Source organism: Streptomyces sp. NPDC014733, assembly GCF_043083385.1.
Taxonomy (GTDB): domain Bacteria; phylum Actinomycetota; class Actinomycetes; order Streptomycetales; family Streptomycetaceae; genus Streptomyces.
Genome location: NZ_JBIBYO010000001.1, coordinates 115344 through 173014 on the forward strand (window position 1 = coordinate 115344; position 57671 = coordinate 173014).

Annotated in this window: 47 protein-coding genes (2 of these 47 cut by a window edge); 27 read left to right on the forward strand and 20 right to left on the reverse strand. The window is 72.9% G+C overall.

Going from position 1 to position 57671, the window contains the following annotated elements; all coding sequences use genetic code 11:
• From ACF1BH_RS00470 to glgB, 5 genes are all read left to right on the forward strand, one after another.
• A protein-coding gene (locus ACF1BH_RS00470) for a M4 family metallopeptidase (protein WP_391640180.1) crosses the window boundary here: on the forward strand, window positions 1-1174 show its 3' portion. It extends 452 nt beyond the left edge of the window; 1174 of the gene's 1626 nt are visible here — the last part of the coding sequence; its start codon lies off the left edge, out of view; it ends in the stop codon at window positions 1172-1174.
• 364 nt (window positions 1175-1538) lie between these two features.
• A complete protein-coding gene (locus ACF1BH_RS00475) occupies window positions 1539-3539 on the forward strand; it encodes a maltotransferase domain-containing protein (RefSeq protein WP_391640181.1) in 2001 nt (666 codons plus the stop codon).
• Entirely contained in the window at window positions 3536-5254 is a 1719-nt protein-coding gene (gene treS, locus ACF1BH_RS00480; protein WP_391640182.1) for a maltose alpha-D-glucosyltransferase, read from the forward strand. Before ACF1BH_RS00475 ends, treS begins: the two co-directional genes overlap by 4 nt.
• A 295-nt stretch (window positions 5255-5549) precedes the next feature.
• Complete coding sequence (locus tag ACF1BH_RS00485) at window positions 5550-6995, forward strand: maltokinase (protein WP_391640183.1); 1446 nt, start codon at window positions 5550-5552, stop codon at window positions 6993-6995.
• 165 nt (window positions 6996-7160) lie between these two features.
• On the forward strand, window positions 7161-9479 hold the full coding sequence (gene glgB, locus ACF1BH_RS00490) for a 1,4-alpha-glucan branching enzyme (protein ID WP_391640184.1): 2319 nt from the start codon (window positions 7161-7163) through the stop codon (window positions 9477-9479).
• Between the two features lie 32 nt (window positions 9480-9511).
• Here glgB and ACF1BH_RS00495 read toward each other — a convergent pair whose 3' ends face one another.
• Window positions 9512-9976: a DUF4259 domain-containing protein gene (locus tag ACF1BH_RS00495; RefSeq protein WP_391640185.1), complete on the reverse strand. Its 465-nt coding sequence runs from the start codon at window positions 9974-9976 to the stop codon at window positions 9512-9514.
• A gap of 295 nt (window positions 9977-10271) precedes the next feature.
• The gene (locus ACF1BH_RS00500) at window positions 10272-11669 is read right to left on the reverse strand and encodes a cation:dicarboxylate symporter family transporter (protein ID WP_391640186.1); all 1398 of its coding nucleotides are present in this window, start codon (window positions 11667-11669) and stop codon (window positions 10272-10274) included.
• Window positions 11670-11809: 140 nt separating this feature from the next.
• On the opposite strand from ACF1BH_RS00500, the gene ACF1BH_RS00505 reads away from it, so the two are divergent.
• The 4 genes from ACF1BH_RS00505 (at window position 11810) to ACF1BH_RS00520 (ending at window position 17879) form a co-directional block, all read left to right on the forward strand.
• Window positions 11810-13513, forward strand: a complete 1704-nt coding sequence (locus ACF1BH_RS00505) for an ATP-binding protein (protein ID WP_391640187.1) — start codon at window positions 11810-11812, stop codon at window positions 13511-13513.
• A complete protein-coding gene (locus tag ACF1BH_RS00510) occupies window positions 13510-14193 on the forward strand; it encodes a response regulator (RefSeq protein ID WP_391640188.1) in 684 nt (227 codons plus the stop codon). The genes ACF1BH_RS00505 and ACF1BH_RS00510 overlap by 4 nt, the downstream gene beginning before the upstream one ends.
• Before the next feature lie 294 nt (window positions 14194-14487).
• Window positions 14488-15270, forward strand: coding sequence for an ABC transporter ATP-binding protein (locus ACF1BH_RS00515; RefSeq protein WP_391640189.1), 783 nt, complete (start codon window positions 14488-14490; stop codon window positions 15268-15270).
• A gap of 65 nt (window positions 15271-15335) precedes the next feature.
• Window positions 15336-17879: an ABC transporter permease gene (locus tag ACF1BH_RS00520; protein ID WP_391640190.1), complete on the forward strand. Its 2544-nt coding sequence runs from the start codon at window positions 15336-15338 to the stop codon at window positions 17877-17879.
• 76 nt (window positions 17880-17955) lie between these two features.
• Here ACF1BH_RS00520 and ACF1BH_RS00525 read toward each other — a convergent pair whose 3' ends face one another.
• Window positions 17956-18981, reverse strand: a complete 1026-nt coding sequence (locus tag ACF1BH_RS00525) for an ATP-dependent 6-phosphofructokinase (protein WP_391640191.1) — start codon at window positions 18979-18981, stop codon at window positions 17956-17958.
• 253 nt (window positions 18982-19234) lie between these two features.
• Here ACF1BH_RS00525 and pta point away from each other — a divergent pair, with 253 nt between their 5' ends.
• From pta to pyk, 3 genes are all read left to right on the forward strand, one after another.
• Window positions 19235-21379 carry a phosphate acetyltransferase gene (gene pta / locus ACF1BH_RS00530; protein ID WP_391640192.1) on the forward strand — a complete coding sequence of 715 codons (2145 nt, stop codon included), beginning with the start codon at window positions 19235-19237 and terminating at the stop codon, window positions 21377-21379.
• A gap of 38 nt (window positions 21380-21417) precedes the next feature.
• Entirely contained in the window at window positions 21418-22629 is a 1212-nt protein-coding gene (locus ACF1BH_RS00535) for an acetate kinase (protein WP_391640193.1), read from the forward strand.
• A gap of 72 nt (window positions 22630-22701) precedes the next feature.
• Window positions 22702-24126 carry a pyruvate kinase gene (gene pyk, locus ACF1BH_RS00540; RefSeq protein ID WP_391640194.1) on the forward strand — a complete coding sequence of 475 codons (1425 nt, stop codon included), beginning with the start codon at window positions 22702-22704 and terminating at the stop codon, window positions 24124-24126.
• Between the two features lie 74 nt (window positions 24127-24200).
• On the opposite strand, the gene ACF1BH_RS00545 is transcribed toward pyk, so the two are convergent.
• The 4 genes from ACF1BH_RS00545 to ACF1BH_RS00560 all read right to left on the reverse strand — a co-directional run bounded on the left by ACF1BH_RS00545 (window position 24201) and on the right by ACF1BH_RS00560 (window position 28386).
• A complete protein-coding gene (locus ACF1BH_RS00545) occupies window positions 24201-25505 on the reverse strand; it encodes a hypothetical protein (protein ID WP_391640195.1) in 1305 nt (434 codons plus the stop codon).
• Complete coding sequence (locus tag ACF1BH_RS00550) at window positions 25495-26049, reverse strand: DUF6114 domain-containing protein (protein WP_391640196.1); 555 nt, start codon at window positions 26047-26049, stop codon at window positions 25495-25497. The genes ACF1BH_RS00545 and ACF1BH_RS00550 overlap by 11 nt, the downstream gene beginning before the upstream one ends.
• A 152-nt stretch (window positions 26050-26201) precedes the next feature.
• On the reverse strand, window positions 26202-26819 hold the full coding sequence (locus ACF1BH_RS00555; protein WP_391640197.1) for a DUF6230 family protein: 618 nt from the start codon (window positions 26817-26819) through the stop codon (window positions 26202-26204).
• Between the two features lie 601 nt (window positions 26820-27420).
• On the reverse strand, window positions 27421-28386 hold the full coding sequence (locus tag ACF1BH_RS00560) for a tetratricopeptide repeat protein (RefSeq protein ID WP_391640198.1): 966 nt from the start codon (window positions 28384-28386) through the stop codon (window positions 27421-27423).
• A gap of 337 nt (window positions 28387-28723) precedes the next feature.
• On the opposite strand from ACF1BH_RS00560, the gene ACF1BH_RS00565 reads away from it, so the two are divergent.
• Window positions 28724-29365, forward strand: coding sequence for a TetR/AcrR family transcriptional regulator (locus ACF1BH_RS00565; RefSeq protein WP_391640199.1), 642 nt, complete (start codon window positions 28724-28726; stop codon window positions 29363-29365).
• Between the two features lie 51 nt (window positions 29366-29416).
• On the opposite strand, the gene ACF1BH_RS00570 is transcribed toward ACF1BH_RS00565, so the two are convergent.
• The 6 genes from ACF1BH_RS00570 to ACF1BH_RS00595 form a co-directional block, all read right to left on the reverse strand.
• Entirely contained in the window at window positions 29417-30493 is a 1077-nt protein-coding gene (locus ACF1BH_RS00570) for an alpha/beta fold hydrolase (protein ID WP_391640200.1), read from the reverse strand.
• Between the two features lie 237 nt (window positions 30494-30730).
• Window positions 30731-32431 (reverse strand): methylmalonyl-CoA mutase, encoded by a 1701-nt coding sequence (locus ACF1BH_RS00575; protein ID WP_391640201.1) that lies wholly within the window; start codon window positions 32429-32431, stop codon window positions 30731-30733.
• A gap of 159 nt (window positions 32432-32590) precedes the next feature.
• Window positions 32591-32923: a DUF3817 domain-containing protein gene (locus tag ACF1BH_RS00580; RefSeq protein ID WP_391640202.1), complete on the reverse strand. Its 333-nt coding sequence runs from the start codon at window positions 32921-32923 to the stop codon at window positions 32591-32593.
• 113 nt (window positions 32924-33036) lie between these two features.
• Window positions 33037-33546: a MarR family winged helix-turn-helix transcriptional regulator gene (locus ACF1BH_RS00585; protein ID WP_391640203.1), complete on the reverse strand. Its 510-nt coding sequence runs from the start codon at window positions 33544-33546 to the stop codon at window positions 33037-33039.
• A 180-nt stretch (window positions 33547-33726) separates the two neighbouring features.
• Window positions 33727-34053 (reverse strand): MTH1187 family thiamine-binding protein, encoded by a 327-nt coding sequence (locus ACF1BH_RS00590; RefSeq protein WP_391640204.1) that lies wholly within the window; start codon window positions 34051-34053, stop codon window positions 33727-33729.
• Window positions 34050-34394: a DUF3817 domain-containing protein gene (locus tag ACF1BH_RS00595; RefSeq protein WP_030280657.1), complete on the reverse strand. Its 345-nt coding sequence runs from the start codon at window positions 34392-34394 to the stop codon at window positions 34050-34052. The genes ACF1BH_RS00590 and ACF1BH_RS00595 overlap by 4 nt, the downstream gene beginning before the upstream one ends.
• Window positions 34395-34692: 298 nt before the next feature.
• On the opposite strand from ACF1BH_RS00595, the gene ACF1BH_RS00600 reads away from it, so the two are divergent.
• From ACF1BH_RS00600 to ACF1BH_RS00615, 4 genes are all read left to right on the forward strand, one after another.
• A complete protein-coding gene (locus ACF1BH_RS00600) occupies window positions 34693-35331 on the forward strand; it encodes an AIM24 family protein (RefSeq protein WP_391640205.1) in 639 nt (212 codons plus the stop codon).
• Complete coding sequence (locus ACF1BH_RS00605; RefSeq protein WP_391640206.1) at window positions 35331-35981, forward strand: AIM24 family protein; 651 nt, start codon at window positions 35331-35333, stop codon at window positions 35979-35981. The genes ACF1BH_RS00600 and ACF1BH_RS00605 overlap by 1 nt, the downstream gene beginning before the upstream one ends.
• A complete protein-coding gene (locus ACF1BH_RS00610) occupies window positions 35978-36751 on the forward strand; it encodes an AIM24 family protein (protein WP_391640207.1) in 774 nt (257 codons plus the stop codon). The genes ACF1BH_RS00605 and ACF1BH_RS00610 overlap by 4 nt, the downstream gene beginning before the upstream one ends.
• Before the next feature lie 143 nt (window positions 36752-36894).
• Window positions 36895-37371 (forward strand): MarR family winged helix-turn-helix transcriptional regulator, encoded by a 477-nt coding sequence (locus ACF1BH_RS00615; protein WP_391640208.1) that lies wholly within the window; start codon window positions 36895-36897, stop codon window positions 37369-37371.
• 129 nt (window positions 37372-37500) lie between these two features.
• On the opposite strand, the gene ACF1BH_RS00620 is transcribed toward ACF1BH_RS00615, so the two are convergent.
• Entirely contained in the window at window positions 37501-38886 is a 1386-nt protein-coding gene (locus ACF1BH_RS00620) for an ATP-binding protein (RefSeq protein WP_391640209.1), read from the reverse strand.
• Entirely contained in the window at window positions 38879-39568 is a 690-nt protein-coding gene (locus ACF1BH_RS00625; RefSeq protein WP_391640210.1) for a response regulator transcription factor, read from the reverse strand. The genes ACF1BH_RS00620 and ACF1BH_RS00625 overlap by 8 nt, the downstream gene beginning before the upstream one ends.
• Before the next feature lie 110 nt (window positions 39569-39678).
• On the opposite strand from ACF1BH_RS00625, the gene ACF1BH_RS00630 reads away from it, so the two are divergent.
• Entirely contained in the window at window positions 39679-40359 is a 681-nt protein-coding gene (locus ACF1BH_RS00630; protein WP_391640211.1) for a PepSY domain-containing protein, read from the forward strand.
• 72 nt (window positions 40360-40431) lie between these two features.
• Here ACF1BH_RS00630 and meaB read toward each other — a convergent pair whose 3' ends face one another.
• Both meaB and ACF1BH_RS00640 read right to left on the reverse strand, forming a co-directional pair.
• A complete protein-coding gene (gene meaB / locus ACF1BH_RS00635; protein ID WP_391640212.1) occupies window positions 40432-41388 on the reverse strand; it encodes a methylmalonyl Co-A mutase-associated GTPase MeaB in 957 nt (318 codons plus the stop codon).
• A gap of 70 nt (window positions 41389-41458) precedes the next feature.
• Window positions 41459-42634: an acetyl-CoA C-acetyltransferase gene (locus ACF1BH_RS00640; protein ID WP_391640971.1), complete on the reverse strand. Its 1176-nt coding sequence runs from the start codon at window positions 42632-42634 to the stop codon at window positions 41459-41461.
• Between the two features lie 173 nt (window positions 42635-42807).
• Here ACF1BH_RS00640 and mce point away from each other — a divergent pair, with 173 nt between their 5' ends.
• From mce to ACF1BH_RS00675, 7 genes are all read left to right on the forward strand, one after another.
• Complete coding sequence (mce, locus tag ACF1BH_RS00645; protein ID WP_391640213.1) at window positions 42808-43248, forward strand: methylmalonyl-CoA epimerase; 441 nt, start codon at window positions 42808-42810, stop codon at window positions 43246-43248.
• 237 nt (window positions 43249-43485) lie between these two features.
• A complete protein-coding gene (gene scy, locus ACF1BH_RS00650) occupies window positions 43486-47745 on the forward strand; it encodes a polarized growth protein Scy (RefSeq protein ID WP_391640214.1) in 4260 nt (1419 codons plus the stop codon).
• A gap of 114 nt (window positions 47746-47859) precedes the next feature.
• On the forward strand, window positions 47860-48795 hold the full coding sequence (locus ACF1BH_RS00655) for a cellulose-binding protein (protein WP_391640215.1): 936 nt from the start codon (window positions 47860-47862) through the stop codon (window positions 48793-48795).
• Window positions 48796-48915: 120 nt separating this feature from the next.
• Window positions 48916-49917, forward strand: coding sequence for an ABC transporter ATP-binding protein (locus tag ACF1BH_RS00660; protein ID WP_391640216.1), 1002 nt, complete (start codon window positions 48916-48918; stop codon window positions 49915-49917).
• Window positions 49918-49919: 2 nt separating this feature from the next.
• The gene (locus tag ACF1BH_RS00665; protein WP_391640217.1) at window positions 49920-50690 is read left to right on the forward strand and encodes an ABC transporter permease; all 771 of its coding nucleotides are present in this window, start codon (window positions 49920-49922) and stop codon (window positions 50688-50690) included.
• 166 nt (window positions 50691-50856) lie between these two features.
• Window positions 50857-52101, forward strand: a complete 1245-nt coding sequence (locus ACF1BH_RS00670) for an ABC transporter ATP-binding protein (protein ID WP_391640218.1) — start codon at window positions 50857-50859, stop codon at window positions 52099-52101.
• 443 nt (window positions 52102-52544) lie between these two features.
• Complete coding sequence (locus ACF1BH_RS00675; RefSeq protein ID WP_391640972.1) at window positions 52545-53522, forward strand: ABC transporter permease subunit; 978 nt, start codon at window positions 52545-52547, stop codon at window positions 53520-53522.
• A 319-nt stretch (window positions 53523-53841) separates the two neighbouring features.
• Here ACF1BH_RS00675 and ACF1BH_RS00680 read toward each other — a convergent pair whose 3' ends face one another.
• Entirely contained in the window at window positions 53842-54159 is a 318-nt protein-coding gene (locus ACF1BH_RS00680) for an ATP/GTP-binding protein (RefSeq protein ID WP_391640219.1), read from the reverse strand.
• 189 nt (window positions 54160-54348) lie between these two features.
• Here ACF1BH_RS00680 and ACF1BH_RS00685 point away from each other — a divergent pair, with 189 nt between their 5' ends.
• Window positions 54349-55398, forward strand: coding sequence for an LLM class flavin-dependent oxidoreductase (locus ACF1BH_RS00685; protein ID WP_391640220.1), 1050 nt, complete (start codon window positions 54349-54351; stop codon window positions 55396-55398).
• A gap of 157 nt (window positions 55399-55555) precedes the next feature.
• Here the strand turns inward: ACF1BH_RS00685 and ACF1BH_RS00690 are convergent, their stop codons facing one another.
• The gene (locus tag ACF1BH_RS00690) at window positions 55556-55948 is read right to left on the reverse strand and encodes an SCO5389 family protein (RefSeq protein WP_391640221.1); all 393 of its coding nucleotides are present in this window, start codon (window positions 55946-55948) and stop codon (window positions 55556-55558) included.
• 248 nt (window positions 55949-56196) lie between these two features.
• On the opposite strand from ACF1BH_RS00690, the gene nucS reads away from it, so the two are divergent.
• Window positions 56197-56859 (forward strand): endonuclease NucS, encoded by a 663-nt coding sequence (gene nucS / locus ACF1BH_RS00695; protein WP_030280687.1) that lies wholly within the window; start codon window positions 56197-56199, stop codon window positions 56857-56859.
• A gap of 124 nt (window positions 56860-56983) precedes the next feature.
• Here nucS and ACF1BH_RS00700 read toward each other — a convergent pair whose 3' ends face one another.
• Window positions 56984-57671, reverse strand: partial view of an ATP-binding protein gene (locus ACF1BH_RS00700; protein ID WP_391640222.1) — the end only. The gene runs 1757 nt beyond the window's last position; 688 of the gene's 2445 nt are visible here — the last part of the coding sequence; its start codon lies off the right edge, out of view; its stop codon occupies window positions 56984-56986.

Sequence of the window (57671 nt, forward strand, 5' to 3'; positions counted from 1 at the left end):
CGCGAAGTCGATCAGCGCCAAGCAGACCGGTGCGCAGGCCGCGAAGAAGGTCGTCTGGGCCGCCTCCGGCTCGCCCGTCCTGGCGTACGACACCGTCGTCAAGGGCGTGAAGAAGGACGGCACCCCGAGCCGGATGCACGTCATCACCGACGCCAACACCGGCAAGAAGCTCTTCCAGTACGACGACATCCGTACCGGCAAGGGCGAGAGCGAGTTCAGCGGCACCGTCGACCTGGGCACCACCAAGGACGGCAGCAACTACACGCTGACCGACGGCGACCGCGGTGGTCACAAGACCACCAACCTGGAGAACGCCGAGGACGGCGACGGCAAGCTCTTCACCAACTCCACCGACACGTGGGGCAACGGCAAGCCGGACAACCCGGAGACCGCCGCCGTCGACGCGCACTACGGTGCCGCCGAGACCTGGGACTACTACAAGGAGGTGCACGGCCGCACCGGCATCAAGGGTGACGGCAAGGGTGCCTTCTCCCGCGTCCACTACGGCGACAACTACGTCAACGCCTTCTGGGACGACAGCTGCTTCTGCATGACGTACGGCGACGGTGAGGGCAACAAGGCCCCGCTGACCGCCATCGACGTCGCGGCCCACGAGATGTCGCACGGTGTCACCTCCGCCACCGCCAACCTCACCTACAGCGGTGAGTCCGGCGGCCTGAACGAGGGCACCTCCGACATCTTCGGCACCTCGGTCGAGTTCTACGCGAAGAACGCCGAGGACCCGGGCGACTACCTCATCGGCGAGAAGATCGACATCAACGGCGACGGCACCCCGCTGCGCTACATGGACAAGCCGTCCAAGGACGGTCAGTCGCAGGACAACTGGGACTCCAGCACCGGTGGCCTGGACCCGCACTACTCGTCGGGTGTCGCCAACCACTTCTTCTACCTGCTGTCCGAGGGCAGCGGCGCCAAGGAGATCGGTGGCGTCAAGTACGACAGCCCGACCGCCGACGGCTCCAAGGTCGAGGGCATCGGCCGGGACAAGGCCGAGAAGATCTGGTTCAAGGCCCTGACCGAGTACATGACCTCGAACACCGACTACAAGGCGGCCCGTGAGGCCACCGTCAAGGCCGCGACCGACCTCTACAAGGCCGACAGCGCCGAGGTCAAGGGTGTCGAGGCCGCCTGGAACGGCGTCGCCGTCAAGTAACGCACCCCGCCGGGCGCCGTACGACGCGGCGCCCGGCACCGCGCCCCACCCCCCCGGGACCCCTGTGACGTGTCCCCGGGCGGGACCGGCGCACCGAGAACGGCGGAACGGCCGGGGATTCCCTCCCCGGCCGTTCCGCCGTTCCGCCGTTCCGTCACTTCGGTGTGCCGGCCCGCCGGCGCACCCCCGGCAGTTCCGTGACGTCACCCCCGTGCGCCACTCCGGGCCACCCCCGTACCTCCCGGCATCCGGCCGCCAACCGGGTGAAGGCGGCAGGCCCCCCGCCCCTCGCACACCGACTCCCTCAGACGAACGGATAGAAAGGAGAAATTCCGGCAAAACCTGACGATTCCCTGGTGAGCCCATGATCGGTCGCATCCCTGTCCTGGACATCCGCCCCCGGCTCGACGACGGCCGCCCCGCGAAGGCGGTGGTGGGCGAGGCCTTCGACCTCTCGGCCACCGTCTTCCGCGAGGGCCACGGCGCGGTCGCCGCCGATGCCGTGCTGACCGACCCGGCGGGCCACCGAGGCCCCCGGATCCCGATGGCCGAACTCCGCCCGGGCACCGACCGGTTCACCGCCGAGGTCACCCCGGACACCGAGGGCCGCTGGACGTACACGGTCGAGGCGTGGGCCGATCCGGTCACCAGCTGGCGCCGCGACGCCGCCGTGCAGATCCCCGCCGGGCTCGACCCCGAACTCACCCTCCGGGAAGGCGCCGATCTGCTGCTCCGCGCCGCCGACGGCGTTCCGAAGGAAGCCGGGCGGGAGGCGGTGCTCGCCGCCGCCGACGCCCTGCGCGACACCACGGCACCGCCCGCCGACCGCCTCGCCGCCGCCACCGCCCCCGCCGTCACCGAGGCGCTCACCCGCCATCCGCTGCGCGATCTGCTCACCGTCGCGGACCCGCTGCCGCTCCTCGTCGAGCGCCGCCGCGCACTGTACGGCTCCTGGTACGAGCTGTTCCCCCGCTCCGAGGGCGCCACCGTACGGCCGGACGGCTCCCTGGCCGGCGGCACCCTGCGCACCGCCGCCGACCGGCTGCCGGCCGTCGCCGCGATGGGCTTCGACGTGGTCTACCTCCCGCCCGTCCACCCCATCGGCACCACCCACCGCAAGGGCCCCAACAACTCCCTGACTGCCGGACCGCACGACGTGGGCTCGCCCTGGGCGATCGGTTCGGCGGACGGCGGCCATGACGCGCTCCACCCGGACCTCGGCACCTTCGAGGACTTCGACCACTTCGTCCGCACCGCCCGTGACCTGCGGATGGAGGTGGCGCTCGACTTCGCGCTGCAGTGCTCGCCGGACCACCCGTGGATCACCCGCCACCCGGAGTGGTTCCGGCACCGCGCCGACGGCTCCATCGCCTGTGCGGAGAACCCGCCCAAGACGTACCAGGACATCCATCCGCTCGACTTCGACACCGACTTCCCGGGGCTGGTCCGGGAGACCGAGCGGCTGCTGCGGTTCTGGATGGCGAAGGGGGTGCGGATCTTCCGGGTCGACAATCCGCACACCAAACCGGTGCACTTCTGGGAGACGGTGCTCGGCGCGGTGGGCCGCACCGACCCGGACGTACTCTTCCTCGCCGAGGCGTTCACCCGCCCCGCGATGGTCCACGCCCTCGCCCGCGCCGGATTCCAGCAGTCGTACACGTACTTCACCTGGCGGAACACCAAGCAGGAGCTGACCGACTACCTCACCGAGCTGACCGGTGAGAGCGCCGCGTATCTGCGGCCCAATTTCTTCGTCAACACCCCGGACATCCTGTCCGGTTATCTCCAGGACGGCGGGCGCCCCGCCTTCGCCGTCCGTGCGGTGCTGGCCGCCACCCTCTCCCCCACCTGGGGCGTCTACGCGGGCTACGAACTGTGCGAGGCGGAGCCCGCGGAGCCGGGAAGTGAGGAGTACCGGGATTCCGAGAAGTATCAACTGCGGCCCCGTGACTGGGAGTCCGCGGCCCGGAGTGGAAAGAGTCTGGCGCCGCTGCTCACCACGCTCAACCGCGTTCGCCGCCGCCATCCCGCCCTTCAGCAACTGCGGCGGCTGCATTTCCATGACACCGACAACGACGCGGTACTCGCCTATTCCAAACGCGCGGGCCACGGCCGCACCGCCGATACCGTCCTGACCGTGGTGAACCTTGATCCACACCACACCCAGGAGGCCACGGTCTCGTTGGACATGCCGGAACTCGGCCTCGGCCGGGACGATTCCTTCCCGGTGCGCGACGAGCTCACCGGCGACACCTACCACTGGGGCAGGGACAACTATGTACGGCTCGGTCCGGGCCAGTCGCCCGCGCCCGCGCACGTACTGTCCCTGCGACCGTCCTCACCGATCGGAGGGTCACCCAATTGATCGTCAACGAGCCCGTGCATGACACGTTCGAGGACACTCCGGAAAAGGACCGCGATCCGGACTGGTTCAAACGCGCCGTCTTCTACGAGGTCCTGGTCCGCTCCTTCCAGGACAGCAACGGAGACGGCGTCGGCGACCTCAAGGGCCTCACCTCGCGGCTCGATTATCTGCAATGGCTGGGCGTGGACTGCCTCTGGCTCCCGCCGTTCTTCAAGTCCCCGCTGCGGGACGGCGGTTACGACGTCGCCGACTACACCGCGGTCCTCGAAGAATTCGGCGACCTCGCCGATTTCGTGGAATTCGTCGACGCCGCCCATCAGCGCGGTATGCGGGTCATCATCGACATGGTGATGAACCACACCAGCGATCAGCACCCGTGGTTCCAGTCCTCCCGCACCGACCCCGAAGGGCCCTACGGCGACTACTACGTCTGGGCGGACGACGACAAGCAGTACGCCGACGCCCGGATCATCTTCGTCGACACCGAGGCGTCCAACTGGACCTTCGACCCGGTGCGCAAGCAGTACTACTGGCACCGCTTCTTCTCCCACCAGCCGGACCTCAACTACGAGAACCCGGCGGTCCAGGAGGAGATGATCTCCGCGCTGCGGTTCTGGCTCGACCTGGGTATCGACGGCTTCCGGCTGGACGCGGTGCCGTACCTCTACGCCGAGGAGGGCACCAACTGCGAGAACCTGCCGCGCTCGCACGCCTTCCTGCGGCGGGTCCGCGCCGAGATCGACGCGCACTACCCGGACACCGTGCTGCTGGCGGAGGCCAATCAGTGGCCCGAGGACGTCGTCGACTACTTCGGCGATTACGCGAGCGGCGGCGACGAATGCCACATGGCGTTCCACTTCCCCGTCATGCCGCGCATCTTCATGGCGGTACGCCGCGAATCGCGCTATCCGGTGTCGGAAATTCTCGCCAAGACCCCGGCGATTCCCACCGGCTGCCAGTGGGGCATCTTCCTGCGGAACCACGACGAGCTGACCCTCGAAATGGTCACCGACGAAGAGCGCGACTACATGTACGCGGAGTACGCCAAGGATCCGCGTATGCGGGCCAACATCGGCATCCGCCGCCGCCTCGCCCCGCTCCTCGACAACGACCGCAACCAGATCGAGCTCTTCACCGCCCTGCTGCTCTCCCTGCCGGGCTCGCCGATTCTCTACTACGGCGACGAGATCGGCATGGGTGACAACATCTGGCTGGGCGACCGGGACGCGGTCCGCACCCCGATGCAGTGGACCCCGGACCGCAATGCCGGATTCTCCTCCTGCGACCCCGGACGGCTCACCCTGCCGACCATCATGGACCCGGTCCACGGTTATCAGGTCACCAATGTCGAGGCGGCGATGAGTTCCCCGTCCTCGCTGCTGCACTGGACCCGCCGGATGATCGAGATCCGGAAACAGAATCCGGCGTTCGGGCTCGGGAGTTACACCGAACTCCCCTCCAGCAACCCGGCGGTTCTCGCCTTTCTGCGGGCCGCTCCCGGCGAGGGCGGCGCGGACGACGACCTCGTTCTGTGCGTGCACAATTTCTCGCGCTTCGCCCAGCCGACGGAGCTGGATCTGACGGAATTCGACGGACGCCATCCGGTGGAACTGATCGGCGGAGTACATTTCCCGCCCATCGGCCAACCGCCGTATCCGCTGACGCTGGCGGGCCACGGCTTCTACTGGTTCCGGCTGCGCCGCAACGCGCCCTGACCGCCGCGGACCGCCCGCCGCCCGTACGCCGTCCGCCGGCCCCCCGGCTCCCGGCCCCTCCTCCGCCCGTACGCCGTCCGCCGCGTCCGGACGGAGACGCGTCCGGGCGAAGGCGCGTCCGGGGCGGCGCGGGCCCGGTCCGGCCGGCGGCGGCGCGGTACGGGCGCCCCGGTGTCCGTACCGTCCGGCGCCGCGGACTCCGTCCGGGGGTACGCTCCCCGCGCCGCCGCACGGAGAACGCAGCATTCCGGGACACTTTGCGCATCCTGTCGAGTCCCCGGGAAGGACGCGCCCCATGCCGGACCCCGCCTCGACCGGTGCTCCGCCCGGATCCGGCAGGCCCCCGCCCGCCGCCGCGCCCGATCTGCTGTCCTCCCTCGCGCCGCTCCTCGCCGACTGGCTGCCCGGCCGCCGGTGGTTCGCCGGACACGGGCGGCTGATCACCGGCTTCACCCTGCTCTCCGCAACCGAGCTGCTGCCCTGCACCGCCGCCGGCGGACCACCCGGACTGCTGCATCTGCTGGTCCGCGTGGAGCAGGCCACCGCCCGGGCCGCCGGGGCGCCGCCCGGTGACTGCTACCAACTGCTGCTGGGCGTGGGCCGGGAGGCGCCGCCCCGCCTCGCGCCCGCGCTGATCGGCCGGCCCGCCGGCGGCCCGCTGCGCGGCCACGCCGTCCACGACGCGCTGCTCGACGGGCACCTGTGCGGGCTGCTGCTGGAGCGGCTGCGGCTGCCGGGCCGGATCGGCGGGCTCGACTTCCACCGCGAGGCGGGCACCGAGATCCCGCCCCGGCTGCCCAGCCGCCCGCTCGGCGCGGAGCAGTCCCACACCTCGCTGGTCTACGGCGAGGCGCTGATCCTCAAGGTCTTCCGGCAGGTCACACCGGGGCTCAACCCGGATCTGGAGCTGTCGCGCGCCCTGGCCGGGGCGGGGTGCCCGCGGGTGCCGGCGCCCGTCGCCTGGTTCGAGGCCCGCGCGCGGGAGCCGGGCGCCGAGCCGACGACGCTGGGCGTGCTCCAGCCGTACCTGCCGGGCAGCGCCGACGGCTGGCAGCTGGCGCGCGCCGCGCTGTCCGGGCGCGCCGACTTCACCGCGCCGGCGCGGTCCCTGGGGCGGGCCACCGCGGAGGTGCACACCGCGCTCGCCCGGGCGCTGCCGACCGCGGCGCTGCGCCGTCCGCAGCTGGAGTCCATCGCGGCGGGGATGCGCGCCCGGCTGGAGACCACCGCCCGCGCGGTGCCCGGTCTGCGGCCGTACCGCGCCGGGCTGCGCGCCGCGTTCGACGCGCTCGCCGCGGCCGGACGGGCCGGTGGCAGCTGGGCGGCGCAGCGCATCCACGGCGATCTCCACCTGGGGCAGACGCTCCGCCCGGCCCGGGGCCCCGGCCGCTGGTCCCTGATCGACTTCGAGGGGGAACCGGCCCGCCCGCTGGCCGAACGGCGTCGCCCGCAGCCCGCGGTCCGCGATGTCGCGGCGATGCTCCGCTCCTTCGACTACGCGGCCCGCAGCGGCCCCTCGGGCGGTGACACCTGGTCGCTGGAGTGGGCGCGCCGCACCCGGGAGGCGTACTGCCGCGGCTACGCGGAGGGCGGCGGCCTCGACCCCGGCGCGGCACCGGAACTGATGCGCGCCTACGAGACCGACAAGGCCGTCTACGAGGTGCTCTACGAGGCCCGGCACCGCCCCGACTGGCTGCCGGTACCGATGGCCGCGGTGCAGCGGCTGGCCGACGGAGGGTGAGGGGCGGGCGCGGGGTGCCGTGCCCCGCACCGCCGGGGTGTCTCCCGCCCGGCCCCGTGTCTCCCGGCCGACCCCGTGCCTCCCGGCCGGCCGCCACCGCGACGCCCCGCGCGGGTCCCGCCCGCCCCGTCCCTTCCGTCCGACGCCCCGCCCAGGAGGCCGCCCATGACCGTCCACCCGCCGTCCCGCCGTCCCGCCGCAGCCCGGGAGGCGGTCGGCCTGGCCCAGCCGGCGGAGCCGGTGGCCCCGGCCGGAGCCGTCGCGGCTCCGGAGGGCGCCGACGCCCCGCCGGCGCGCCCGGCCCCGCGCCTTCCCGACGACGACCGTGCCCGTCTGCTGGCCGGTGCCCACCACGATCCGCACGGGGTGCTCGGGGCGCGGCCGGTGCCCGGCGGGGTGCTCTTCCGGGTGCTGCGGCCGCACGCCCGGCAGGTCGCGGTCGTCACCGGAGGGCGGTGCACGGTCCTGCGGCCCGAGGGGGACGGGCTGTTCGCCGGAGTGCTGCCGCCGGGCGCCGTCCCCGCGTACGAACTGCGGGTGACGTACCCGGACGCCACGCTGACGGTCCGCGATCCGTACGGCTTCCTCCCGGCGCTGGGCGCGCCCGAGCTGGAGCTGCTGGCCGAGGGGCGGCACGAGCAGCTGTGGCAGGCGCTCGGCGCCCGCGTCCTGACGCATCAGGGCGCCACCGGCACCCGCTTCACCGTCTGGGCCCCGAACGCGCGCGGTGTGCGGGTCCTCGGGGACTTCAACCACTGGGACGGCACCGCCTTCCCGATGCGGTCGCTGGGCTCCTCGGGGGTGTGGGAGCTGTTCCTGCCCGGCGTCGGCGCGGGTGAGCTGTACAAGTTCGGGATCACCCGGCCGGACGGCTCGTACACCGTGCGCGCCGACCCGATGGCCCGGCGCACGGAGTGCCCGCCGGCCACCGCCTCGGTCGTCGACGTCTCGCACCACGAGTGGCGGGACGGCGCCTGGATGGCCGCGCGGGGCGCCCGGCCGCCGCACGCCGCGCCGTTCTCCGTCTACGAGGTGCACCTGCCGTCCTGGCGGCCGGGGCTGACCTACCGGCAGCTCGCCACCCAGCTGCCCGCGTACGTCCAGGACCTCGGCTTCACGCATGTGGAGTTCATGCCGCCGGCCGAGCATCCCTTCGGCGGCTCCTGGGGCTACCAGGTCACCGGCTACTACGCGCCGACCGCCCGGATGGGCACCCCGGACGACTTCCGGTATCTCGTCGACGCGCTGCACCGGGCCGGGATCGGGGTGCTGGTCGACTGGGTGCCCGCGCACTTCCCGCGCGACGACTGGGCGCTCGCGGAGTTCGACGGGCGGCCGCTGTACGAGCATCCGGATCCGGCGCGGGCCGCGCACCCGGACTGGGGGACGCTGGAGTTCGACTACGGGCGGGCCGAGGTCCGCAACTTCCTCGTCGCCAACGCGGTGTACTGGTGCGAGGAGTTCCACGTCGACGGGCTGCGGGTGGACGCCGTGGCGTCGATGCTCTACCTCGACTACTCGCGGCCGGCGGGCGGCTGGACTCCCAACGCGCACGGCGGGCGGGAGAATCTGGACGCCGTCGCCTTCCTCCAGGAGATGAACGCGACCCTCTACCGCCGCTGCCCCGGCGTGGTCACCGTCGCCGAGGAGTCCACCGCCTGGGACGGTGTCACCCGCGCCACCCACGAAACGGGCGCGGGCGGCCTCGGCGGGCTGGGTTTCGGGCTGAAGTGGAACATGGGCTGGATGCACGACTCCCTCCGGTACGTCGCCAAGGAGCCGGTGCACCGCCGCCACCACCACGGCGAGATGACCTTCGCGATGGTCTACGCCTACTCCGAGAACTATCTGCTGCCGATCTCGCACGACGAGGTGGTGCACGGCAAGCGGTCGCTGGTGTCGAAGATGCCGGGCGACTGGTGGCAGCGGCGCGCCACCCACCGCGCCTACCTCGGCCACATGTGGGCCCACCCGGGCAAGCAGCTCCTCTTCATGGGGCAGGAGTTCGCCCAGGGCGCGGAGTGGGCGGAGCGCCACGGCCCCGACTGGTGGCTGCTGGACCCGTCGTACGCGGCGGAGCCGGACCACCGCGGGGTGCGGGATCTGGTGCGCGATCTCAACCGCGGCTACCGGGCGGCGCCCGCGCTGTGGGAGCGGGACACCGATCCGGCGGGCTTCGCGTGGGTCGCGGCGGACGCCGCGGAGGACAACGTCTTCGCCTTCCTGCGCTTCGCCGCCGACGGCTCCCCGCTGCTGTCCGTCAGCCACTACTCCCCCGTGGTCCGCGAGGGCTACCGGCTCGGCGTCCCGGACACCGTGGCCGCCTGGCGCGAGGTGCTCAACACCGATGCCGCACGCTACGGCGGCGGCGGGGTCCAGAACCCCGGCGGCCTGACGCCGGATCCGGTGGCCGCGCACGGCCGGGAGAGCTCGCTCACCGTGACCCTGCCGCCCCTGGCCACGCTCTGGCTCCGCCCGGCGTGACGGCAGGGGCGGCCGGGTGCCCGCCGCTCCGCTCAGACCCGCTCGGCGGCCGGTCCGAGCGCGGCCCGCAGCCCGGCGACCGAGGCCCGCCACTGCGGCCCGGAATCCGACTCGTCCCACAGCTCGGCCAGTTCGGAATCGGGGGCGAGCACCCGGTCCAGGGCGCGGACGGCCAGACCGGTCAGCTCGGGCGGCGGCTGCGGTATGACACAGCGCGGCACGGCCACCGCCGCGCCCCCGCACCCGGCGTCACCGGCCGGGCCCGCGCCGCCCGGCTCCGGCCGGGCGGCGCCGCCCGGCCGGGCCGCCGCCAGCAGTGCGGCCGCGGCCACCGCCGTCTCGCCCTCCGGCGCGTCCAGGTACCAGCGCTCCTCGACGGCGTCGGCCAGTGCCGTGCGTACCGCGAAGAGGCGGCGGTTCTCCGGCAGCGCGCCCAGCCGCACCACGAGATCCGCCGCGGCGTCGCCGCCGAACGGACCCGTCCCCCATGTGCCCATGCCCCGCTCCTCGTTCCCCGGCGGCCGGTCCACCCACGGCCGCTGTCGTCCCGTCCCCTGCATGGTGCCGCACCCCACTGACAACGGCCGTCCGGCGACGGCGGGGAACGGTCGGCGGCACGGCGTCTTCGCAGGTGGGGCGCGGAACGCGGACGGGGCGGGCGCCCGAAGGCACCCGCCCCGTCCGGCGGTGGGAGGCGGCGGCGCACCCGGCACCGCCACCCGGCGGCGCGCCCCCGCGGCGCCGGCGCGCGGCGCGGCCGGTCCCGGGGGACGGCGGCCTGCCCGCGTCCGGTCAGACCCCGGCGGGCTCCTTCGCCCCGTCCGCCCGCGGCGCGTCACCGGCCGGTGCGGGGCCGCCGTGGTCGTCGCTCAGGGTCGCCTCGTCGAACGGCAGCCGGCCGGCGAGGACCTCGCCGACCCGGGCCTTGTCGATCTCCTTCGTCCAGGTGCCGATGAGGACGGTGGCGACGGCGTTGCCGGCGAAGTTGGTCAGCGCCCGCGCCTCGCTCATGAAGCGGTCGATGCCGACGATCAGGCCGACGCCGTCGACCAGTTCGGGGCGGTGCGACTGGAGGCCGCCGGCGAGGGTGGCCAGGCCCGCGCCGGTGACCCCGGCGGCGCCCTTCGAAGCGATGATCATGAAGACGAGGAGGGAGATCTGCTGCCCCAGGGCGAGCGGCTGCCCCATCGCCTCGGCGACGAACAGGGCGGACATCGTCAGGTAGATGGCGGTGCCGTCGAGGTTGAAGCTGTAGCCGGTGGGGACGGTGATGCCGACCACGGGCTTGCTGACGCCCAGGTGCTCCATCTTGGCGATCAGCCGCGGCAGCGCCGACTCCGAGGAGGAGGTCGACAGGATCAGCAGGAACTCCCGCGCCAGGTACTTCAGCAGCAGGAAGATGTTGACCCCGGCGAAGAGCCGCAGCAGCGTGCCCAGGACGACGATCACGAAGAGCAGGCAGGTGATGTAGAAGCCGACCATGATGACGGCGAGGGACTTCAGCGCGTCCACGCCGGTCTCGCCGACCACCGCGGCGATGGCGCCGAAGGCACCGACCGGCGCCACCCACATGATCATCGACAGCACGCGGAAGACCAGCTTCTGCAGGTGCCCGATGCCGCGCAGCACCGGCTCGCCGGCCTTGCCGAGCGACTGCAGCCCGAAGCCGACCAGCAGCGCGACCAGCAGCGTCTGGAGCACCTCGCCCCCGGTGAAGGCGGAGACCAGCGTCGTCGGGATCATGCCGAGCAGGAACTCCGAGGTGGACTCGCCGCCACCCGCGGTCTGCGCCTGGCCCGCGTGGCGGACCGACTCGGTCAGGTGCAGGCCCGAACCGGGCTCCAGGATGTTGCCGACGACCAGGCCGATCGCGAGGGCGACGGTGGACATCACCATGAAGTAGCCGAGGGCGAGACCGCCGACGGCGCCGACCTTGGCCGCCTTGCGGACCGAACCCACACCCAGCACGATCGTGCAGAAGATGACCGGCGAGATCATCATCTTGATGAGGTTCACGAACCCGGTGCCGAGCGGCTTCAGCTCGACGGCGACGCCGGGCGCGATGAAGCCCACCGCTATGCCGAGCAGCACCGCGGCGATCACGGCGATGTAGAGGAAATGCGTCCGGTCCCGCTTCTTCGGCGTGCGCTCCTCGGTGGTACCGCCGGACGGCGGCGTCTTTGCAGCCACGGCTGCCTCCTCGCTCTACGGTTGCGCGCGGATCTGCGGCTCGGGCGCAACGAATCCCGGCGACTATGCACCCCAGCTGTGGCGTGCGTCACCCTTACGTGCATTTCGTTCATATAAAAGTGACCGGGCAGACTGTTTGCATGCACCTTGCCTTCCCGCGGACGCCGTTGCGTCTGCGACGCCCGCGCAGCCTGGCCGGGCAGCTCTTCGCGATGCAGGTCCTCCTGGTGACCGTGGTCGTCGCGGGCTGCGCGGTCTTCGCGTACGCAAGCGCCGGGCGGCAGGCGAAGGAGACCGCGCGGCGGCAGACGACGGCGGTGACGACGGCGGTCGCCGACTCGCCCATGGTGGTCGCCGCCGTCCGCGGCGCCGATCCGACGGCGGTGCTCCAGCCGTACACCGAGCGGCTGCGGCGCGACGCGGGCGTCGACTTCGTCGTCGTCATGGCGCCGGACGGCACCCGCTGGACGCACCCCGAACCGGACGCGATCGGCCGGACCTACCTCGGGCACACCGGGCGGGCCCTGCACGGCGAGACGTTCGCCGAGACGCACCTGGGGGTGCTCGGGCCGTCGATGCGGGTCATCGCGCCGGTCCGCGACCGGGCGCACGGCAACCGCATCGTGGCGCTGGTCAGCTCCGGCATCACCATCGCCGCCATCAGCGAGCAGCTGCGCAACCAGGTGCTGGCACTGCTCGGGGTGGCCGCGGCGGCGCTGGCGCTGGGCGGGCTCGGGACGTATGTGATCAACGCCCGGCTGCGGCGCCACACCCACGGGATGAACGCCGCCGAGCTGAGCCGGATGCACGAGTACCACCAAGCGGCGCTGCACGCGGTACGGGAGGGGCTGCTGATGCTCGACGGGCGGCGGCGGGTGTCGCTGATCAACGACGGCGCCCGGGAACTCCTCGGTGTGGCCGGTGACGCGGTGGGCCGCCCGGTGGCGGAGCTGGGGCTGCCCGCGCCCCTGGCGACGGCGCTGACCGCACCCGGTCCGCTCCGCGACGAGCTGCATCTGACGGACGAGCGGGTGCTGGTGGTCAACTCCGCGCCGGTCTCCGGCGGGGAGCACCGCGGCAGCGTCATCACCCTGCGCGACCACACCGAACTCCAGGCGCTCTCCGGCGAGCTGGACTCGGTCCGCGGGTTCACCGAGGCGCTGCGGTCGCAGGCGCACGAGGCCGCCAACCGGCTGCACACGGTGGTGTCGCTGATCGAACTGGGCCGCGCCGACGAGGCCGTGGAGTTCGCCACCGCCGAGCTGGAGCTGGCGCAGGCGCTGACCGACCAGGTCGTCGGCGCGGTCGCCGAACCGGTCCTCGCCGCGCTGCTGCTGGGCAAGGCGGCGCAGGCCAACGAGCACGGCGCGGAGCTGGTGCTGACCGCCGACAGCCGGATCGACGACGGGCTGCTGCCGCCGGACCTGCCCGCCCGCGACCTGGTGACGGTGCTCGGCAACCTCATCGACAACGCCCTGGACGCGGCGGCGCCGGACGCCACCTCGGACGCCGCACCGCCACGGCCCGACGGCCCCGGCGGCCCGGCCGATCCGCCGAAGGTCACCGTCACCGCCCGCTCCGACGGCGGCGAACTGCTGCTGTGCGTGGCGGACAACGGCCCCGGCGTGCCCGAGGAGAGCGCGGCGGAGATCTTCCGGCGCGGCTGGAGCAGCAAGCAGCCGGCGGCGGGCGCGCCCGGGCGTGGCCGGGGGCTGGGCCTGGCCCTCGTCCGGCAGGCGGTCCGGCGCAACGGCGGCACCCTCGCCCTCGACCGCGCACCGGACGGCGGCGCGCGCTTCACGGTCCGGCTGCCGCTGCGGACCACGGACGGAGGCGCCGCATGACCACCACCCCCGACATCAGGGTCCTCGTCGTCGAGGACGATCCGGTGGCCGCCGCCGCGCACACGCTGTACGTGGAGCGGGTCTCCGGCTTCACGGTCTCCGGCACCGTGCACTCGGGCGCGGACGCCCGCCGCCATCTCGACCACCACGCCGTCGATCTGCTGCTGCTCGACCTCTATCTGCCGGACGGGCACGGGCTCCAGCTGATGCGGACGCTGCGCGGCGCCGGGCACGGGGCGGACGTCATCGCGGTCACCTCGGCGCGGGATCTGACGATGGTGCGCGAGGGGGTGTCGCTGGGCGTGGTGCAGTACCTGCTCAAGCCGTTCACCTTCGCCACCCTGCGCGACCGGCTCCAGCGCTACGCCGCGTTCCGCTGCACCGCGGGCGAGGCCAGCGGGCAGGACGAGGTGGACCGCGCCATCGCCGCACTGCGCAACCCGCGCCCCGCGGCGCTGCCCAAGGGCCTGACCTCGGCGACGCTGCGCGCGGTCACCGACGCCCTGCGCGCCGCCCCCGACGGCCTCTCCGCCACCGAGGCCGGCACCGGGGTCGGCATCTCCCGGATCACCGCCCGCCGCTATCTGGAGCACCTGGTGGACACCGGCCGGGCGGCCCGCGCCCCGCAGTACGGTCAGGTGGGGCGGCCGGAGCTGCGGTACCGCTGGTCGGAGCGGTAGCCGGCGGGGCCGGAGCGGCAGCGGGCGGGCGCGGCCGGGACCGGGTGCTGCCCGGAGGTCCTGCCCGTCGGTGCGGCCGATCGCCAACTCCCGTGCCCTGCCGGGCACATGACCGTACGCCACCTGACCGTCGTCGCTCCGCGGGTGGACCGGGCGTCCCCCTTGAGAGGGACCGGCGGGTCCGGCGTGGGACTTCCGGCCGGTGCCGCTTTCGGTCCTCCCGGGCGACGACCCGGGCGGGGTCCGCGGCCGAGGATGGGAGCACATTCGCCCGTCCCGTTCCCAGGAGTTCCCGTGTCCTACGCGGCCGCCGCCCCCGCCCCCGCCCGCACGACGCCCGGTGTCGCCGCCCGCGCGGCGGGCCTCGACAAGGTCTACGGCGAGGGCGAGACGCGGGTGGTGGCGCTGGACCAGGTCTCCGTCGACTTCGCCGCCGGCCAGTTCACCGCGATCATGGGGCCGTCCGGCTCCGGCAAGTCGACGCTGATGCACTGCATGGCGGGGCTCGACACCATCTCGTCCGGCTCGGTCCGCATCGGTGACGTGGAGCTGGCGTCGCTCGGCGAGAAGAAGCTGACCCGGCTGCGCCGCGACAAGATCGGCTTCGTCTTCCAGGCGTTCAACCTGCTGCCGACGCTGACCGCCGCCGAGAACATCACCCTCCCGCTGGACATCGCGGGCCGTAAGCCCGACCCGGCGTGGATGAACGCGGTCATCGAGACGGTCGGCCTCTCCGGGCGTCTCGCCCACCGCCCGAGCCAGCTCTCCGGCGGCCAGCAGCAGCGGGTGGCGGTGGCCCGGGCGCTGGTCGCCCGGCCCGAGATCATCTTCGCGGACGAGCCGACCGGCAACCTCGACTCCCGCTCCGGCGCCGAGGTCCTGGGCTTCCTGCGGGAGTCGGTACGCGCCATGGGCCAGACCGTCGTGATGGTCACCCACGACCCGGTCGCCGCGGGCTACGCCGACCGCGTCGTCTTCCTCGCCGACGGCCGCATCGTCGAGGAGCTGCACCGGCCGACCGCGGACTCGGTCCTGGACCGGATGCGGCGCTTCGACGGCCGCGGCCGCACCCGGTGACCCCGGCCCCGCGCCGCACCGCCCCGCCCTCCCACCCGCGCCCCAGGCACCAGGACTGACTTCCCATGCTGCGAACAGCCGTGCGCAACCTCTTCGCGCACAAAGCCCGGCTGATGATGACCGTGCTCGCGGTCCTCCTCGGCGTCGCCTTCGTCTCCGGCACCCTCGTCTTCAGCGACACCGTCGGCGACGCCCTCAAGAACGCCTCGGCCAAGAACCTCGACGACGTCGCCGTCTCCGTCACGGCCGAGCAGGAGCCCCCGAAGGCCGACGGCCGGCGGGCCACCGCCCTCACCGACGAGACGGCCGACGCGGTCCGCGCGGTGCCCGGCGTACGCGCCGTACGCACCGACGTCACCGGCGACGCGGTCCTCGCCGCCAAGGACGGCAAGCCGGTCGGCGACGCGTGGCAGAACCGCGCCGCCAACTACCAGCCGGGCCCGGACGGCAAGGACAGCCGCTACCCGCTGGTCGCGGGCCGCGGCCCGGCCGCCGCGGGCGAGGTCGCGCTGGCCGAGGCCACCGCGCGCAAGGCCGGCTACCGGATCGGCGACACCGTACGGTTCGCCACCGACGGCCCGGTGCTGACGAAGAAGCTGGTCGGTCTGGTCTCCACCGACGACCCGAAGGTGACTGCGGGCGGTTCGCTGACGCTGCTCGACACCGCCACCGCCCAGCGCCTCTACCTCCACCCCGGCCAGTACGACGAGCTGGTCGTGTCCGCGAAGCCCGGCACCGACGAGGCGGCGCTGACCCGCGAGATCCGCGCGGCCGTCCCGGAGAAGGCGGCGCAGGTCACCAGCGGCACCGCGCTCGCCGAGGAGCAGAGCCGGCTGCTCACCGACCAGAACACGGCGCTGACCTCGACGCTGCTGACCTTCGCCGGGATCGCGCTGTTCGTCGGCGTCTTCATCATCGCCAACACCTTCACCATGCTGATCTCCCAGCGCCGCCGCGAGATCGCCCTGCTCCGCGCGGTCGGCGCCTCCCGCCGTCAGGTGGTGCGCTCGGTGCTCGTCGAGGCGACGCTGCTCGGTGTGGTGGCCTCCGCCGTCGGCATGGGCCTGGGCATCGGCCTCGCGCTGGGGATCCGCTCGGTGCTCAACGCCAACGACGCCGGGCTGCCGGACGGGCCGCTCGTCATCAGCCCGCTCACCTACCTCGTGTCGCTGGCCACCGGCACCGTCGTGACGGTCCTGGCCGCGTGGCTGCCGTCCCGCCGGGCGGCGAAGATCGCGCCGGTGGAGGCGCTGAGCACGCTCGACACCCAGCCGGCGCCGCGCAGCCTGGTGGTCCGCAACGTCTTCGGCGCCGTCGTCGCCGGCCTCGGTGTGGCCGTGATGTGCTGGGTCTCGACGCTGGAGTCCAGCGACGACCTGCCGCTCGCGCTGGCCGGCTCCGCGCTCACCATGACCGGCGTGATCGTGCTGGCGCCGCTCCTGTCCCGCCCGCTGGTCCGCCTCACCGGCGCGGTCACCGGCCGGCTCTTCGGCACGGTCGGCAAGCTCGCCCGGGAGAACGCGCTGCGCAACCCGCGCCGGACCGCCGCGACCGGCTCGGCGCTGATGATCGGCCTCACCCTGATCACCGGTATGGCCGTCGTCGGCAACTCCGCGGAGTCCGCCATCGACCGGATGACCGCGACCCAGCTGACGGCCGAGTACCAGATCAGCACCTCCACCTTCTCCGGTCTGGACCCGAAGCTGTCCGCCAAGGCGGCGCAGGTCCCCGGCGTGACCGCGGTCGCGCCGATGCGCCACTCCAGCTTCCTCCTGGGCGACGAGGGCGTGGTCCTCAACGGCACCGACCCCCGCACCATCGCCCAGGTCACGGCGCTCAAGGTGGTCCAGGGTTCGGTCGGCGCGGTGCGCGGTGAGTCCATCGCGCTGTCGCGGACCGCCGCCGACAAAGCGGGCCTGAGCGCCGGGCAGCGCGTCACCGTCGACCTCCCCGACGAGAAGAAGCACCGTCTGACGGTCGCCGCGGTCTACGAGGACAACGACATCGCCGGTGACGCCTTCTCCGATCTGCCGCTGGTCGCCCTCGGCGTGGACGAGGCCCCCAAGGACGACGCGCTGCTGGTCAAGACCGCGCACGGCGCCTCCGATGCGACCGCCGCGAAGCTGCGGGCCGCCTTCGGCGACAACCCGCTGGTGAAGGTCCAGAACCACGAGGAGCTGCGTCAGGAGACCGCCGGCCCGATCGGGATGATGGTCAACATGGTCTACGGCCTGCTGGGCATGGCCGTCGTCATCGCGGTCGTCGGCGTGATCAACACCCTGGCGATGTCGGTCTTCGAGCGGACCCGGGAGATCGGGATGCTGCGCGCCATCGGGCTGGCGCGGGCCGGGATCAAGCAGATGGTCCGGCTGGAGTCGGTCGTCATCTCGCTCTTCGGCGCGATTCTCGGCATCGGCGTGGGCCTCTTCCTCGCCTGGGCCGGCGGCTCGCTGCTCGCCTCGTCCTGGCGGCTCTACGAGACGCTGCTGCCGTGGGGACGGCTGTCGCTCTTCGTGGCGATCGCGCTGGCCGTGGGCCTGCTGGCCGCCATCTGGCCGGCCCGCCGCGCGGCGAAGCTGAACATGCTGGAGGCCATCGGCGCCCACTGACGGCGCGGTACGACGACGGCGGCGCGCCTTCCCGGTCCGGGGAGGCGCGCCGCCGTCGTCCTGGAAGCGCCGCGGGTCAGAAGACCGACTCGGCCTCCCGCATCCGGTCGAGCGGGACCCGCTTCAGCTCGGTGACGGCATCGGCGAGCGGCACCATCGTCACCTCCGTGCCGCGCAGCGCCGTCATCCTGCCGAACTCCCCGCGGTGCGCCGCCTCGACGGCATGCCAGCCGAAGCGGGTGGCGAGGACACGGTCGTACGCGGTGGGGGTGCCGCCGCGCTGGACGTGGCCGAGGATGACCGGGCGGGCCTCCTTGCCCAGGCGCCGCTCCAGCTCGACGGCGAGGGCGTTGCCGATGCCGGAGAAGCGTTCATGGCCGTACTGGTCGATGGCGCCCTTCTTGTAGTCCATCGTGCCGGGCGCGGGGTGGGCGCCCTCGGCGACGCAGATCACGGCGAACTTCTTGCCGCGCGAGAAGCGTTCCTCGACCATCCGGACCAGGTCGTTCACGTCGAATTCGCGCTCCGGCAGACAGATGCCGTGGGCGCCGCCGGCCATCCCGGACTCCAGCGCGATCCATCCGGCGTGGCGCCCCATGACCTCGACGACCATCACCCGCTGATGGGATTCGGCGGTGGTCTTCAGGCGGTCGATGGCCTCGGTGGCGACGCCGACGGCGGTGTCGAAGCCGAAGGTGCGGTCGGTGGAGGAGATGTCGTTGTCGATCGTCTTGGGGACGCCGACGACGGGCAGCCCGGCGTCCGACAGCATCCGGGCGGCGGTCAGGGTGCCCTCGCCGCCGATCGGGATGAGGACGTCGATGCCGTGCTCGCGGGAGAAGTCCTTGGCGTTCTCGCACGCCTCGCGCAGCCGGTCGCGCTCCAGGCGGGCGGAGCCGAGGATGGTGCCGCCGCGGGCCAGGATGCCGCTGACGGCGTCCAGGTCGAGCTTGCGGTAGCGCCCGTCGAGCAGTCCCTTGAAGCCGTCCTCGAAGCCGATGACCTCGTCGTCGTGGCCGGTCAGGGCGCGGTGGACGACGGACCTGATCACAGCGTTGAGCCCGGGGCAGTCGCCGCCGGCGGTGAGGACTCCGATACGCATCGTGCTGTGTCTCCTGTGCTCGCTGTCCGACGTGTGAGCCGGTCCGATTCTTCCACGGGGCGTCCGGTCCCGCCCTCACCCGCCCGGCGCCCCGCCCCTCTCCCGGGCCCGTTCCCTCAGGGAAACCGGGACGCGCGGTCTATCCAGCTCCGCGGGTATTGTCAAGGTGGCGAGCCTGCCATAACGGCTGTTTCCGACCCTACTCTGACTGCCCCGGCTGATCTGCACGACAACGGATGGACGGAGAGCACGCGTGACCCGCAGCGTGTACGTGACCGGCACCGACCGCGGCGACGGCCGCCAGGTCGTCGAACTGGGAGTGATGGAGCTCCTGACCCGCCACGTCGACCGGGTGGGCGTCTTCCGCCCGCTGGTCCACGACGGACCGGACCGCCTCTTCGGCCTGCTGCGCGCCCGCTACCGCCTCAGCCAGCCCGCCGAGACCGTCTTCGGCCTCGGCTACGACGAGGCCGCCGGCCTCCAGGCCGAGCACGGCACCGACGAACTGGTCTCCCGGCTGGTCGAACGCTTCCACGCGGTGGCCCGGGAGTACGAGTACGTGCTGGTCCTCGGCTCGGACTACGCCGCCACCAACCTCCCCGACGATCTGGGCCTCAACGCCCGCCTCGCCAACGAGTTCGGCGCCGCGGTCATCCCCGTGGTCGGCGGTCAGGGCCAGGACGCCGAGTCGGTGCGCGCGGAGGCGCGCAACGCCTACCGCGCCTACGCCGCGCTCGGCTGCGACGTCGTCGCCCTCGTCGTCAACCGCGTCGATCCGGAGCTGCGGAAAGCCGTCGTGGAGCGGCTGGCGGCGCGGCTGCCGGTGCCGTGCTACGCGCTGCCGGAGGACGGTGCGCTCTCCGCGCCGACCGTCGGGCAGCTGGTGCACAGCCTGGGCGCGGAGGTCCTGCTCGGCGACGACTCCGGGCTCGCCCGCGACGCCCGGGACTTCGTCTTCGGCGGTGCGATGCTGCCGACGTTCCTCAAGGCGCTGACGCCGGGCTGCCTGGTGGTGACGCCCGGGGACCGCGCCGACCTCGTCATCGGCTCGCTCGCCGCCCACAGCGCGGGCGCCCCGCCGATCGCCGGGGTGCTGCTCACCCTGGACGAGCGGCCCGGCCCGGACATCCTGGCGCTGGCGGACCGGCTGGCCCCCGGCACCCCGGTCGTCTCGGTGCCCGGCGGCTCCTTCCCGACGGCCGCGGAGCTGTTCGCCGTCGAGGGCAAGCTCCACGCCGCGGCGCCGCGGAAGGCGGAGAGCGCGCTCGGCCTGTTCGAACGGCATGTGGACACCGTCGAGCTGACGAATCGTATCTCTGTGGCCCGCTCCGGCCGGGTCACGCCGATGATGTTCGAACACGAGCTGATCGAGCGCTCCCGCTCCGGGCGGCGCCGGGTGGTGCTGCCCGAGGGCGGCGAGGAGCGGGTGCTGCGCGCCGCCGACGTGCTGCTGCGCCGGGACGTCTGCGCCCTGACCCTGCTCGGCGAGGAGGAGGCGATCCGCAAGCGCGCCGCCGACCTCGCCATCGACCTGGCGGACGCCCAGATCATCGACCCGCACTCCTCGCCGCTGCGCGAACGCTTCGCCGAGCGGTACGCGCAGCTGCGCGCCCACAAGGGCGTCAGCTACGAGCTGGCCTACGACGTCGTCGCCGACGTCTCGTACTTCGGCACGCTGATGGTGCAGGAGGGCCTGGCCGACGGCATGGTCTCCGGCGCGGTGCACTCCACGGCGGCGACCATCCGGCCCGCCTTCGAGATCATCAAGACGACAGGGGCCGCGCGTCGCGCGTCGGATGGGGCGGTGGCGGGCGACGGGAGGGCGAAGCCGGACGCCCAGATCGTCTCGTCCGTCTTCTTCATGTGCCTGGCCGACCGGGTCCTCGTCTACGGCGACTGCGCGGTCAACCCGGATCCGGACGCCGAGCAGCTCGCCGACATCGCCATCCAGTCGGCCGCCACCGCGGCGCAGTTCGGGGTGGAGCCGCGGATCGCGATGCTGTCGTACTCCACCGGCACCTCCGGCTCCGGCGCCGATGTCGACAAGGTCCGCCGCGCCACCGAACTGGTCCGCAAGCTCCGGCCGGATCTGCTGGTGGAGGGACCGATCCAGTACGACGCGGCGGTCGACGCCTCCGTGGCGCGCACCAAGCTGCCCGACTCCGAGGTCGCCGGCCGCGCGACGGTGCTGATCTTCCCGGACCTCAACACCGGCAACAACACCTACAAGGCGGTGCAGCGCTCCGCGGGCGCCGTCGCCGTCGGACCCGTCCTCCAGGGGCTGCGCAAGCCGGTCAACGACCTCTCGCGCGGTGCGCTGGTGCAGGACATCGTCAACACCGTCGCCATCACCGCGATCCAGGCGCAGGGCGCCCCGCCCGGCGCCGGAGCCGCCTGACCCGCGCCCGCCCGTCCGCCACCACCGGAAAGCGCTCCATGACTGCCGATCCCACCCGCGTCCTCGTCCTCAACTCCGGCTCCTCGTCGGTGAAGTACCAGCTGCTCGACATGGCGGAGAACCGCCGGCTGGCCGTCGGTCTCGTCGAACGGATCGGTGAGGAGACCTCACGGCTCGTGCACACGCCGCTGGCCACCGGCGGCGAACGGCGGGTGCACGAGGGGCCGATGGCCGGCCACGACGCGGCGCTCAAGGCGGTCGCCGCGGAGCTGGCCGCCGACGGACTGGGCCTCGACTCCCCGCAACTGGCCGCGATCGGGCACCGGGTGGTCCACGGCGGCCTGAAGTTCACCGAGCCGACCGTCATCGACGAGGTGGTCCTCAAGGAGATCGAGCGGCTGGTGCCGGTCGCGCCGCTGCACAACCCGGCGAACATCACCGGCATCCGCACCGCCCGGGCGCTCCGCCCGGACCTGCCGCAGATAGCCGTCTTCGACACCGCGTTCCACACCACGATGCCGGAGCACGCGGCCCGCTACGCCATCGACGTGGCCACCGCCGACGCCCACCGCATCCGCCGCTACGGCTTCCACGGCACCTCGCACGCCTACGTCTCGCGCCGCACCGCCCACCTGCTGGGCAAGGACCCGTCCGAGGTCAACGTCATCGTGCTGCACCTGGGCAACGGCGCCTCGGCGTCGGCGGTGGCGGGCGGCCGGTGCGTCGACACGTCGATGGGGCTGACGCCGCTGGAGGGCCTGGTGATGGGCACCCGCTCCGGCGACATCGACCCGGCGGTGACGTTCCACCTCAAGCGGGTCGCCGGGATGTCCGCCGACGAGATCGACGAGCTGCTCAACAAGCGGAGCGGGCTGGTCGGGCTCTGCGGCGACAACGACATGCGGGAGATCCGCCGCCGTATCGACGAGGGCGACAAGGCGGCGTCCCTCGCCTTCGACATCTACATCCACCGGCTGAAGAAGTACCTCGGCGCCTACACCGCGGTGCTCGGCCGGGTCGACGCGGTGGCGTTCACCGCGGGCGTCGGCGAGAACGCCGCCCCGGTGCGCGCCGCGGCGATGGCCGGTCTGGAGTGCCTGGGCATGGCCGTGGACGCCGACCGCAACGCCGTACGGTCCGACGAGCCGCGGCTGATCTCGCCCGACGGCGCCCGTGTCGCGGTCGCCGTGGTCCCGACAGATGAGGAGCTGGAGATCGCCCAGCAGACATACGCGCTGGTCACCGCCTGATGCACACTCCGGCTCCGCGCCCGCCTTCGGGGGAATATTCCGCTCCGAAACAAAACCGATAGGATTCAGCCCATGCGCCGTTCCAAAATCGTCTGCACCCTGGGCCCCGCCGTCGACTCCTACGACCAGCTGAAGACGCTGATCGAGGCCGGTATGAACGTGGCCCGCTTCAACATGAGCCACGGAACCCACTCGGAGCACGAGGAGCGGTACCACCGCGTCCGCAAGGCATCCGAGGAGACCGGCCGCGCGGTGGGCGTGCTGGCCGACCTCCAGGGTCCGAAGATCCGCCTGGAGACCTTCGCCGACGGCCCCGTGGAGCTGGTGCGCGGCGACGAGTTCATCATCACCACCGAGGACGTCGCCGGCGACAAGCACATCTGCGGCACGACGTACAAGGGCCTGCCCGGCGACGTCTCCAAGGGCGACCCGGTCCTCATCAACGACGGCAACGTCGCGCTCCAGGTCGTCGACGTCGACGGTCCGCGGGTGCGCACCATCGTCATCGAGGGCGGTGTCATCTCCGACCACAAGGGCATCAACCTGCCCGGCGCGGCGGTCAACGTCCCCGCGCTGTCGGAGAAGGACATCGAGGACCTGAAGTTCGCGCTGGCGATGGGGTGCGACATGGTCGCGCTCTCCTTCGTCCGCGACGCCAAGGACGTCCAGGACGTGCACCGCGTGATGGACGAGGTCGGGCGCCGCGTCCCGGTCATCGCCAAGGTCGAGAAGCCGCAGGCGGTCGCCAACATGGCCGAGGTCGTCATGGCCTTCGACGCGGTGATGGTGGCCCGTGGTGACCTCGCGGTGGAGTACCCGCTGGAGAAGGTCCCGATGGTGCAGAAGCGCCTGGTGGAGCTGTGCCGGCGGAACGCCAAGCCGGTGATCGTGGCGACCCAGATGATGGAGTCGATGATCACCAACTCCCGGCCGACCCGCGCCGAGGCGTCCGACGTCGCCAACGCGATCCTGGACGGCGCGGACGCGGTCATGCTCTCCGCGGAGTCGTCGGTCGGCGCGTACCCGATCGAGACCGTCAAGACGATGTCGAAGATCGTCGAGGCGGCCGAGGAGGAGCTGCTGTCGAAGGGCCTGCAGCCGCTGGTCCCGGGCAAGAAGCCGCGGACGCAGGGCGGCGCGGTGGCCCGCGCGGCGTGCGAGATGGCGGACTTCCTCAACGGCAAGGCGCTGGTGGCGTTCACCAAGTCCGGTGACACCGCCCGCCGGCTCTCCCGCTACCGCGCGGCCCAGCCGATCCTGGCCTTCACCACCGACGCGGCCACCCGCAACCAGCTCGCGCTGAGCTGGGGCGTGGAGACCTTCGTGGTGCAGCACGTCGACAACACCGACGCGATGGTCGACCTGGTCGACGCGGAGCTGCTCAAGCTCCAGCGGTACAACGAGGGCGACACGATGATCATCACCGCCGGTTCGCCCCCCGGCATCCCCGGCACCACCAACATGGTGCGCGTCCACCGGCTGGGCGGCGAGAGCTGATCCGGCACCGGTGACGCACAGCGGCGGTGGCCGCCCCCGTACGGAGGGGCGGCCACCGCCGTTCCGTTGCCGTCTCAGCTGTTCTCGATGGTCTCGTGGAGCCCGGGGACATGCAGGGTGCCGCCGAACTGTCCCGCCTGGGCGAGCTTCACCTTGGTGAAGTACGCGAACGGGATGTTGATGGGCGGCGGGTGCTCCGGGTCGAAGACGATCGGGATCAGCCCGAAGAGGTTGCCCTGGAGCCGCTCGGTGTAGAGCGTGACCTGTCCGTCGCGGATGGTCGACGTGGAGCCCGGCGTGGACCGGACGTGGTACTTCAGGCCCTTCGGCCCGTCCACGATCTGGTGCAGGTCACCGATGTCGATGCCGCCGGCGGTGAACTTCAGCGCCTGCTTGGTCCGCCCGCTGGGCGTACGGAGGTTGACCACGCCCTTGTAGTCGAGGTCCTTCAGCGTCAGCGAGCTGGCTTCCAGGTGCCAGGGGTCCTCCGGCACGGCGGCCGGGGGCTGCTCGTCCGTACCGTCCGACTTCTTCTCGACGACGCACGGGAACGGCTTCTTCCCGTCCGCGTCCGGCGCACCGGGATCGGCCGTCGCACCGGCCGTCGGCCCGGTGGTGCCGTCCTTCCCGTCGTCCTTCCCGTCGGTGGCCCGGTCCGCGGTGTCCTGCGCGGGATCCGCGGCCGTGTCCGCCGCGTCCTTCGCCGGACCGGCGGTCTTCGGCGCGGACGCCTTCGCCGGGTCCGACGTCTTCGAGGGCTCCGGCGTCGCGGAGGGGCTCGGGCCCGGCGACGCGGCGTCCTTGCCGCTCTCCTCGCCGGTGTCCTGCGTACCGCCGGGGTGGAAGGCGTCCTCGATCTTCTTGCCCCAGCCCAGCGGGTCGTACCAGGGGTTCCCTTCGTCGTCCGTGGGGGACGACGACGGGGTGGCGGACGGGGACGGCGTGGAGCCGCCGCCCTTGCCCCCGGACGCGGAGCCGGACGGCGAGGGCGAGGCGTCGGGCGACGGCGTACCCGGATCCGGCGCCTTCCCCCGGTCTCCGGCCTCGGCGTCCTCGGCGGCCTTCTTGTCCTCGGCGGCCTTCTTCTCCGCGGCCTTCTTCTTGGCGGCCTTCTCCTTGGCCTGCGCCTCCTGCTCCTGCTGGTCCGGAGCGGTGACGCACGGGCCGTCCTTGAAGGGGCTCTTGGGCGCCGGCTTGGCCACCGCCAGCTGGGGCGTGAACCCCATGCCCATGAGCACGGCGGACGGCATCGCGGCGATGGCTATCGCCTTGCCCGCGGGCACATGGAACCGCGTCAGCAGCGGCTTCTTCGGTGCCGCGTGCCTCGGTCCGGATCTCGCCCCGGCGGCTGCGTTCTCGTGCAGCTCGTCACCCGGCACGGTGCCTCCCGTTCGTTCCGTTGGTCGGGCTCGTTCCTGACAGGTCGTCCAGTCCGTCGCCCGATCCCGGAGCCGCCCCGGCCACCGCCGGCTGCCCTCCGACCGCCGCCGCGCTCCGCGCGCCCTGCGGCCCGTCGCCCGCGGCCGCCCGGCCCGGTGCCCACGAGACGCCGAGCGCCCCGCCGAACAGTCCCAGCAGGAAGCCGACGAGGAAGGCGCCGAAGTTCGAGACGACCAGGGAGACGAGGGAGAGCAGGATGGCCGCCACCCCCGCGAAGACCCGCGAGGCCGGCTGGAACCACAGGGTCAGACCGAGGACGACCAGCAGCACGCCGATGATCAGCGATCCGGCGCCGGCGGTGGTCGCCATGCGCACGGTCAGCGAGCCGATCGTGAGATTGGCATAGGGGAAGTACATGATCGGCAGGCCGGCCAGCAGCGTCAGGAGACCGGCCCAGAACGGGCGTTGCCCGCGCCACTGCCGGAACACGAGACGCTTCCGTCCGAGATTCTCGTTCAGTCGTGGTCGCGTATCGGCGCTCATGCCATACCTTCGCTTCGCTCGGCCCCGCATCCACGCGGCGCGCACGGTGGTTCTGGGCTGGACTACGTGACTGCTGACGCCATCGCGGACAGGCGCGGGGTCACCACGGCGCGGCCACCGGCCCCGCCCCCCGCGCCCGTACGCTCAGCGCGTCAGTAGCACTCGCTCTTGCCCTTCGTGACCTTCATCTGCAGGCCACTCAGCTTGAACGTGCCGGCCGTGGTCGCCCACGCCGTCTGCTTGACGCCGGTCAACGTGGCCGTGTCGGCTTCCTGGGCGAACGAGCCGGGATCGGCCTTGTCGCCCTTCTTCATGCCGGGGCCCTTGGACGTCGACCCCGCCGCGACACCGATGTTGATGTTCTGGAAGGTCGCATCGGCGTTGAGCTGATCGAGGTCGATGTAGAGGTTCTTCGCCTCGACCGGCGTGCTGCCGCCGCCGGCCATGAGCTTCATCGACACATCGCCGAAGACCGGCACCGGCACGACGACCGACTGGCACAGGTTCTTGATCTTGGCGTCGGAGAACGCCGAGACCGCGACCGGTACCTGCTTGCCGTCCTTCTGGGCGTCCACCGCTCCGTACTGGACGAAGCCGGTGCCGTCCAGCCGGTCGGTGCTGACCTTGAACTGCTGGCCGGACACGCTGAACGATGCCGCGAGGGCGCCCTGCGACAGGGCGACGCCTATCGCGGCGGTCGCCGCGACGCTGGGCACCATGACGACGGCGAACCGCTTCCATCTGGTCCCGCCACGAGCCAGGGACTCCATGACTTTCCTCCTTCTCGGACGTACATCTCCGGCACCGGCGGACCCGTTCGGTTCCGCGGTACCCGGGATGGGAGAAGTGCTACGTCCTCGGGAAGGAGAGCGCCCGTGCTCGAAAGGCGCATGGCGTTCCGAATACCGGCGATCACCCCCGAGCGACAACCACTGGCCACGCTCTCGCGCAACCTCCTGGGCAGGCCCTGCCGTTGGTGGCCGGGACCCCCCTGCCCACGGTCGGCAACAGGGGCCGCCGACCCACTCGGTGGGGACCCATCTGCCCGTGGGATCGGCTGGCTGCCGACTACGGAAATGGACCGAGCGTGGCCGATCGTGGTGCATTCCACGCCGCCGCACAAGGGGTTCGTTACTTGCGGGTAACGGGCAGATCACCGGGGTGCGACCGAGCGATATCGCACCGGCACACAGCGTCGCCGCGCTCGACCCGGAAATGCGGGGCAATCCCGGCCATACGCCGATACATCGCCCCGCATGACTTACTGCGAGTAACAGCGGCCACGATTACCAAGATTTGGTAAAGCGTGGCCGCTGATCGTTTCACCCGTCCGGTGTACGCCCCGGTCGGCCGACGGGCCCGCGGGAACCGTCAGAAGAGCACCCGGGCCAGCGCGGTACGCGCCGAGACGACCCTCGGGTCGTCCCCGCCGATCACCTCGAACAGCTCGAGGAGACGCACCCGCGCGGTCTCCCGGTCGTCACCGGCGGAGCGCTTGACCGTGTCGACGAGACGGCCGAAGGCGTCCTCGACATGACCGCCGACGAGGTCGAGGTCGGCGGCGCGGATCTGCGCCTGCACATCGGACGGGTCGTCAGCGGCGGCCTTGCGGACGTCGGCGGGGACGAGATCCTGCACCCGGCGCAGCAGTTCGGCCTGGGCGAGACCGAGCTTCGCCTCGGGGTTGGCGGGGTCGTCGGAGAGGACGTTCTTGTACGCCTGCACCGCACCGCCCAGATCGCCGGCGTCCAGCGCCGCACCGGCAGCCGCCAGCGCCGCGTCGTACGGACCGGCCGGGGCCTCGGCGGGCGCCGGGGCATCCGCGGCTTGCGGGTCGACGGGGGCGCCGACGATGCCGAACTGCTGCTCGGCGGCCTGGATCAACTGGTCGAGCACCTGGCGGATCTGCGCCTCGGGGGCCGCGCCCTGGAACAGCGGGATGGGCTGCCCGGCGACGACGGCGAAGACGGCGGGGATGCCCTGCACGCCGAACTGCTGGAAGAGCATCTGGTTGGCGTCGACGTCGACCTTGGCGAGCACGAACTTCCCGGCGTACTCACCGGCCAGCCGCTCCAGCAGCGGGCCCAGCTGCTTGCACGGCTCGCACCATTCGGCCCAGAAGTCGAGGACGACCGGCACTTCGGTGGAGCGCTGCAGGACGTCCTGCTGGAACCCCGCCTCGTCGACGTTGATCACCAAGGGGGTGCCGGCGGCGGGCGTCGCGCCCGTACGCGCCGCCTCGGCGCGCGCCTGCTCGGCCTTCTGCTTCGCCTCCCCGGCGGCCTTCACCGCTGCGAGGTCGACGACTCCGCTCATGGACATGTTGCGTGGCTGCATGGGTCCATCCTCCCCCCTGAACGGCCCGTTCCGGAAAGCGATGCCGAAAATCCGGCCCGAGGGCCGTACCGGATCCTCTTCCCGGGTGCTCCGGCCGTCCGTACACTCCGCCGGGATGCGGTGCACGGCCGGGCCTGGCGCCCGATTCCGGCCCCTCGCGGGGCCCCTGCCTGGCCGCGGGTCCCCACCCGGGCCGATGTGATCGTCGCTCTTACGCTACGACCCGTAGCGTAACTACTGGCGGTCCCACGGCGACACCCCCGCCGGGAAGCCGCCGTCGTGATCTGCCTCACGAGAGGCAGCGGAAACGGAGCTACCGGCCGGTATGGTCGCCCGCATGCCGCACTCCTGCCCCCGGAAACGCCGCACGGGCCGCCCGCGCAGCGTCGAGACCGACCGCGCGATCCTCGACGCGGCGCGGGCCGCCCTGGTCGATCTGGGCTGGGGCCGGTTCACCATGGGCGACGTCGCCGCCCGCGCCGGGGTCGCCAAGACGACCCTCTACCGGCGCTGGGCCAACAAGAACGAACTGGCCGTCGACGCCGTCGCGGTCCTCTTCGACGAGTTGGAACTCCCCGACCGCGGGAGCCTCCAGGCCGACATCGAGGACGTGGTGCTGCAGTTCGGCCGGTTGCTGGAGCAACCGGAGACGAAGACGGCGCTGATGGCGGTGGTCGCCGAGTCGACGGCCGACGCGGCGCTGCGCGAGCGCATCCGCACCGCCATCGTCGACCGGCAGATGGGCCTGGTGATCCTGGGCCGCGCACGCGCCCAGGACCGCGGCGAACTCCCCCCGGACCCGCCCGACAACGACGGCTCCCGCGCCGCGGCGGAGACGGTCGGCCTGATCTTCGACGTCATCGCCGGCACGGTCGTCCACCGCACCCTGGTCTCCGCCGAACCGGTCGACACCGTCTGGGCCCGCCGCCTCGCCACCATCCTGCTGACAGGACTGGCGGGGCTGGCGGGGTGGGAGTGAGGGGCGGCGGGCCGGTGGGGCCGGTCCCGTAGGGGTCCGGCGCCTCCTCCCCTACTTCTTCTCCCGCCAGGCGCAACTCCCCAGCGTGGCGCCGCCCTTCGCGAGCAGCCGGCGGGCTTCCGCGGCCGGGGCCATGGCGCTGTGGCCGCGACGGCAGACGACGGTGCGGTCGCCGTGGCCCGCGAGGTCGACCAGGATCTGGTCCCAGTGGCGGTACTGCACGTCGTGCCCGGTGTCCGCGTACGAGCGCACCACCGGCGCGGTCGGCAGATGGTGCCGCCAGGCGGCGAGGGTGGCGGGCGGCACGGTGGTGTCCTTCTTGCCGCTGTAGAGGTAGACCGGCGCGGTCAGCTTCGACAGGTCCGGGCCCGGCCGCGCGCAGTAGAGCCGCTGCTCGTGGACCTGGGGCGCCGGATCGGCCCGCTGCCCGCGCTGGTTGTAGGTGCGGGCGCCCTCCTCGTACGCGGTGTCGGCGAAGCCGGGGATCTGCTGCACCGGGCTGTCGTCGGGGAACGCCCACCAGACACGCGGGTCGGTGATCTGCTTCTTGACGGCGGCGGTCAACTGCCGGTCCGACAGGGCGCAGTAGTCGGGCCGGGTGCCGTACGGCGGCAGGGCGGCGGCCAGGTGCAGCGCCTCGATGCGCCGCGGGGCCCGTGCGGCCAGCTCGGCGGCGTACGGGCCGCCGCCGGAGATGGCGATCACGGAGACCTTGCGGACGCCGAGGCGGTCGAGGACCGCGAGGGCGTCCTCGGCGAAGTCGGCCTTGCCCAGCCGCGGGTCGTAGGCGGTGTCGCCGAAGCCGTTACGTTCGACGGATATCAGCCGCAGCCCCAGCGACTCGCGGGTGGAGCGGAAGAAGTCGGTCATGTGGGCGGCGCGGGCGCTGGTGCCCGTACCGCCGATGAAGAGCACCGGACGGCCGTTTCGCGGGCCGTCGTCGATGTAGTGCGCGGTCCGCCCGGAGGCGAGGCGGGCGGCGTGGACGCCGGGCCCGAGCGGGTCGAAGTCGTCCTGGACGCGGGCCGGCCGGCCGGCCGCACCCTCCGGCGCGGACGGTGCGGCGCTCGCCACGGCGGACCCGCCCAGCAACACCGCCGCGAGCACGGCGGCGGAGGCGGCACACACGGTACGGACTGTTCTCTTCACACGTTCTCCCGGGTGGACGAGGGGCACACAACTGCCTGCACCTACCCCGAAGTTCCGGGAGAACGCGAGTGGTGACGTTCGGCCTTGTGGCGCTGGCGGTGGCCGGCATGGCGTGCAGTCCGCTGGTCGCCTCGGCACTGAGCGGCTGACACCGGGGGCGGTCACGCCGGTGGCGACGCGCCCTCGCGCCGCCACCGTCCAGCCGGGTCCGGGGGGTCAGAACCCCGCCGGCTCCGTGTAGACCCCCCATTCGTCGCGCAGTGCGTTGCAGATCTCGCCGAGGGTGGCTTCGGCGCGGACTGCCTCCAGCATGGGTTCGATCATGTTGCCGCCGTTGCGGGCGGCGGTGAGCATCGCGTCGAGGGAGGCGGTGACGCGGGCGTCGTCGCGGGCGGCCTTGCGGTCGGTGAGGGTGCGGACCTGTTCGCGTTCGACCTCGTGGCTGACGCGGAGGATCTCCAGGTCGCCGGTGACCGAGCCGTGGGCGCAGTTGACGCCGACGACCTTCTTGTCGCCCTTCTCCAGGGACTGCTGGTAGCGGAAGGCGGATTCGGCGATCTCGCCGGTGAACCAGCCGTCCTCGATGCCGCGCAGGATTCCGGAGGTGATCGGGCCGATGGCGTGCTGTCCGTCCGGGACCGCCCGGGCGCCGCGCTCCTTGATCCGTTCGAAGATCTTCTCGGCGTCGGCCTCGATCCGGTCGGTGAGCTGCTCGACGAACCAGGAGCCGCCGAGCGGGTCGGCGACGTTGGCGACGCCGGTCTCCTCCATCAGCACCTGCTGGGTGCGGAGCGCGATCTCGGCGGCCTGTTCGCTGGGGAGCGCCAGGGTCTCGTCGAGGGCGTTGGTGTGCAGGGAGTTGGTGCCGCCGAGGACCGCGGCGAGCGCCTCGACGGCGGTGCGGACGACGTTGTTGTACGGCTGCTGGGCGGTGAGCGAGACCCCGGCGGTCTGGGTGTGGAACCGCAGCCACTGGGCCTTCTCGCTGGTCGCGCCGTAGACGTCGCGCATCCAGCGGGCCCAGATGCGGCGCGCGGCGCGGAACTTGGCGATCTCCTCGAAGAAGTCGAGGTGCGCGTCGAAGAAGAAGGACAGGCCGGGTGCGAAGGTGTTGACGTCCAGGCCGCGGCTGAGGCCCAGTTCGACGTAGCCGAAGCCGTCGGCGAGGGTGTACGCCAGCTCCTGCGCGGCCGTCGCCCCGGCCTCGCGGATGTGGTAGCCGGAGACGGAGAGCGGCTTGTACGCGGGGATCTTCGCCGCGCAGTGCTCCATGAGGTCGCCGATCAGCCGCAGATGCGGCTCGGGCGGGAAGAGCCACTCCTTCTGGGCGATGTACTCCTTGAAGATGTCCGTCTGGAGGGTGCCGTTGAGGATGGCGGGGTCGACGCCCTGGCGTTCGGCGGCGACGAGGTACATGCAGAAGACGGGGACGGCGGGGCCGCTGATCGTCATCGAGGTGGTGACGTCGCCGAGCGGGATGTCCTTGAAGAGGATCTCCATGTCGGCGGCGGAGTCGATGGCGACGCCGCAGTGGCCGACCTCGCCGAGTGAGCGGGGGTCGTCGGAGTCGCGGCCCATCAGCGTCGGCATGTCGAAGGCGACGGAGAGGCCGCCGCCGCCCGCCTCCAGGATCATCTTGTACCGCTCGTTGGTCTGCTCGGCGTTGCCGAAGCCGGCGAACTGGCGGATGGTCCAGGTGCGCCCCCGGTAGCCGGTGGGGTACAGCCCGCGGGTGAAGGGGTACTCGCCGGGCCAGCCGATCCGCTCGAAGCCGTCGACGGTGTCGCCGGGGCGCGGGCCGTAGACGGGCTCCACGGGGTCGCCCGAGAGCGTGCTGAAGTCCGCATCGCGCTTACGGGCGGAGTCGTACCGGGCCTGCCAGCGGCGGCGGCCCTCTTCGATCGCGTCGGCGTCCATACCTCCGAATTTACTAGGACGTCCTAGTAGTTGTCGATGGCAAGCGCCCGCCGTGTCCCCCTGATCGCTCCCCTACGGGTTCCGCACCCGCCCTGAACAGCACGAACGCGCCCGTCCCCGGGTGGGGAGGGCGCGTGACGCGGAAGGGGGGCGGCGCGGTCAGACCTTGACGGGCTGCGGCGTTCCGTCCTGGAGCCGCGGGCGGATCTCGGCTACGACCTGACGCTCGACGAAGAACGCGGCGGTCGGGATGGTGCCGGCGATCAGCACCCACAGCAGCTTGCCGAACTTCCACTTCGCCTTGGAGCCCAGGTCGAAGGCGAAGACGAGGTAGATGATGAACAGCACGCCGTGGATCTGGGAGACGACGAGGGTGAGGTCCTTGCCCGCACCGAAGCCGTACTTGGCCACCATGCAGGCGCACAGGACGAGGAGCATCACGGCGGTGGCGTAGGCCATCACCCGGTAGCGGGTCAGGACACTGGGCTTCATGCCCCCGAGCGTAACCGGACCTCCTGGGGCGATCTTCGCCGCCCCCGTGGCGTGGCGGCGGGCGGTCCGGCGGGCGGCGGGGAGGCCGTACGGGGCCCCGGCGGGCGCCCCGGTCAGTCCTCGGCGAAGTCGCCCGCGGCGACCCGCAGCGGGCGGAGCATGGCGAAGATCTCGGCGCACTCCCCGGCGTCGTAGGCGCCCAGGCCGAAGTCCATCCCCATCAGGTCGCGGGTGGCGGCGTCGCACACCTCGCGGCCCTTACCGGTGATGGTGGCGAGGGTGCCGCGGCCGTCATTGGGGTTGGGCCGCTTGGCGACCAGACCGGATTTGACCAGCCGGTCGACGGTGTTCGTGACCGAGGTCGGGTGCACCATCAGCCGCTCGCCGATCTTCGACATCGGCAGCTCCCCCGCCTTCGAGAAGGTGAGCAGCACCAGCGCCTCGTAGCGCGCGAAGGTCAGGCCGTACGGCTTGACCACCGCGTCCACCTCGGAGAGCAGGATCTGGTGGGCCCGCATGATCGAGGTGATCGCGGACATCGACGGCACGGCTCCCCAGCGCTGCTGCCAGAGTTCATCGGCGCGCGCGATGGGATCGAAAGGGAGACTGAGCGGCTTCGGCACGCCGTCGACCCTATCGGGCGGTCACATACCGGTCGGACGCGTCTCGGGATCCGGTCGGCCGGACGGCGCTTTCCGGAAGCGAACGGCCCGTCCGGCCGCCGTTCCGTCCCGTACGGGAGGGGGAGGCGGCCGGACGGGCCGTGCGGGCGGCGCGGCAGGCGGGCCCGGGGTGGTGCGGGGTCAGGCCGGGGTGTCGCCGTCCGCCGGGGCGGCGCCGGCGGCGAGGTGACGCTCGACGGTGGCGACCTTCGAGGTCAGGCCGTCGGTGACGCCCGGCCGGATGTCGGCCTTGAGGACCAGGGAGACCCGGCCCGCACGGGCCTCGACGGCGGCGACGGCGCGCTTGACGACATCCATCACCTCGTCCCACTCGCCCTCGATCGAGGTGAACATGGCGTCGGTGCGGTTCGGCAGGCCGGACTCGCGGACGACGCGGACGGCGTCGGCGACGTACTCGCCGACGTCCTCGCCCACGCCCAGCGGACTGACCGAGAAGGCGACGATCATGCGTTGACCGTGCCTTCCCGGCGGGCGCGGGCGGCGATGACCGAGCTCTCGGCCTCGCGCTTGAGCTTGCGCTCGGCGAAGAAACCGCCGGTCGGCAGCACCGAGAGGACGAAGTACAGGGCGGCGGTCTTCAGGTCCCACTTGGTGCGGTTCCAGGCGTCCAGCCAGAAGACGACGTACAGGATGAACAGCACGCCGTGGACCATGCCCATGACCATGACGCCGTCGAAGCTGGTGGTGCGCTTGAGGACCGAGCAGCACAGCAGCAGGAGGAAGGAGATCGCCTCGGGGGCGGAGATCAGTCGGAGCCGGTGGAGTGCGGCGGCGGTCTTGATGTCCACGGGAACCTCGTTCGGGTGGCAGGGGCGGCAGGAGGAGGGGGAGGGTGCGTCTTTCCGGTCTTCGGCGTCACACGCCCACGAAGAGCGGGAAGGCGCGCCCCACAGCGCTTGTGCAAGGGTTCACAAACCCGTCGTCCATTGTTACAGCCGCGCCCGGAACCACCGCGCCGGGGGCCGGACGGCGGCCCGTAGGGGTGGAACGGCCGCCTCCGTCCGGGAGGAACCAGGGGAAACCCCGAGCGGTTCAGGGGCCGGTGGGCCTCCCGCGGCGGGTGACCTGGCGGCTACCGTCTGGGACGTGGCTCAGTTTCGGCTCCACGGGAGCAAGGTGCTCGCCGTCGACTTGTCGGGCGACGCCGTCAAGGCGAAGAACGGCGCGATGGTCGCGTACGAGGGACAGATGTCGTTCAAGAAGAAGACCGGAGGGGGTGAGGGGCTGCGCGGGATGGTCACCCGGCGGCTGACCGGTGAGCAGATGGCGGTCATGGAGGTGAAGGGGCAGGGCACCTGCTATTTCGCCGACCACGCGAGCGAGATCAATCTGGTGCAGCTGCACGGCGAGAAGCTGTACGTGGAGGCGAGCAATCTGCTGTGCACGGACGCCGCGCTGCGCACCGGCACCACCTTCACCGGGCTGCGCGGCGCCTCGCAGGGCAACGGCCTGTTCACCACCACCGTGGAGGGCACCGGCCAGGCGGCACTGCTCTCCGACGGCCAGGCGGTGGTGTTGCGGGTCACCCGGGAGTATCCGCTCCAGGTCGACCCGGGCGCGTATGTCGCGCACACCGGCGATCTCAAGCAGCACCTCCAGTCCGGGGTGAACTTCCGCACGTTCCTGGGCGAGGGGTCCGGCGAGGCGTTCCAGATCCGTTTCGAGGGCGAGGGCCTGGTGTACGTCCAGCCCAGCGAGCGCAACACCATCGGCGGTGAGGTCTGATGCCGTTCACGGTCCTCAACTCCCGCATGGTCGAGGCGCGGATCACGCCCGGGACGCGGCTGTTCAGCCAGCGCGGCGCGATGCTCGCCTACCGCGGCGAGGTCTCCTTCACCCCGAACATCCAGGGTGGTCAGGGCGGCCTCGGCTCGATGATCGGGCGCCGGCTGGCGGGCGAGGCCACCCCGCTGATGACGGTGGAGGGCGACGGCACGGTGATGTTCGGCCACGGCGGCCACCACGTCCAGGTCATCGACCTCACCGGTGAGACGCTCCATGTCGAGGCCGACCGGCTGCTGGCGTTCGACGGCTCGCTGCGCCAGGGCACGATGTTCATGGGCTCGCAGGGCGGTGTGATGGGCATGGTGCGCGGCCAGGTCACCGGCCAGGGCCTGTTCACCACCACGCTGGAGGGCCACGGCTCGGCGGCGGTGATGGCCCACGGCGGCGTCATCGAACTGCCGATCACCCCGCAGCGGCCGGTCCACGTCGACCCGCAGGCGTACGTCGCCCACCGCGGTGAGGTGCGCAACAAGCTCTCCGCCGCGCTCGGCTGGCGCGAGATGGTGGGCCGCGGCTCCGGCGAGGCGTTCCAGCTGGAGCTGTCGGGCCAGGGCACGGTCTATGTACAGGCGTCGGAGGAGAAGCTGTGAGCACACCCGTCATCCACGACGTCCACACCCTGCCGCGGAACGACAACGTCAACCCGTACGCGTTCTCGGTGGAGCTGCAGGGGCAGTGGTTCCTGCAGAAGGGGAAGATGATCGCGTACTACGGCGCGATCGACTTCCACGGCATCGGGCACGGTCCGCTGGAGCGGCTGATCGCGACGAGTTTCCACTCCCCGCTGCACGCGGCGGACTGGGTGGTGGCCGAGGGCCGGGGGAAGATGGTCCTCGCCGACCGGGCGTTCGACGTCAACTCCTACGACCTCGACGACGGCAACCTCACCATTCGCTCCGGCAATCTGCTCGCGTTTCAGCCATCTCTGTCACTGAAGCAGTCGATCATTCCGGGCTTTCTGACGCTGCTGGGCACCGGCACGTTCGTCGCCGCGTCCAACGGCCCGGTGGTCTTCGTCGAGCCGCCGATCCGGGTGGACCCGCAGGCGCTGGTCGGCTGGGCGGACTGCCCGTCGCCGTGCCACCACTACGACCACCAGTACCTGCGGGGATTCCTCGGCGGTGTCCGGGCGCACACCGGCCTGGGCGGGGTGTCGGGCGAGGAGCACCAATTCGAGTTCGCGGGCGCGGGGACGGTCCTGTTGCAGTCCACGGAGGAGCTGATGGCGGAGCGGGCGACGGGCGCGGTGGCGCCGGAGGCGGGTGTGCCGGGGTCCGGGGCGCCGGTCGGGGCGGGTGGCTCACAAGCGCCGCAACTGCCGGGTGCGCTCGGTGGCCTCCAGCAACGTCTCGGGCTGTGAACGGTAGTCTGCGCACGGTGAGCAGCTCGAACGCCTGAGCCACCACATCCGGCCCGGGGAGCCGGTACCGGCGACCGCCGTGCGGTTCGCCCGATCGACCCGCATTTATTTCATCATTCAACTTTTACGGGTAGAATTCATCCATGACGACCGACAGCGACACCCCCTGGCTGACCGACCAGGAACAGCGCGCCTGGCGTACCCATCTGGACGTCAGCCGACTGCTGATGCACCAACTGGAGCGCGATCTCCAGCCGTTCGGGCTGACCAACAACGACTACGAGATCCTCGTCAATCTCTCCGAGGCCGAGGGCCACCGGATGCGGATGAGCGATCTCGCGTCGAGCACCCTGCAGTCCAAGAGCCGTCTCTCGCACCAGATCACCCGCATGGAGAACGCCGGTCTGGTCCGCCGCGAGCACTGCGAATCGGACCGCCGCGGGCTCTACGCCGTCCTGACCGAGGAGGGCTGGGAGACCATGCGCCGGGTCGCGCCGCACCACGTGGCCTCGGTGCGCCGGCACTTCATCGACCTCTTCACCCCGGAGAGCCTGGCGCAGCTGCACTCCTCGCTGGGGCCGGTCGCGGACCGGCTGCGGGAGCACCGCGGCGCGCTCTGAGCCCCTGCGCCGCGGTCCGCGCCCCCGGACCGCGGCACCGGCCGCCCGGCCGCGCACACCCACGCGCCGACGGGCCCGCCCACCGGCACGACGGCCCACCCGCACCCGCCGCGCCGGAAGTCCCGCAGGTCAGCTCAGCACCGGCAGCCGCAGCTCGAACACCGAGCCCTCGCGCACCCGCAGCGAACCGCCGTGCCGCTCGGCCACGTCCCGGGCGATGGCGAGCCCCAACCCGGCGCCGCCGTCGTCCCGCGCCCGGGCGTCGTCGAGCCGGACGAACCGCTCGAAGATCCGCTCGCGGTCACCGGGCGGAACACCCGGCCCGTCGTCCTCGACCCGCAGCACCGCCTCCGCGCCCTCCCGCACCACCGCCACCCGCACCGCCGCGGTGGCATGGCGCTGCGCGTTGTCCAGCAGATTGCCCAGCACCCGGCCCAACTGGCCGCGCGAGCCGGTCACCTCGGCCTCGTCCAGCCGCCCGACCGTGACGGCGATCCGGTCGGCGGGCCGCTGCGACGTCTCCTCCCGCACCAGCGCGGCCAGCGAAACCGGCGCTCCGGCGGGCCGCTCCCCCGCGTCCAGCCGGGCCAACAGCAGCAGGTCGGCGGCGAGTTGCTGGAGCCGTACGGTGTCCTCGACCGCGCCCGGTACGTCCAGCAGGTCGGGGTGGGCGGCGCCGACCTCCAGCTGGGTGCGGAGACTGGCGATCGGGCTGCGCAGCTCGTGCGAGGCGTCGGCGACGAAGCGGCGCTGCCGCTCGACCGACGCCTCCAGCGCGGCCAGCGTCTCGTTGGTGGTCCGCGCCAGCCGCCCGATCTCGTCCCGCGCCGCGGGCACCGGCACCCGGCGGCTGAGGTCGGTGCTCGCGGTGATCGCGGCCATCTCGCCGCGGATGCCCTCGACCGGCCGCAGCGCCCGCCGGGTGACCAGCCAGGTCACGCCCGCCACGACCAGCAGCAGCAGCGGCAGGCCGATCAGCATCGCGGTGCGGAGCGAGTCCACCGCCTGCTGCGCCGTCGCCAGCGGCGCCCCGGCGCGGACCACCGCCTTGCGGCCCGCGGTGTCCTCCGCCTCGACGGTCGCGAAACGGTAGTCGGCGCGGTGCCCGTCGACGGTCGCGGTGCCGTCGCCGACCTTCACGTCGTCGTCGACCTCACCGTGGTGGCCGCCGTCCGCCCCGTCGTCGAAGCCGCCGCCGTCGGGTCCGCCGGCGACCCGTTCGCCGTCGACCTCCTCGACGTCGTCGCCCACGGCCAGCAACCGGCCGTCGTCGTCGGTGACCACCACCGGACGGTCGTCACCGTCCGGCAGATGGAGGTCGCCGTGGACGGAGCCGGTGGCGATCCGGGCGGCGACGGCGCGGGCGGCGACCTCGGCCTGGAGGTCGGTCTGGGCGCGGAGGTTGCCGCGCAGCACCAGCAGCAGCGCCGTGCCGGCCAGGACCAGGGCCAGCGCCACCACCAGCGTCGCCCCGGCCGTCGCCCGGGCGCGGACCGAGCCGAGGGCGTTACGCATCGGTCACCAGCCGGTACCCGGCGCCGCGCACGGTGCGGATGTGCCCGGCGCCCAGCTTGCGGCGGAGCGCGCTGACGTAGACCTCGACGATGTTGAGGTCGCCCTCGTAGGCGAAGTCCCAGACGTGGTCGAGGATCTCGGTCTTGGAGACCACCTCACCGGCGCGGAGCGCGAGCTGTTCCAGGACGGCGAACTCCTTGGCGGTCACCGTCACCTCGGCGCCGTCCCGCAGCACGGTGTGCGCGCCCTGGTCGACGGTGAGCGCACCGACCCGCAGCACCGGCGCGGCCGTCCGCCCGTGGCGCCGCAGCAGGGCCTTCACCCGGGCGACGAGGACCACGTACGAGAACGGTTTGGTGAGGTAGTCGTCGGCACCGGTGTCGAGCCCCTCGGCCTCGTCGTACTCGCCGTCCTTGGCGGTCAGCATCAGGACGGGCACCTCGCTCCCGGCGGCCCGCAGCGCGGCGCAGACGCGGTAGCCGTTGAGGCCCGGCAGCATGATGTCCAGCACGACCAGGTCGTGGACGCCCTCACTCGCGCGGCGCAGCCCCTCGGTCCCGTCGTGGACCACGTCGACGGTGTAGCCCTCGGCGCGCAGCCCGCCGGCGAGTGCGCGGGCCAGGCGTTTCTCGTCCTCGACGATCAGCAGGCGGAACGGGCGCGCGGGTGTGGGATCAGGCATGCGTTCAGCTTCGCACCCCGTTCCTGAAGCGTTCTTCAGGGTCCTTCAGCTCCGCTTCAGCTCGGTTTTGCCACGGTGGGGTCATCGCCGATCACAGGGGAGCAACCACCATGAAGCGCCGTTCCGTCCTCGCCGCCACCGCCGCCGCCGTCCTCATCGCCGGGGGCGCCACGACCGCCGTCGCCGTCAACACGGGCGGCCCCGGCGGCCCGCAGTCCGGGGCACAGACCGCCGCGCAGCTCGCGGCGACCGCCGGTGCCGAGGGCGCCGCGGCGGACGGCGGACGCGACCGCCGGGAGGCCGGGGAGTCCGGGGACGCCGGGCGGGCCGCCGGGGCGAAGACCGACGCCGCGCAGGCCGCGGTCGCCGCGCTGCGGGCCGTCCCGGGCACGGTCACCGAGGTCGAGCTGGACGAGGAGCGCGGCGCCCTGGTCTGGGAGGCCGACGTTCTCGGTCGCGACGGCGCCTGGCACCACCTGGCCCTCGACCCGCTCACCACCCGCGTCCTGCGCTCCCACACCGACCCCGGCACCGGCGGCACGCACGGCCAGGACCGGGCCCGGGCGGCGCTGCGGGGCACCACGGTGGACGCCGCGTCCGCCGCCCGCGCCGTCGGCCGGGGCCACGCCACGGTGACGTCCGTGGACTTCGAGGACGACGACCACGGCGCCAAGGCCGTCTGGGAGGTCGAGACGGTCACCCGGGACGGCCGGGAGCACACCTACCTCGTCGACCCGCGCACCGCCGCGGTGAGCGCCGCCCCGGCCGACGACGACCACGACGACGACTGAGCGTCCGGCCCACGGCACCGGCCCCGGCTCCCGCACGCCGCGGGAGCCGGGGCCGGTGCCGTACGGGCCGCGTCAGCCGCCCGTGAGGCCCGCGACCAGCTCGTCCGCCGCCCGGTACGGATCGCTCTCGCCCGCGACGATCCGGTCCGCGAGGGCCTCCAGGCGCCGGTCGCCGTGGAGATCGCCGATCCGTTCGCGCAGCGCCGTGACCGCGATGGTCTCGACCTCCTGGGCGGCGCGGGCATGGCGGCGCCGGGCCAGTACGCCGTGCTCCTCCATCCACGCCCGGTGCTTCTCCAGCGCCTCGACGACCTCGTCGACGCCCTCCGCGCGCGCCGCGACGGTCTTGACGATCGGCGGCCGCCAGTCCCCTGCGCCCCGCGCGGCGCCGAGCCCGAGCATGTGGTTCAGCTCCCGGGCGGTGGCGTCGGCGCCGTCCCGGTCGGCCTTGTTGACCACGTAGACGTCGCCGATCTCCAGGATTCCGGCCTTCGCCGCCTGGATGCCGTCGCCCATGCCCGGCGCCAGCAGCACCACGCTGGTGTCGGCCTGGGACGCGATCTCCACCTCGGACTGCCCGACGCCGACCGTCTCGACGAGGATCACCTCGCACCCGGCGGCGTCCAGCACCCGGATCGCCTGCGGCGCCGCCCAGGCGAGGCCGCCCAGATGGCCGCGGGTGGCCATCGACCGGATGTAGACACCCGGGTCGGAGGCGTGATCGCTCATCCGGATCCGGTCGCCGAGCAGCGCCCCGCCGGAGAACGGCGAGGACGGGTCGACCGCCAGCACCCCGACCCGCTTCCCCGCCCTGCGGTACGCGGTGACCAGCGCGGAGGTGGTGGTGGACTTGCCGACGCCGGGCGAGCCGGTCAACCCGACGACGTAGGCGTTCCCGGTCAACGGGGCCAGCGCCGCCATCACCTCCCGCAGACGCGGGGAGGCGCCCTCCACCAGGGAGATCAGCCGGGCCACCGCCCGGGGCCGGCCCTGCCGTGCCTGCTCCACCAGCTGCGGGACGTCCACCATCGCTGCTCGGCTCCTTCGGCTGCTGCGGAATCGTTCGTACGGTGCGGTTCACCGGCGCGGGCCGGCGGGCTCACTTCCCCGGGACGCGGACGATCAGCGCGTCGCCCTGGCCGCCACCGCCGCACAGGGCGGCCGCGCCGGTGCCGCCGCCGCGCCGCTTCAGCTCCAGCGCGAGGTGGAGGACGAGGCGGGCGCCGGACATGCCGATGGGGTGGCCCAGCGCGATGGCGCCGCCGTTCACGTTCACCTTTTCGTGGGACACCCCGAGGTCCTTCACGGACTGCACGGCGACCGCGGCGAACGCCTCGTTGATCTCGATCAGATCAAGATCTTCGGTGGTCAGACCCTCCTTGCCGAGGGCGTGGAGGATCGCGTTGGACGGCTGCGACTGGAGGGAGTTGTCGGGGCCCGCGACGTTGCCGTGCGCACCGATCTCGGCGATCCACTCCAGGCCCAGCTCCTCGGCCTTGGCCTTGCTCATCACCACGACCGCGGCGGCGCCGTCGGAGATCTGCGAGGCGGAGCCCGCGGTGATCGTGCCGTCCTTGGCGAACGCCGGGCGGAGCTTGCCGAGCGATTCCTCGGTGGTCTCCGGGCGGATGCCCTCGTCCTGGCTGAAAACGACCGGCTCGCCCTTCCGCTGCGGGATCTCCACCGGAGTGATCTCCGCCTCGAAGATGCCGTTCTTCTGCGCGGCGGCGGCGCGCTGGTGGGAGCGGGCGGCGAAGGCGTCCTGCTCGGGGCGGGCGATGCCGAGGCGGGTGTTGTGCTTCTCGGTCGACTCCCCCATCGCGATGTTCTCGAACGCGTCGGTGAGGCCGTCGTGCGCCATCGCGTCGAGCATCTCCACCGCGCCGTACTTGAAGCCCTCACGGGACTTCGGCAGCAGATGCGGGGCGTTGGTCATCGACTCCTGGCCACCGGCGACGATCACGTCGAACTCCCCGGCGCGGATCAGCTGGTCGGCCAGGGCCACGGCGTCCAGCCCCGAGAGGCAGACCTTGTTGACGGTCAGCGCCGGGACGCTCATCGGGATCCCGGCCTTGACGGCGGCCTGGCGGGCGGGGATCTGGCCCGCGCCGGCCTGGAGCACCTGGCCCATGATCACGTACTGCACCTGGTCGCCGCCGATGCCCGCGCGGTCCAGCGCCGCCTTGATGGCCACCCCGCCGAGGTCGGCGCCGGAGAAGGAGCGCAGCGAGCCCAGGAGACGGCCCATGGGGGTACGGGCCCCCGCCACGATCACGGAGGTGGTGCCGGTCGTTCCGTTCGTTGCAGACATGCGGTGCGGCCTTCCTTTGCAGGGAAGTTAACGAGGGTTCCCGTCAATGTACTGAGGGGTACGCGCCGGGTCACCGGCAAGTGGGTGTGACGGCGCGCACGTTGCGTAACCAGCTGTGCGAGCGGTGCACTGGAGCCATGCTGACGCGAATCGACCACATCGGGATCGCCTGTTTCGACCTGGACCGGACCGTCGAGTTCTACCGTGCCACCTACGGCTTCGAGGTGTTCCACTCCGAGGTCAACGAGGAGCAGGGCGTCCGCGAGGCGATGCTCAAGATCAACGAGACCTCGGACGGCGGCGCCTCCTACCTCCAGCTTCTCGAACCGACCCGGGAGGACTCCGCGGTCGGCAAGTGGCTCGCCAAGAACGGTGAGGGCGTGCACCACATCGCCTTCGGCACCGCCGACGTCGACAGTGACGCCGCGGACATCCGTGACAAGGGCGTCCGGGTGCTCTACGACGAGCCACGGAAGGGCTCCATGGGGTCACGGATCACGTTCCTGCACCCCAAGGACTGCCACGGTGTACTGACCGAACTGGTCACGGCTGCGCCTTCCGCCCCGGACGACCACTGACCGATGTCCTCCCCGGCCGGTAGAGTGCACCTTCGGCCGGGGTACGAGGTGCTCACGCACGGTGCGAGCGCTTCCTGGGGATGGGGCTCGGTCCATACTCCGCCGATGATCTGACACCATTTCTTCGGAAGGGTCGGCTCCGGGGGCGCAGCCTCGTACGACGTGACGTGTACGGGCCCGCGTCCGCAGCACCGGGGACGGCCGCCACCATGACCATGGGACGGATGGGACCGCGCAGTGCGGGGCAACGAGCGCCAGGAGCGTCAGCGGGCTGAGGCCGATCACCTCTCGCAGTTCGAGGCCGAGATGGAGCGGCTGAAGACCGAGCGGGACAAGGCCGTCCAGCACGCCGACGACCTCGGCTATCAGGTCGAGGTGCTGCGCGCCAAGCTGCACGAGGCGCGCCGCACGATCGCGAGCCGGCCCGCCTACGACAACGTCAGTCACCAGGCGGAACAGCTGCTGCGCAACGCGCAGATGCAGGCCGAGCAGTTGCGCGCCGACTCCGAGCGGGAGCTGCGCGAGGCCCGGGCGCAGACCCAGCGGCTGCTCCAGGAGCAGGCCGAGCGGCAGGCCCGCATGGAGGCCGAGCTGCACGCCGAGGCGGTCGAGCGCCGCCAGCGGCTCGACGAGGAGCTGAACGAGCGCCGCCAGACCGTCGAGTCGCACGTCAACGAAAACGTCGCCTGGGCCGAGCAGTTGCGCGCCCGTACGGAGTCCCAGGCCCGTCGGCTGTTGGACGAGTCGCGGGCCGAGGCCGAGCAGGCGCTGGCGGCCGCGCGCGCCGAGGCGCAGCGCCTGGCCCAGCAGGCCCGGGAGCGGCTGGGCACCGAGGCGGAAGAGGCCCGCGCCGAAGCGGAATCCATCCTGCGCCGGGCACGGGCCGACGCCGAGCGGCTGCTGAGCGCCGCCTCCACCCAGGCGCAGGAGGCCACCGACCAGGCGGAGCAGCTGCGTTCGAGCGCGGGCAGCGAGTCGGAGGAGGCGCGGCGCGCCGCCGCCGAGCTGACCCGTACCGCCGAGGCGCGGCTGAAGGAGGCCGACACGGCGCTGCGCGAGGCGCGCGCCGAGGCCGAGAAGCTGGTCGAGGAGGCGCAGCAGAACGCCACCAAGCGGCTGTCGGCCACCGAGTCGGAGAACGAGCAGCGCACCCGTACGGCCAAGGCGGAGATCGCCCGGCTGGTCGGCGAGGCCACCAAGGAGGCCGAGGCGCTGCGGGCCGAGGCCGAGCAGCTGCGCAAGGACGCCGCGGCGGAGTCCCAGCGGCTGATCGACGAGGCGCGCGAGGAGGCCCGGTCCAAGGCGGCGGAGGACTCCGCGGCGCAGCTGGCGAAGGCCGCACGGACCGCCGAGGAGGTGCTGACCAAGGCGTCCGAGGACGCCAAGGCCACCACGAAGGCGGCGGCCGAGGAGGCCGAACGGCTGCGCACCGAGGCCGAGTCGGAGGCCGACCGGCTGCGCGAGGAGGCGCACGACACCGCCGAGCAGCTCAAGGGCGCGGCGAAGGACGACACCAAGGAGTACCGCGCCAAGACCGCCGAACTCCAGGAGGAGGCGCGGCGGCTGCGCGGCGAGGCGGAGCAACTGCGCGCCGACGCCGTCGCGGAGGGCGAGCGGATCCGCGGCGAGGCGCGCCGCGAGGCGGTCCAGCAGATCGAGGAGGCGGCCGGTTCCGCCGAGGAGCTGCTCACCAAGGCGAAGGCGGACGCCGAGGAGACCCGTACCAAGGCCGGCGCGGAGAGCGAGCGGGTCCGTACCGAGGCGATCGAGCGGGCCACCGCGCTGCGCCGCCAGGCCGAGCAGGCGCTGGAGCGGGCCCGTACCGAGGCCGAGGAGCTGCTGTCCGAGGGCGCGCAGGCCGCGGAGCTGGTCGCGTCGGAGGCGGAGGAGGCCGCGGCGCGGCTGCGCGAGGAGACCGGGACGGCCCTCGCCGAGCGGCGCGAGGAGGCGCAGGCCGAGCTGGACCGGCTCACGGCGGACGCCGAGGAGAAGGTCGCGTCGGCCGAGGAGGCGCTGCGCGAGGCGCGCGCCGAGGCGGAGCGGCTGCGCCGCGAGACCCAGGAGGAGGCGGCCCGGCTCAAGGCGGAGGCCGCCGAGCGGCGCCGTACCCTCCAGCAGCAGGCCGAGGAGGAGGCCGAGCGGCTGCGCACCGAGGCCGCGCAGGACGCGTCGGCGGCCCGTGCCGAGGGCGAGTCGGTCGCCGAGCGGCTGCGCACCGAGGCGGCGGCCGAGGCCGAGCGGCTCAAGGGCCGGGCGCGGGAGAGCGCCGACCGGGTGCGGGCGGAGGCCGAGGCGGCCGCCGAGCGGGCCGGCAACGAAGCGGCCGAGGCGCTGTCCGCGGCGCAGGAGGAGGCCGCGCGGCGCCGCCGGGAGGCCGAGCAGCTGCTGGGCGAGGCCCGCGAGGAGGCCCACCAGGAGCGCACCGCGGCGCACGAGCAGAGCGAGGAGCTGCTGACGTCGGCGCGGACCCGCGTCAGCGAGGCGCAGGCCGAGGCGGAGCGGCTGGTCGAGGAGGCCGAGCAGCGCTCCGAGGAGTTGGTGACGACCGCCGAGACCGCGGCGCAGCAGGTGCGCGACGCGGTCGCCGGGCTGCACGGCGAGGCCGAGGAGGAGATCGCCCAGCTGCGGTCGGCGGCCGAGCAGGCGGCGGAGCGGACGCGGGCGGAGGCCGGCGAGGAGGCCGAGCGGGTCCGCGCGGACGCCTACGCCGAGCGCGAGCGGGCCTCCGAGGACGCCACCCGGCTGCGGCAGGAGGCGCAGGAGTCGTCCGAGGCCGCGCAGGAGCTGGCGGAGCGGACGGTCGCGGAGGCCATCGAGGAGTCCGAGCGGCTGCGCGCCGAGGCCGCGGAGGTGCTCGACGAGGCCCGCCGGGACGCGGGCACCGCCCGTACGGAGGCCGCGGAGCAGGCGGACCGGCTGGTCACCGAGGCGACGGCGCAGGCCGAGAAGCTGGTCGCGGACGCCACCGCCAAGGCGCAGCAGCTGCGGACCGACGCGTCGGACGCGCTGGCCGCCGGTGAGCAGGACGCGGCGCGGGCCCGTGCGGAGGCGCGCGGCGATGCCAACCGCATCCGGTCGGAGGCCGCGGAGCAGGCCGACCGGCTGGTCACCGAGGCCCGCGCGGAGGCCGAACGGATCGTCAACGAGGCGGCCGAGCTGACCTCTTCGGCGCAGGCGGACGCCGACCGTACGGTCGAGGAGGCCCGGGAGTCCGCCGAGCGGATCCGCGCCGAGGCCGAGGAGCAGGCGCGGGCGCGGCTGGCCGAGGCGACCGCGGAGGCGGAGCGGCTGCGCCAGGAGGCCGAGGAGGCGCTGGAGCACGCCCGTACGGAGGCCGAGCGCATCGGTGACGAGGCGCGCAAGGCCGCCAACAAGACCCGTTCGGACGCCGCGGTCCAGGCCGACGAGCTGCTGACGGAGGCGGGCACCGAGGCGGAGAAGCTGCGGACGGAGGCGGCCGAGACCGGCGCCCAGGCCGAGCGGGACGCCGACCGTACCCGGGCGGACGCGCGGGAGCAGGCCGACCGGCTGGTGGCCACGGCGACCGCCGAGTCGGACCGGCTGCGTGCCGAGGCGGCCGAGACGGTCACCTCGGCGCAGGAGCACGCCACCCGTACCCGCAAGGAATCGGCCAAGGTCAAGGAGGATGCCGAGGCCGAGGCGGAGCGGCTGCGCGGGGAGGCGCAGGAGGAGGCCGACCGGCTGCTGGACGAGGCGCGCAAGGACGCCGCCAAGCGCCGTGCGGACGCCGCCGAGCAGGCCGATCAGCTGGTCGCGAAGGCCCAGGAGGAGGCGGTGCGGGCGGCCGCGGCCGCCGAGGAGCAGGCCGACACGATGGTCGGCGCGGCCCGCAAGGAGGCGGGCCGCATCGTCCAGGAGGCGACGGCGGAGGGCAACGCGCGGGTGGAGAAGGCCCGAACGGACGCCGATACGCTGCTGAGCGAGGCGCGCGGGGACGCGACGGCCATAAGGGAGCGCACCGAGGAGCTGCGGACCCGTATCGAGTCCGAGGTCGAGGAGTTGCACGACCGGGCGCGCCGGGAGTCGTCGGAGGCGATGAAGAACGCCGGTGAGCGCGTCGACAAGCTCATCGCGCAGGCGACGCAGCAGCAGAAGGAGGCCGAGGAGAAGGCCGAGAAGCTGGTGTCGGACGCGAACAGCGAGGCCAGCAAGGTCCGGATCGCGGCGGTGAAGAAGGCCGAGGGCCTGATCAAGGAGGCCGAGAACAAGCGGGCCGAGGCGGTGCGCAACGCCGAGCGGATGCGCGCCGAGGCCGAGGCCGAGGCCGCCCGGATCATCGAGGAGGGCCGCCGGGAGCTGGACGTGCTGGCCCGCCGCCGCAAGGACATCAACACCGAGATCTCGCGGGTGCAGGACGTGCTGGAGGCCCTGGAGTCGTTCGAGACGCCGGGTGCGGGTGAGGGGAAGACCGGAGGCGGGAAGGCTGCCGCAGGGGCATCGTCAACTCGTTCGAGTGGCAAGCAGTCTGAAGGGTAGCCACTCAAATGAGGGGTCATTCTCCTCTTCAAACGGACATGGGCTCGATGACACGCCGGTCGGGCCCCTAGGATTCTCCTTATCACCTCACCGGTCTCTTTCGACAGGAACCCCATGAGCGACACTTCCTCCCCCTTCGGCTTCGAGCTCGTGCGGCGTGGGTACGACCGCGGTCAGGTGGATGACCGCATTACGAAGCTTGTCGCGGACCGCGACAGCGCGCTGGCCCGTATCACCTCGCTGGAAAAGCGGATCGAGGAGCTGCACCTCGAAACGCAGAACGCCCAGGCCCAGGTCACCGACGCCGAGCCGTCGTACGCGGGGCTGGGTGCCCGCGTCGAGAAGATCCTCCGTCTCGCCGAGGAGGAGGCCCAGGAGCTGCGCGAGGACGCCCGTCGCTCCGCCGAGCAGCACCGCGAGCTGGCCGAGTCGGCCGCCCAGCAGGTCCGTAACGACGCCGAGCAGTTCGCCGTCGAGCGCAAGGCGAAGGCCGAGGACGAGGGTTCGCGGATCGTCGAGAAGGCGAAGGGCGAGGCGTCCACGCTCCGCTCCGAGGCCCAGAAGGACGCGCAGTCCAAGCGCGAGGAGGCGGACTCCCTCTTCGAGGAGACCCGCGCCAAGGCCGCCCAGGCCGCCGCGGACTTCGAGACCAACCTCGCCAAGCGCCGCGAGCAGTCCGAGCGGGACCTGGCCTCGCGTCAGGCCAAGGCCGAGAAGCGCCTCGCGGAGATCGAGCACCGCGCGGAGCAGCTGCGCCTGGAGGCCGAGAAGCTGCGTACGGACGCCGAGCGCCGCGCCCGCCAGACGGTGGAGACCGCGCAGCGCCAGGCCGAGGACATCGTGGCCGACGCCAACCAGAAGGCCGACCGCGTCCGCAGCGAGTCGGAGCGGGAGCTGGCGGCGCTCACCAACCGCCGCGACTCCATCAACGCCCAGCTGACCAACGTCCGCGAGATGCTGGCGACGCTGACCGGTGCGGCCGTCGCCGCCGCCGGTGCCCCGGACGACGAGACCACCACCCGCGGCATCCCGGCGCAGCAGTCCCACTGACGCGTAGTCCGTTCCGTACGAGCGCCTCCGTATCGCCTGTCAGGCGGTGCGGGGGCGCTCGGCCGTCCGGGCGGCGGCCGTCCGGTGGCGGGGCTTTCCGGGCGGCTTTAGCGTGCATACATGATCGAGCTGGACGGGCTGACCAAGCACTACGGTGACAAGGTCGCGGTGGACCACCTCACCTTCACGGTGCGGCCGGGCGTCGTCACCGGTTTCCTCGGCCCGAACGGCGCGGGCAAGTCCACCACCATGCGCATGATGCTCGACCTGGACAATCCGACCGCCGGTTCGGTGCGGATCGACGGGGAGCACTACCGGCGGCTGACGGATCCGCTGCGGTCCGTCGGGGCGTTGCTGGACGCGAAGGCGGTGCACGGCGGGCGCAGCGCGTACCACCATCTGCTCTGTCTGGCGCAGAGCAACGGCATTCCGCGGCGCCGGGTCGGCGAGGTGCTGGACACCGTCGGTCTCACCTCCGTGGCGAAGAAGCGGTCCAAGGGTTTCTCGCTCGGCATGGGCCAACGGCTGGGGATCGCGGCGGCGTTGCTGGGCGATCCGCGGGTACTCCTCTTCGACGAGCCGGTCAACGGCCTCGACCCGGAGGGCATCCACTGGATCCGCAACCTGATGAAGAACCTCGCGGCCCAGGGCCGTACGGTCTTCGTCTCCTCGCACCTGATGAGCGAAATGGCGCTGACCGCGGACCATCTGGTGGTGATCGGGCGCGGCCGGTTGCTGGCGGACACCTCGATGGCGGAGTTCATCCGCGGCAACTCGCGCTCCTACGTACGGCTGCGGTCGCCGGAGGCGGAGCGGCTGCGGGACATGCTGCACGCCGAGCGGATCGCGGCGACCGAGGCGGCGGACGGCGCCCTGGAGGTCGACGGGGTGCCGTCCGAGCGGCTGGGGGAGCTGGCGGCCCGGCACGGTCTGGTGCTGCACGAGCTGAGTCCGCAGCAGGCGTCGCTGGAGGAGGCGTTCATGCGGCTGACGGCGGAGTCGGTGGAGTACCACGCGCACGACGGGGAGCCGGCCGGTGACGGGCCGGCGGAGCCCGTACCGCCCGGGGTGGCAGCGGGACCCGGCGGCTGGGGCGGCGACTGGCGGAAGAAGGGGAGCTGACGATGGCGGCGGTCGGGCAGGTGCTGCGCTCGGAGTGGACGAAGATCCGCTCGGTGCGGTCGACGGTGTGGACGCTGGGCATCGCGGTGGTCGTCACCGTCGGTCTCGGGATGCTGATCTGCGCGCTGGCGGCGAACGACTTCCGCACCGGGCCGGCGCGCGACCGGTCGGTGTTCGACGCCACCAACGTCAGCTTCGCCGGGATGGGTCTGGGCCAGCTGGCGATGATCGTGTTCGGTGTGCTGGTGGTCTCCAACGAGTACAGCACCGGCATGATCCGCAGCTCGCTGGCGGCCGTACCGCAGCGCGGCACCTTTCTGTTCTGCAAGCTGACGGTGGCGACGGCGTTGGTCTTCCTCGTCGGGCTGGCCACCGGTTTCCTCGCGTTCTTCGCGGGGCAGGCGATGCTCGGCGACCACCGGGCGTACCTCGGCGATCCCGGGGTGCTGCGCGCGGTGTTCGGCGGCGGGCTGTACATGACGATGATCGCGCTGTTCTCGATGGCGGTGGCCACGATGCTGCGCAGCCCGATGCTGTCGCTGGGCATCCTGATGCCGTTCTTCTTCCTCGTCTCCAACATCCTCGGCAATGTCTCCGCCACCCGGAAGATCGGCCGGTACCTGCCGGACCAGGCCGGCCAGAAGGTGATGCAGGTGATCCCCCGCACCACCGATGTGCCGTACGGGCCGTGGGGCGGCTTCGGGATCATGGCGGCGTGGACGGCGGCGGCGTTGGTCTGCGGTTACGTCCTGCTGAAGCGGCGCGACGCCTGACCGGGGCGCACCCGGGCGGGATCCGGGGAGCGCGGGCGGGGCGCGCGCCGCGGGTGTGGCGGCCCGCGCCCCGTTTTGGCGAGAACCGTCAAGGGACAGATAGCCTCCTAATCCTCACGGGGGCACGAGGGCGCCTCTGCCCCGACCATCTCGCGAGGGGCGGAGAATGATCGAGGCAGTCGGCCTGACGAAGCGCTACGGCGCCAAGACGGCCGTGCACAACCTGTCGTTCCAGGTGCGGCCGGGGACCGTCACGGGCTTCCTGGGACCGAACGGTTCCGGCAAGTCCACGACGATGCGCATGATCCTGGGACTGGACACCCCGACGTCGGGCCACGCCACCATCGGCGGCCGTCCCTTCCGTCAGCTCCCCAACGCCCCACGGCAGGTGGGCGCGCTGCTCGACGCCAAGGCGGTGCACGGCGGGCGCAGCGCGCGGGCGCATCTGCTGTCGCTGGCGCAGCTGTCGGGCATTCCGGCGCGCCGGGTCGACGAGGTGCTCGGCGTGGTCGGGCTCCAGGACGTCGCGGGGCGCCGCTCCAAGGGGTTCTCGCTCGGTATGGGGCAGCGGCTGGGCATCGCCGCGGCGCTGCTGGGCGATCCGCAGGTGCTCCTCTTCGACGAGCCGGTCAACGGCCTGGACCCGGAGGGCATCCTGTGGGTGCGCAACCTGATGAAGCAGCTGGCCGCGGAGGGCCGTACGGTCTTCGTCTCCTCGCACCTGATGAGCGAGATGGCGCTGACCGCCGAGCATCTGATCGTGATCGGCCGGGGCCAGCTGATGGCGGACATGCCGGTCAAGGACTTCATCTCGGCCAACTCGGCCGACTTCGCCCGGGTCCGTACGCCGGACACCGAGCCGGAGCAGCGCGAGAAGCTGACCGCGGCGCTCGGTGAGGCCGGTGCGCAGATCGCGCCGGAGCAGGACGGCGCGCTGCGGGTGTCCGGCCTGCCGCTCCCCCGGATCAGCGATCTCGCCCACGAGGCGGGCGTCCGCCTCTGGGAGCTGTCGCCGCACCAGGCGTCTCTGGAGGAGGCGTACATGCGCCTGACCCAGGGCGCGGTGGACTACCGCTCGACCTCCGACGCGCGCGCCGGACTCCAGCAGGCGCCCACCGGGCACCCGCAGCAGTTCGCCGCCCCGCACGGCTTCCCGCCCGCCCAGGGCGGACCGGCGCCGCAGGGCGCGATGCCCGGCGCGCAGCCGAACCCGTACGCCCCCCAGGGCCCGTACGCGCCGCAGGCCGCACCGGGCCAGGGCTACCCGCCGCCCGCCCAGGGCGCTCCGGCGCCGCAGGGCCCGATGCCCGGCGCGCAGCCGAACCCGTACGCACCGCAGCCGCCCGCGGCCCCGATGCCGCCGGCCGCCCCCGCCGACATGTCCGCGCCGCACCACGAGGAAGCCCGATGACCAGCCCTCAGCAGCCGCAGCCCGAGCGCGGCCCGAACGACGACGCCGCGGCGCAGGGCCGGCCCGCGGACCAGGGCCAGCAGCCGCCCGCCGCTCCGGCCCAGCCGCCCGTGGCCCCGGGGCAGCCGCCCGCCGCCCCGCCGCAGGCCCCGGCCGCCCCGCAGGGCGCGGCCGCGGCGCAGCCCGGTCCGGAGGCGCCGTCCGCGCCCGCCGCGCACCAAGGGCAGCCCGCCGCGCCCCAGGGGCAGCCCGCCGCTCCCGAAGGGCAGCAGCCCGCCCGGGAGCACGGCACCGTCGTGCTCGGCGCGGTGCCGCAGCCGCCCGCGCGTGAGGGCGGGACGATGATGCTCCAGGCCCAGCCGCTCCCCGCGCACCAGGGCGACGGTCCGCCGCCGCAGCCGCTGGCGGCCGGCGGCAGCCTGGCCAAGGAGCCGGGCACGATGATGCTCAAGGCCCCGGCCGCCCAGCCCGGCGTGGCGCAGCCCGGTGCCCCGGCGCCCGCCGGTCAGCCGGTGGCCCCCGCGCAGGTCCCGCAGGCGGGCGTTCCGCAGCCGCCCGCCCCGGCGCAGCCCGGCCCGGGGCTCCCCCCGCAGGGGCAGCCGTTCCCCGGTGCGCCCCAGGGCGCTCCCACCGGGTACACCTCGCCGATCCCGGTGCGCTCCACCCACCTCGGGCACGCGCTCGCCTCCGAGTGGACCAAGATCCGTTCGGTCCGCTCCACGCTCTGGACGCTGGGCGCGCTCTTCGTCCTGATCTTCGGCATCGGCACGCTGACCGCCCTCGCCCTGGGCACCCAGCGCTTCGTCGACCCCAAGCTCGGCATGGCGTTCTTCGGCGTCCTGCTCGGCACGCTCTGCATCATCCCGCTGGGCGTCCTGGTGATCTCGTCCGAGTACGGCACCGGCATGATCCGTACGACGATGACCGCCTGCCCCAGCCGCGCCCGGGTGCTCGGCGCCAAGGCGATCGTCTTCACCGCGCTGGCCTTCGTCATCACGACGATCACCACCACGCTCGTCGCCGTGCTCACCAACGGCATGGTCAGCGGCCCGGACCCGACGTCCGGCGAATGGCTCCGGGTCACCGTCGGCGCCGGTCTGTACGTCTCGGTGCTCGGTCTGCTGGCGCTCGCCGTCGGTTCGCTGCTGCGGCACTCCGCGGGCGCCATCAGCGCCATGCTCGGGCTGGTGCTGCTGCCGATGCTGCTGGCGGTCTTCATGCTCGGCTCGGAGAGCCTGAAGTCGGTGAGCAAGGCCCTGATCGAGTACTCGGTGCCCAACTCGCTGGCGTCGCTGTACGGCAACCCGTTCCTCGGCACCGAGAACGGCCCGCAGGGCTGGGAGCCCCTCTGGATCCTGATGGGTGTCACCGCGGTCGTCCTGGGCGCCGCCTTCGTCACCCAGTCCCGGCGCGACGTGTAATCCGTCCCCGGAAGCACACCAGGGCGTGCCCGCCCGTTCCGCCGCGGCGCGGGACCGGCGGGCACGCCCTGCGCCGTTCCCGGGCACCGGCCGGGCCGGCGGAGAACCCGGTGCCGTCCGACGGCCGCGCCGCTACCCTCGCGCGGGCGTGATCCGCGACGAGGCACGGCTGCTGGCCCTGGAGGTCGAGGCGATCCACGGCCTCGACCGCTCACCACCGCCGCCAACCACGCCTCCGGTCGGTCGCCCGCCGTCTGCGCCTCACCCCGCTGGGGTGGCTGTGGCGGCTGCGGGAGGCGACGCCGGAGGACACCCCCTTCTAGTACCGCGGCGCGTTCCGCGACCGCTGGAGGCGGGCGCTGCGGCGGTCGCGCGCGTTCCAGCACGCCTTGTGCCAGTGGCGGCGGTCGTCGACGTCGCCGAGCCGCGGCCAGGCGACGACGTGCGGGACGCCCGGCGGGATCTCCTGGTCGCAGCCGGGGCAGCGGTAGTGCTTGGCGGCGCCGCCCCCGCCGACGTGGCGGACGACCCACTCCTCACCGCGCCACTCGGCGGTCTGTTCCAGGCCGTAGCGGTCCCCCTCTGCGCGTTCGACGGGCTTCGCACCGCCACGCTGGCGGTTTCGACGCGGAGACACAGGGCACCTCGGGAGATCTGCGGGGTCACGGGCCGTCACCAGCGTACGCGCCGTTCGGGTGGGCGCGGCGGGCCCGGTGCGCTCCTGTGATCATCGGCAAATCCCGGCGCCGGACCGTGCCTTCGGCACGTGTCAGATCGTTGTTTCCTGCGTGGGGGAGCCGCGTCGGCTGCGAGGAGGCAGAGAGCGATGCGCGTGGGGGCTTTCGTCCTGGCCGCTCAATTCCCGGGCCAGGGACAGGGGGAAGCGCTGCACAGAGCGGTCCGCTGCGCGGAGGTCGCGGAGCGGGCGGGGCTCGATGACGTATGGCTGGCGGAGCACCACTTCGTGCCGTACGGCGTCTGCCCGTCGGCGGTGACGCTCGCCGCCCTGCTGCTGGGCCGGACGGAGCGGATCGGCGTCGGCACCGCGGTCAGCGTGCTGCCGACCCAGCACCCGGTGGCGCTGGGTGAGCAGGCGGCGCTGCTGCACCTCACCTCCGGCGGCCGCTTCACCCTCGGCGTCGGCCGCGGCGGGCCCTGGGTCGATCTGGAGGTCTTCGGCGCCGGTCTCGCCGCGTACGAGCGGGGCTTCCCGGAATCGCTCGACCTGCTGCTGCGCTGGCTGCGCGAGCCGCGGGTGGGCGCGGCGGGCGAGCGGTACGCGTTCCGGGAGGTGGCGGTGGTGCCGCGGCCCGCGCAGGCGCTGGCGCCGCCGGACGATCCGGACGCGGAGCTGCCGGGCCCCGGGGTGCTGGTGGCGTGCACCTCCCCCGCGTCGGTGCGGCTGGCGGCCGCGCGCGGGCTGCCGATGCTGCTGGGCATGCACTCCACGGACGAGGAGAAGGCCGAGATGGTGGCGTTGTGGCGGACCGCGGCGCGGGCGGCCGGGCGGGACGGCGACGAGATCGCGGCCGCCCGCCATGTCTCGGCCGGGGTGGTGCAGATCGCCGACGACCGGCGGGACGCGGTCGAGACGCTGACGAAGGCGATGCCCGGCTGGCTGCGCCAGGGGCTGGGCGCGCATGTCACCGTCGACGGCCGCACCCGCACCATGCGGGACCCGCTCGCGTACACCGAGAAGCTGTGCGCGCTGCATCCCGTCGGGACTCCGCAGCAGTGCGCGGACAAGCTGGCGGCGACGGCGGAGCGTACGGGCATCACCGCTCATGCGCTGCTCGTCGAGGGTTCGGGCGATCTGGCGGCCACCGAGGAGAACGTCCGCCGCCTCGGTGAATACGTCGCATCGCAGTTGAGGTGAGCACCGCAGTTGAGGTGACCGGCCCGGCCGTACACCGCTGCCGGCGTACGGGGCCGCGCGGTGCGTCCGTACGGCCGGCCGGTGCCGCTGCCGCGCGCACCCGTGCAAGGCGCCGGAAAGGCGCGGCGGAAGGGGTGCGCGGCGGCAGCGGCTCCGGTCAGCAGTCGCGCAGTACCGGGGACTGGTTCAGCAACTGGCCGCGGATGGACGTGAAGCGGGCCAGGCGGTCGTCGACCGCCGGATCGAGGGGGAAAACCGCGACGCGATGGCAGTTCTGGAAGGCGAGACGCACACCGAAGTGACGTTCCAGCGACCCGCGGATCGCATCGCTCGCCAGCGCACGCAGCAACTGACCGCGCGCCTGCTCGTCCGGCGGCGGCGTCAGATTGTCGGCGAACTCCCCGCCGTCCGTCTGCAGCCGATCCACCAGCGAGCTGATCATTCCCCATGCGTAGGGCAGGGAGGTCCGGACGCAGTCGACAAAGGCGGCTTCGTCGACCTCGCCTCGCTCGGCCTGTTCGAGGAGGGCCGGTGAGACGTCGAGCGACATGAGGTTCTCCTCTCGCGGCCCCGCCGGGACGGGGGGCCTAAGGGACGGGACATGGGGCATCGCGACGGAGCGTGTTCGCCTCACGACCCCCCGCATCAACGGTAGGCCGCGCAAGAGCCGGGCACCAGAAGATTGCACAGACAACCAGCCAAGGACCGCTGCCGGAGGTGCGGGGGTTTCCCCCGGAAAGGCCCGCGCCTCCGGGGCGAATCGCGCGGGCGGCCCCCATTCGAGTAGCGTGACGCCCCATGCGTCTCGTCATCGCCCGCTGCTCCGTGGACTACGCGGGCCGGCTCACCGCCCATCTGCCCTCCGCCCCCCGCCTCATCCTGGTGAAGGCGGACGGTTCGGTCTCCATCCACGCGGACGACCGTGCCTACAAACCCCTCAACTGGATGTCGCCGCCGTGCACCCTCAAGGAGGGCGACGGTCAGGTGTGGACGGTGGAGAACAAGGGCGGCGAGAAGCTCATCATCACCCTGGAGGAAGTCCTCCACGACTCCTCGCACGAACTGGGCGTCGATCCCGGTCTCATCAAGGACGGCGTCGAGGCGCACCTCCAGGAACTGCTCGCCGACCGCATCGAAACCCTCGGCGAGGGCTATTCGCTGATTCGGCGCGAATACCCCACCGCCATCGGCCCGGTGGACATCCTGTGCCGGGACGCCGACGGTCAGACCGTGGCCGTGGAGATCAAACGGCGCGGCGAGATCGACGGCGTGGAGCAGCTCACCCGCTATCTCGAACTCCTCAACCGCGACCCGCACCTGGCGCCGGTGAAGGGCATCTTCGCCGCCCAGGAGATCAAGCCGCAGGCGCGGGTGCTGGCCACCGACCGCAAGATCGGCTGCGTGGTGCTCGACTACGACGGTCTGCGCGGCATCGAGGACGACAAGCTCCGCCTCTTCTGACCGGCCGGCCCGGTCCCGTACGACGACGGCCCGGTACGTGTCCGTCCGCCCCTGTGAGGGATGGCCGGACACGTACCGGGCCGTCGCGTTCCCGGCGCCCGTACGGGCCGGGGCGCGGCCGCCGTCAGGCCGTCGGGCTGCCCGAGACGGTGGCCGTGCGGGCGGCCGAGCTGTGGGTCTGCGGGCCGGAGGCGGACGGGCTCTGGTCGGTCGGTTTGCCCGTGGGGTCGGTCGGGTCCGGGGTCGTCGGCTCGTCCGTCGGGTCCTCGGTGGGCGTCGGCTCGGTCGGCCGGTGCGTGGGGCGCGTCGGACGGCTCGTCGGCTCGGTGGGGCGGCCGGTGGGCCGGGTCGGGGCGGTCGACGGGTCCGTCGGCGTCGGGGAGCCGGTGGGCGCGTCGGTGGTGGGCGCCTCCGTCGACGGGGACGCGCTCTCCTCCTGCGACGGCGTGGCCGAGGCGGTGGTGGCGGGCGGCGGGGCCTCGGGCGACCAGGTGTCCGCGGGCGTCGCCGGCTCCTCGTCCGGCTCGGCGGGCTGCTCCAGGGTGGTGCGGCCACCGGGACGGCTGTCGTCGCCGCCGGAGGTCGCGCCGAGCGTGACGACGGTGCCGAGCACCGCGGCGAGCAGCACACCCGCGCCCGCCGCGGTGAGATTGCGGCGGGTGGTGGCGGACTTCCGGGCGGCCAGGGCCGGCTGGACGGCGGTCTCGTCGGCCTTCTTCGCGGCGTGCCCGGCGCGGGAGGTGACGACCGGCACTCCGGCCACCGGCGTCTTCGGGCCGGGCGCGGCGTGGCGCGGCCCGGTGGACGCCACC

What these genes read in the sequence shown, in the direction of transcription:
- ACF1BH_RS00475 (WP_391640181.1), top strand. Translation starts at nt 1,539, where the DNA reads ATGATCGGTCGCATCCCTGTCCTGGACATCCGCCCCCGGCTCGACGAC.
- ACF1BH_RS00485 (WP_391640183.1), top strand. Translation starts at nt 5,550, where the DNA reads ATGCCGGACCCCGCCTCGACCGGTGCTCCGCCCGGATCCGGCAGGCCC.
- glgB (WP_391640184.1), top strand. Translation starts at nt 7,161, where the DNA reads ATGACCGTCCACCCGCCGTCCCGCCGTCCCGCCGCAGCCCGGGAGGCG.
- ACF1BH_RS00495 (WP_391640185.1), bottom strand. Translation starts at nt 9,976, where the DNA reads ATGGGCACATGGGGGACGGGTCCGTTCGGCGGCGACGCCGCGGCGGAT.
- ACF1BH_RS00505 (WP_391640187.1), top strand. Translation starts at nt 11,810, where the DNA reads ATGCACCTTGCCTTCCCGCGGACGCCGTTGCGTCTGCGACGCCCGCGC.
- ACF1BH_RS00510 (WP_391640188.1), top strand. Translation starts at nt 13,510, where the DNA reads ATGACCACCACCCCCGACATCAGGGTCCTCGTCGTCGAGGACGATCCG.
- ACF1BH_RS00520 (WP_391640190.1), top strand. Translation starts at nt 15,336, where the DNA reads ATGCTGCGAACAGCCGTGCGCAACCTCTTCGCGCACAAAGCCCGGCTG.
- ACF1BH_RS00525 (WP_391640191.1), bottom strand. Translation starts at nt 18,981, where the DNA reads ATGCGTATCGGAGTCCTCACCGCCGGCGGCGACTGCCCCGGGCTCAAC.
- ACF1BH_RS00535 (WP_391640193.1), top strand. Translation starts at nt 21,418, where the DNA reads ATGACTGCCGATCCCACCCGCGTCCTCGTCCTCAACTCCGGCTCCTCG.
- pyk (WP_391640194.1), top strand. Translation starts at nt 22,702, where the DNA reads ATGCGCCGTTCCAAAATCGTCTGCACCCTGGGCCCCGCCGTCGACTCC.
- ACF1BH_RS00550 (WP_391640196.1), bottom strand. Translation starts at nt 26,049, where the DNA reads ATGAGCGCCGATACGCGACCACGACTGAACGAGAATCTCGGACGGAAG.
- ACF1BH_RS00555 (WP_391640197.1), bottom strand. Translation starts at nt 26,819, where the DNA reads ATGGAGTCCCTGGCTCGTGGCGGGACCAGATGGAAGCGGTTCGCCGTC.
- ACF1BH_RS00560 (WP_391640198.1), bottom strand. Translation starts at nt 28,386, where the DNA reads ATGCAGCCACGCAACATGTCCATGAGCGGAGTCGTCGACCTCGCAGCG.
- ACF1BH_RS00565 (WP_391640199.1), top strand. Translation starts at nt 28,724, where the DNA reads ATGCCGCACTCCTGCCCCCGGAAACGCCGCACGGGCCGCCCGCGCAGC.
- ACF1BH_RS00575 (WP_391640201.1), bottom strand. Translation starts at nt 32,431, where the DNA reads ATGGACGCCGACGCGATCGAAGAGGGCCGCCGCCGCTGGCAGGCCCGG.
- ACF1BH_RS00580 (WP_391640202.1), bottom strand. Translation starts at nt 32,923, where the DNA reads ATGAAGCCCAGTGTCCTGACCCGCTACCGGGTGATGGCCTACGCCACC.
- ACF1BH_RS00590 (WP_391640204.1), bottom strand. Translation starts at nt 34,053, where the DNA reads ATGATCGTCGCCTTCTCGGTCAGTCCGCTGGGCGTGGGCGAGGACGTC.
- ACF1BH_RS00605 (WP_391640206.1), top strand. Translation starts at nt 35,331, where the DNA reads ATGCCGTTCACGGTCCTCAACTCCCGCATGGTCGAGGCGCGGATCACG.
- ACF1BH_RS00615 (WP_391640208.1), top strand. Translation starts at nt 36,895, where the DNA reads ATGACGACCGACAGCGACACCCCCTGGCTGACCGACCAGGAACAGCGC.
- ACF1BH_RS00620 (WP_391640209.1), bottom strand. Translation starts at nt 38,886, where the DNA reads ATGCGTAACGCCCTCGGCTCGGTCCGCGCCCGGGCGACGGCCGGGGCG.
- ACF1BH_RS00625 (WP_391640210.1), bottom strand. Translation starts at nt 39,568, where the DNA reads ATGCCTGATCCCACACCCGCGCGCCCGTTCCGCCTGCTGATCGTCGAG.
- ACF1BH_RS00630 (WP_391640211.1), top strand. Translation starts at nt 39,679, where the DNA reads ATGAAGCGCCGTTCCGTCCTCGCCGCCACCGCCGCCGCCGTCCTCATC.
- meaB (WP_391640212.1), bottom strand. Translation starts at nt 41,388, where the DNA reads ATGGTGGACGTCCCGCAGCTGGTGGAGCAGGCACGGCAGGGCCGGCCC.
- mce (WP_391640213.1), top strand. Translation starts at nt 42,808, where the DNA reads ATGCTGACGCGAATCGACCACATCGGGATCGCCTGTTTCGACCTGGAC.
- ACF1BH_RS00655 (WP_391640215.1), top strand. Translation starts at nt 47,860, where the DNA reads ATGAGCGACACTTCCTCCCCCTTCGGCTTCGAGCTCGTGCGGCGTGGG.
- ACF1BH_RS00660 (WP_391640216.1), top strand. Translation starts at nt 48,916, where the DNA reads ATGATCGAGCTGGACGGGCTGACCAAGCACTACGGTGACAAGGTCGCG.
- ACF1BH_RS00665 (WP_391640217.1), top strand. Translation starts at nt 49,920, where the DNA reads ATGGCGGCGGTCGGGCAGGTGCTGCGCTCGGAGTGGACGAAGATCCGC.
- ACF1BH_RS00670 (WP_391640218.1), top strand. Translation starts at nt 50,857, where the DNA reads ATGATCGAGGCAGTCGGCCTGACGAAGCGCTACGGCGCCAAGACGGCC.
- ACF1BH_RS00675 (WP_391640972.1), top strand. Translation starts at nt 52,545, where the DNA reads ATGCTCAAGGCCCCGGCCGCCCAGCCCGGCGTGGCGCAGCCCGGTGCC.
- ACF1BH_RS00685 (WP_391640220.1), top strand. Translation starts at nt 54,349, where the DNA reads ATGCGCGTGGGGGCTTTCGTCCTGGCCGCTCAATTCCCGGGCCAGGGA.
- ACF1BH_RS00690 (WP_391640221.1), bottom strand. Translation starts at nt 55,948, where the DNA reads ATGTCGCTCGACGTCTCACCGGCCCTCCTCGAACAGGCCGAGCGAGGC.
- nucS (WP_030280687.1), top strand. Translation starts at nt 56,197, where the DNA reads ATGCGTCTCGTCATCGCCCGCTGCTCCGTGGACTACGCGGGCCGGCTC.